This window comes from Arthrobacter sp. 01T428 (assembly GCF_056398685.1).
Window position 1 is genome coordinate 1 of sequence record NZ_JBFTPW010000012.1, and the last position, 55,746, is coordinate 55,746.

At 64.1% G+C, this 55,746-nt stretch carries 54 protein-coding genes, 1 tRNA gene, 1 other RNA gene and 1 pseudogene (1 of these 57 only partly in view); 23 read left to right on the top strand and 34 right to left on the bottom strand.

The genetic code is table 11. The features are described from left to right. Positions 1 to 217 precede the first annotated feature (217 nt). A tRNA-Ser gene (locus AC1DJB_RS14205) sits at positions 218 to 302 on the bottom strand. 310 nt (positions 303 to 612) lie between these two features. On the opposite strand from AC1DJB_RS14205, the gene AC1DJB_RS14210 reads away from it, so the two are divergent. The 4 genes from AC1DJB_RS14210 to recR all read left to right on the top strand — a co-directional run bounded on the left by AC1DJB_RS14210 (position 613) and on the right by recR (position 4,844). Then, positions 613 to 936 carry a YqfO family protein gene (locus AC1DJB_RS14210; protein ID WP_306964166.1) on the top strand — a complete coding sequence of 108 codons (324 nt, stop codon included), beginning with the start codon at positions 613 to 615 and terminating at the stop codon, positions 934 to 936. Positions 937 to 1,016: 80 nt separating this feature from the next. Further along, positions 1,017 to 1,113: signal recognition particle sRNA small type (gene ffs, locus AC1DJB_RS14215), an RNA gene on the top strand. Positions 1,114 to 1,146: 33 nt separating this feature from the next. After that, positions 1,147 to 4,125 (top strand): DNA polymerase III subunit gamma and tau, encoded by a 2,979-nt coding sequence (locus AC1DJB_RS14220; RefSeq protein ID WP_441433196.1) that lies wholly within the window; start codon positions 1,147 to 1,149, stop codon positions 4,123 to 4,125. A gap of 119 nt (positions 4,126 to 4,244) precedes the next feature. Continuing rightward, a complete protein-coding gene (gene recR / locus AC1DJB_RS14225) occupies positions 4,245 to 4,844 on the top strand; it encodes a recombination mediator RecR (protein WP_028265726.1) in 600 nt (199 codons plus the stop codon). Between the two features lie 59 nt (positions 4,845 to 4,903). Here recR and AC1DJB_RS14230 read toward each other — a convergent pair whose 3' ends face one another. Both AC1DJB_RS14230 and AC1DJB_RS14235 read right to left on the bottom strand, forming a co-directional pair. Further along, entirely contained in the window at positions 4,904 to 6,091 is a 1,188-nt protein-coding gene (locus tag AC1DJB_RS14230) for an ABC transporter permease (RefSeq protein ID WP_441433195.1), read from the bottom strand. Next, a complete protein-coding gene (locus AC1DJB_RS14235; protein WP_441433194.1) occupies positions 6,088 to 7,044 on the bottom strand; it encodes an ABC transporter ATP-binding protein in 957 nt (318 codons plus the stop codon). The genes AC1DJB_RS14230 and AC1DJB_RS14235 overlap by 4 nt, the downstream gene beginning before the upstream one ends. A 251-nt stretch (positions 7,045 to 7,295) precedes the next feature. Here AC1DJB_RS14235 and AC1DJB_RS14240 point away from each other — a divergent pair, with 251 nt between their 5' ends. Beyond that, the gene (locus tag AC1DJB_RS14240; RefSeq protein WP_306964159.1) at positions 7,296 to 8,642 is read left to right on the top strand and encodes an aspartate kinase; all 1,347 of its coding nucleotides are present in this window, start codon (positions 7,296 to 7,298) and stop codon (positions 8,640 to 8,642) included. Positions 8,643 to 8,756: 114 nt separating this feature from the next. Here AC1DJB_RS14240 and AC1DJB_RS14245 read toward each other — a convergent pair whose 3' ends face one another. Next, complete coding sequence (locus AC1DJB_RS14245) at positions 8,757 to 8,936, bottom strand: hypothetical protein (protein ID WP_113990642.1); 180 nt, start codon at positions 8,934 to 8,936, stop codon at positions 8,757 to 8,759. 156 nt (positions 8,937 to 9,092) lie between these two features. Then, entirely contained in the window at positions 9,093 to 9,302 is a 210-nt protein-coding gene (locus tag AC1DJB_RS14250) for a hypothetical protein (RefSeq protein WP_253257261.1), read from the bottom strand. Positions 9,303 to 9,426: 124 nt separating this feature from the next. On the opposite strand from AC1DJB_RS14250, the gene AC1DJB_RS14255 reads away from it, so the two are divergent. The 4 genes from AC1DJB_RS14255 to AC1DJB_RS14270 are packed head-to-tail and all read left to right on the top strand — an operon-like array spanning position 9,427 to position 11,811. After that, complete coding sequence (locus AC1DJB_RS14255) at positions 9,427 to 9,921, top strand: MarR family winged helix-turn-helix transcriptional regulator (protein WP_059388522.1); 495 nt, start codon at positions 9,427 to 9,429, stop codon at positions 9,919 to 9,921. 15 nt (positions 9,922 to 9,936) lie between these two features. Continuing rightward, positions 9,937 to 10,506: an SSI family serine proteinase inhibitor gene (locus tag AC1DJB_RS14260; RefSeq protein WP_441437775.1), complete on the top strand. Its 570-nt coding sequence runs from the start codon at positions 9,937 to 9,939 to the stop codon at positions 10,504 to 10,506. Continuing rightward, positions 10,403 to 11,446 carry a 3-methyladenine DNA glycosylase gene (locus tag AC1DJB_RS14265; protein ID WP_441437774.1) on the top strand — a complete coding sequence of 348 codons (1,044 nt, stop codon included), beginning with the start codon at positions 10,403 to 10,405 and terminating at the stop codon, positions 11,444 to 11,446. The genes AC1DJB_RS14260 and AC1DJB_RS14265 overlap by 104 nt, the downstream gene beginning before the upstream one ends. Beyond that, on the top strand, positions 11,443 to 11,811 hold the full coding sequence (locus AC1DJB_RS14270; protein WP_306964151.1) for a serine protease inhibitor: 369 nt from the start codon (positions 11,443 to 11,445) through the stop codon (positions 11,809 to 11,811). The genes AC1DJB_RS14265 and AC1DJB_RS14270 overlap by 4 nt, the downstream gene beginning before the upstream one ends. Before the next feature lie 217 nt (positions 11,812 to 12,028). On the opposite strand, the gene AC1DJB_RS14275 is transcribed toward AC1DJB_RS14270, so the two are convergent. From AC1DJB_RS14275 to AC1DJB_RS14285, 3 genes are all read right to left on the bottom strand, one after another. Beyond that, the gene (locus tag AC1DJB_RS14275) at positions 12,029 to 15,202 is read right to left on the bottom strand and encodes a S8 family serine peptidase (RefSeq protein WP_476910549.1); all 3,174 of its coding nucleotides are present in this window, start codon (positions 15,200 to 15,202) and stop codon (positions 12,029 to 12,031) included. Positions 15,203 to 15,482: 280 nt separating this feature from the next. Next, positions 15,483 to 15,773, bottom strand: coding sequence for a DUF1540 domain-containing protein (locus AC1DJB_RS14280; protein ID WP_059388517.1), 291 nt, complete (start codon positions 15,771 to 15,773; stop codon positions 15,483 to 15,485). Between the two features lie 135 nt (positions 15,774 to 15,908). Further along, complete coding sequence (locus AC1DJB_RS14285; protein ID WP_059388516.1) at positions 15,909 to 16,094, bottom strand: hypothetical protein; 186 nt, start codon at positions 16,092 to 16,094, stop codon at positions 15,909 to 15,911. Positions 16,095 to 16,445: 351 nt separating this feature from the next. On the opposite strand from AC1DJB_RS14285, the gene purS reads away from it, so the two are divergent. From purS to purL, 3 genes are read left to right on the top strand one after another with little or no spacing between them, the layout of a single operon-like run. Beyond that, complete coding sequence (gene purS / locus AC1DJB_RS14290) at positions 16,446 to 16,697, top strand: phosphoribosylformylglycinamidine synthase subunit PurS (protein WP_028265707.1); 252 nt, start codon at positions 16,446 to 16,448, stop codon at positions 16,695 to 16,697. Between the two features lies 1 nt (position 16,698). Beyond that, positions 16,699 to 17,454, top strand: coding sequence for a phosphoribosylformylglycinamidine synthase subunit PurQ (gene purQ, locus AC1DJB_RS14295; RefSeq protein ID WP_441437772.1), 756 nt, complete (start codon positions 16,699 to 16,701; stop codon positions 17,452 to 17,454). Then, complete coding sequence (gene purL / locus AC1DJB_RS14300) at positions 17,451 to 19,769, top strand: phosphoribosylformylglycinamidine synthase subunit PurL (RefSeq protein ID WP_284988638.1); 2,319 nt, start codon at positions 17,451 to 17,453, stop codon at positions 19,767 to 19,769. Before purQ ends, purL begins: the two co-directional genes overlap by 4 nt. Positions 19,770 to 19,850: 81 nt before the next feature. Here the strand turns inward: purL and AC1DJB_RS14305 are convergent, their stop codons facing one another. Continuing rightward, on the bottom strand, positions 19,851 to 20,144 hold the full coding sequence (locus AC1DJB_RS14305) for a DUF503 domain-containing protein (RefSeq protein ID WP_441437771.1): 294 nt from the start codon (positions 20,142 to 20,144) through the stop codon (positions 19,851 to 19,853). Between the two features lie 82 nt (positions 20,145 to 20,226). Between AC1DJB_RS14305 and AC1DJB_RS14310 the strand changes: the two genes are divergently transcribed. Beyond that, positions 20,227 to 21,084 (top strand): DUF1206 domain-containing protein, encoded by an 858-nt coding sequence (locus AC1DJB_RS14310; RefSeq protein ID WP_059388512.1) that lies wholly within the window; start codon positions 20,227 to 20,229, stop codon positions 21,082 to 21,084. Positions 21,085 to 21,181: 97 nt separating this feature from the next. On the opposite strand, the gene AC1DJB_RS14315 is transcribed toward AC1DJB_RS14310, so the two are convergent. From AC1DJB_RS14315 to AC1DJB_RS14360, 10 genes are all read right to left on the bottom strand, one after another. Beyond that, positions 21,182 to 22,075 (bottom strand): carbohydrate ABC transporter permease, encoded by an 894-nt coding sequence (locus tag AC1DJB_RS14315; RefSeq protein WP_059388511.1) that lies wholly within the window; start codon positions 22,073 to 22,075, stop codon positions 21,182 to 21,184. Then, a complete protein-coding gene (locus AC1DJB_RS14320; protein ID WP_172465567.1) occupies positions 22,075 to 23,100 on the bottom strand; it encodes a carbohydrate ABC transporter permease in 1,026 nt (341 codons plus the stop codon). Before AC1DJB_RS14320 ends, AC1DJB_RS14315 begins: the two co-directional genes overlap by 1 nt. After that, positions 23,097 to 24,506, bottom strand: coding sequence for an N-acetylglucosamine/diacetylchitobiose ABC transporter substrate-binding protein (gene ngcE / locus AC1DJB_RS14325; RefSeq protein ID WP_307052874.1), 1,410 nt, complete (start codon positions 24,504 to 24,506; stop codon positions 23,097 to 23,099). The genes AC1DJB_RS14320 and ngcE overlap by 4 nt, the downstream gene beginning before the upstream one ends. Before the next feature lie 209 nt (positions 24,507 to 24,715). Further along, a complete protein-coding gene (locus tag AC1DJB_RS14330) occupies positions 24,716 to 25,345 on the bottom strand; it encodes a hypothetical protein (protein ID WP_441433187.1) in 630 nt (209 codons plus the stop codon). Between the two features lie 82 nt (positions 25,346 to 25,427). Then, on the bottom strand, positions 25,428 to 25,829 hold the full coding sequence (locus AC1DJB_RS14335; RefSeq protein ID WP_441433186.1) for an MmcQ/YjbR family DNA-binding protein: 402 nt from the start codon (positions 25,827 to 25,829) through the stop codon (positions 25,428 to 25,430). A 26-nt stretch (positions 25,830 to 25,855) separates the two neighbouring features. After that, the gene (locus AC1DJB_RS14340; protein ID WP_306964136.1) at positions 25,856 to 26,698 is read right to left on the bottom strand and encodes a polysaccharide deacetylase family protein; all 843 of its coding nucleotides are present in this window, start codon (positions 26,696 to 26,698) and stop codon (positions 25,856 to 25,858) included. 71 nt (positions 26,699 to 26,769) lie between these two features. After that, positions 26,770 to 27,195, bottom strand: coding sequence for a CoA-binding protein (locus AC1DJB_RS14345; RefSeq protein ID WP_059388508.1), 426 nt, complete (start codon positions 27,193 to 27,195; stop codon positions 26,770 to 26,772). A 12-nt stretch (positions 27,196 to 27,207) separates the two neighbouring features. Then, entirely contained in the window at positions 27,208 to 28,002 is a 795-nt protein-coding gene (locus AC1DJB_RS14350) for a hypothetical protein (RefSeq protein WP_441433185.1), read from the bottom strand. After that, positions 27,999 to 28,553 carry an RNA polymerase sigma factor gene (locus tag AC1DJB_RS14355; RefSeq protein ID WP_059388507.1) on the bottom strand — a complete coding sequence of 185 codons (555 nt, stop codon included), beginning with the start codon at positions 28,551 to 28,553 and terminating at the stop codon, positions 27,999 to 28,001. Before AC1DJB_RS14355 ends, AC1DJB_RS14350 begins: the two co-directional genes overlap by 4 nt. Positions 28,554 to 28,946: 393 nt before the next feature. After that, on the bottom strand, positions 28,947 to 30,236 hold the full coding sequence (locus tag AC1DJB_RS14360; RefSeq protein WP_441433184.1) for an adenylosuccinate synthase: 1,290 nt from the start codon (positions 30,234 to 30,236) through the stop codon (positions 28,947 to 28,949). Positions 30,237 to 30,609: 373 nt separating this feature from the next. Here AC1DJB_RS14360 and AC1DJB_RS14365 point away from each other — a divergent pair, with 373 nt between their 5' ends. Next, positions 30,610 to 32,301 carry a phospholipase C gene (locus AC1DJB_RS14365; protein WP_059388505.1) on the top strand — a complete coding sequence of 564 codons (1,692 nt, stop codon included), beginning with the start codon at positions 30,610 to 30,612 and terminating at the stop codon, positions 32,299 to 32,301. A 269-nt stretch (positions 32,302 to 32,570) separates the two neighbouring features. Continuing rightward, positions 32,571 to 33,203: a uracil-DNA glycosylase family protein gene (locus tag AC1DJB_RS14370; protein WP_059388504.1), complete on the top strand. Its 633-nt coding sequence runs from the start codon at positions 32,571 to 32,573 to the stop codon at positions 33,201 to 33,203. Between the two features lie 144 nt (positions 33,204 to 33,347). Here AC1DJB_RS14370 and AC1DJB_RS14375 read toward each other — a convergent pair whose 3' ends face one another. The 3 genes from AC1DJB_RS14375 to AC1DJB_RS14385 form a co-directional block, all read right to left on the bottom strand. Continuing rightward, positions 33,348 to 33,767, bottom strand: coding sequence for a DUF3151 domain-containing protein (locus tag AC1DJB_RS14375; protein ID WP_059388503.1), 420 nt, complete (start codon positions 33,765 to 33,767; stop codon positions 33,348 to 33,350). Further along, on the bottom strand, positions 33,767 to 34,858 hold the full coding sequence (gene fbaA, locus AC1DJB_RS14380) for a class II fructose-bisphosphate aldolase (RefSeq protein WP_268819367.1): 1,092 nt from the start codon (positions 34,856 to 34,858) through the stop codon (positions 33,767 to 33,769). Before fbaA ends, AC1DJB_RS14375 begins: the two co-directional genes overlap by 1 nt. Before the next feature lie 96 nt (positions 34,859 to 34,954). After that, positions 34,955 to 35,644, bottom strand: a complete 690-nt coding sequence (locus AC1DJB_RS14385; protein WP_441433183.1) for a TrmH family RNA methyltransferase — start codon at positions 35,642 to 35,644, stop codon at positions 34,955 to 34,957. 133 nt (positions 35,645 to 35,777) lie between these two features. Here AC1DJB_RS14385 and AC1DJB_RS14390 point away from each other — a divergent pair, with 133 nt between their 5' ends. Further along, complete coding sequence (locus AC1DJB_RS14390) at positions 35,778 to 36,608, top strand: HAD-IIA family hydrolase (protein ID WP_113990628.1); 831 nt, start codon at positions 35,778 to 35,780, stop codon at positions 36,606 to 36,608. A 17-nt stretch (positions 36,609 to 36,625) separates the two neighbouring features. Continuing rightward, positions 36,626 to 37,303, top strand: coding sequence for a tyrosine-protein phosphatase (locus tag AC1DJB_RS14395; RefSeq protein ID WP_059388501.1), 678 nt, complete (start codon positions 36,626 to 36,628; stop codon positions 37,301 to 37,303). 10 nt (positions 37,304 to 37,313) lie between these two features. Here the strand turns inward: AC1DJB_RS14395 and AC1DJB_RS14400 are convergent, their stop codons facing one another. Continuing rightward, positions 37,314 to 38,363 (bottom strand): thioesterase domain-containing protein, encoded by a 1,050-nt coding sequence (locus AC1DJB_RS14400; RefSeq protein ID WP_441433182.1) that lies wholly within the window; start codon positions 38,361 to 38,363, stop codon positions 37,314 to 37,316. Between the two features lie 67 nt (positions 38,364 to 38,430). Next, positions 38,431 to 39,003 (bottom strand): orotate phosphoribosyltransferase, encoded by a 573-nt coding sequence (gene pyrE / locus AC1DJB_RS14405; protein WP_268023778.1) that lies wholly within the window; start codon positions 39,001 to 39,003, stop codon positions 38,431 to 38,433. Between the two features lie 127 nt (positions 39,004 to 39,130). Between pyrE and AC1DJB_RS14410 the strand changes: the two genes are divergently transcribed. Continuing rightward, the gene (locus tag AC1DJB_RS14410) at positions 39,131 to 39,772 is read left to right on the top strand and encodes an NADPH-dependent F420 reductase (RefSeq protein ID WP_284988624.1); all 642 of its coding nucleotides are present in this window, start codon (positions 39,131 to 39,133) and stop codon (positions 39,770 to 39,772) included. Between the two features lie 75 nt (positions 39,773 to 39,847). Here AC1DJB_RS14410 and AC1DJB_RS14415 read toward each other — a convergent pair. The 6 genes and pseudogenes from AC1DJB_RS14415 to AC1DJB_RS14440 all read right to left on the bottom strand — a co-directional run bounded on the left by AC1DJB_RS14415 (position 39,848) and on the right by AC1DJB_RS14440 (position 46,096). Then, positions 39,848 to 40,760, bottom strand: a pseudogene (locus AC1DJB_RS14415) (sugar phosphate isomerase/epimerase family protein). Then, entirely contained in the window at positions 40,757 to 41,971 is a 1,215-nt protein-coding gene (locus AC1DJB_RS14420) for a Gfo/Idh/MocA family protein (RefSeq protein WP_441433180.1), read from the bottom strand. The pseudogene AC1DJB_RS14415 and the gene AC1DJB_RS14420 overlap by 4 nt, the downstream one beginning before the upstream one ends. After that, the gene (locus AC1DJB_RS14425) at positions 41,968 to 42,813 is read right to left on the bottom strand and encodes a sugar phosphate isomerase/epimerase family protein (RefSeq protein WP_284988621.1); all 846 of its coding nucleotides are present in this window, start codon (positions 42,811 to 42,813) and stop codon (positions 41,968 to 41,970) included. Before AC1DJB_RS14425 ends, AC1DJB_RS14420 begins: the two co-directional genes overlap by 4 nt. A gap of 2 nt (positions 42,814 to 42,815) precedes the next feature. Continuing rightward, positions 42,816 to 43,649: a carbohydrate ABC transporter permease gene (locus AC1DJB_RS14430; RefSeq protein WP_307052942.1), complete on the bottom strand. Its 834-nt coding sequence runs from the start codon at positions 43,647 to 43,649 to the stop codon at positions 42,816 to 42,818. An 83-nt stretch (positions 43,650 to 43,732) separates the two neighbouring features. Further along, positions 43,733 to 44,728: a carbohydrate ABC transporter permease gene (locus AC1DJB_RS14435; protein WP_332602486.1), complete on the bottom strand. Its 996-nt coding sequence runs from the start codon at positions 44,726 to 44,728 to the stop codon at positions 43,733 to 43,735. Positions 44,729 to 44,740: 12 nt separating this feature from the next. Next, complete coding sequence (locus tag AC1DJB_RS14440; protein ID WP_441433179.1) at positions 44,741 to 46,096, bottom strand: ABC transporter substrate-binding protein; 1,356 nt, start codon at positions 46,094 to 46,096, stop codon at positions 44,741 to 44,743. A 185-nt stretch (positions 46,097 to 46,281) separates the two neighbouring features. Between AC1DJB_RS14440 and AC1DJB_RS14445 the strand changes: the two genes are divergently transcribed. The 5 genes from AC1DJB_RS14445 to AC1DJB_RS14465 all read left to right on the top strand — a co-directional run bounded on the left by AC1DJB_RS14445 (position 46,282) and on the right by AC1DJB_RS14465 (position 51,840). Continuing rightward, positions 46,282 to 47,301: a LacI family DNA-binding transcriptional regulator gene (locus AC1DJB_RS14445; protein WP_441433178.1), complete on the top strand. Its 1,020-nt coding sequence runs from the start codon at positions 46,282 to 46,284 to the stop codon at positions 47,299 to 47,301. Positions 47,302 to 47,597: 296 nt separating this feature from the next. After that, entirely contained in the window at positions 47,598 to 48,419 is an 822-nt protein-coding gene (nadE, locus tag AC1DJB_RS14450) for an ammonia-dependent NAD(+) synthetase (RefSeq protein WP_059388495.1), read from the top strand. A 255-nt stretch (positions 48,420 to 48,674) separates the two neighbouring features. Further along, positions 48,675 to 50,390 carry an AMP-binding protein gene (locus AC1DJB_RS14455; protein WP_476910550.1) on the top strand — a complete coding sequence of 572 codons (1,716 nt, stop codon included), beginning with the start codon at positions 48,675 to 48,677 and terminating at the stop codon, positions 50,388 to 50,390. 26 nt (positions 50,391 to 50,416) lie between these two features. Then, entirely contained in the window at positions 50,417 to 50,923 is a 507-nt protein-coding gene (locus tag AC1DJB_RS14460) for a MarR family winged helix-turn-helix transcriptional regulator (protein ID WP_306964104.1), read from the top strand. 86 nt (positions 50,924 to 51,009) lie between these two features. Beyond that, complete coding sequence (locus AC1DJB_RS14465; RefSeq protein ID WP_441433177.1) at positions 51,010 to 51,840, top strand: sulfurtransferase; 831 nt, start codon at positions 51,010 to 51,012, stop codon at positions 51,838 to 51,840. Here AC1DJB_RS14465 and AC1DJB_RS14470 read toward each other — a convergent pair. The 4 genes from AC1DJB_RS14470 to AC1DJB_RS14485 all read right to left on the bottom strand — a co-directional run. Continuing rightward, entirely contained in the window at positions 51,827 to 52,606 is a 780-nt protein-coding gene (locus tag AC1DJB_RS14470) for an enoyl-CoA hydratase (protein WP_307052885.1), read from the bottom strand. The two genes, AC1DJB_RS14465 and AC1DJB_RS14470, sit on opposite strands and share 14 nt — an antisense overlap. A gap of 79 nt (positions 52,607 to 52,685) precedes the next feature. After that, entirely contained in the window at positions 52,686 to 53,606 is a 921-nt protein-coding gene (mmsB, locus tag AC1DJB_RS14475) for a 3-hydroxyisobutyrate dehydrogenase (RefSeq protein ID WP_284764097.1), read from the bottom strand. Then, positions 53,599 to 54,645 (bottom strand): enoyl-CoA hydratase/isomerase family protein, encoded by a 1,047-nt coding sequence (locus tag AC1DJB_RS14480; RefSeq protein ID WP_306964096.1) that lies wholly within the window; start codon positions 54,643 to 54,645, stop codon positions 53,599 to 53,601. Before AC1DJB_RS14480 ends, mmsB begins: the two co-directional genes overlap by 8 nt. Then, on the bottom strand, positions 54,645 to 55,746 hold the 3' portion of the coding sequence (locus AC1DJB_RS14485) for a CoA-acylating methylmalonate-semialdehyde dehydrogenase (protein ID WP_284991241.1). The gene runs 398 nt beyond the window's last position; the window shows 1,102 of its 1,500 coding nt (coding positions 399-1,500); the start codon falls outside the window, past its right edge — the gene reads right to left on this strand; the stop codon is at positions 54,645 to 54,647. Before AC1DJB_RS14485 ends, AC1DJB_RS14480 begins: the two co-directional genes overlap by 1 nt.

Genomic DNA, 55,746 nt, shown 5'->3' on the forward strand with positions numbered 1-55,746 from the left:
CCCGGCGGCCCAAACCGCCGTCGAGCAGCCACACGGACCCGAGGAATACGGCAACACAGCCACCGCAGAGGAAGGCCTCTGGGCCCGCAAAGGTTGGGCAGGACGCACGTGACACGCGCGGGATTTACACACGTTTTGTCCTATAACCCGCTTACCGGGACAATTCGAAAAGAGCCAAAACGCAAAAAGGCCCCGGTCCAAGGACCGGGGCCAAACGCGGAGAATGGGGGATTTGAACCCCCGAGGGCGTTAACCCAACACGCGTTCCAGGCGTGCGCCATAGGCCGCTAGGCGAATTCTCCATGCTTCTGAATCAAAAGCAGACTCCACTGTACCCGAGAATTTCGGCATCGCCCAATCGGGACATTCATGGTGTCGAGCGGGCCCTCCGTGCGCTTAAACGTAAAAATGGACGCCCCCAATGCGTCCATTCCTCCGGCACTCCGTTGAGCTGCTGGGTCCAGCCCCTGAAACCAGGCCCTGCGGCTCACAATCTTGAGATTGCCCCAATCGGTGTACATACCAATAGTCCGCTGGGTTTAGCGGTTTGGCAATGGAGATTGGAAACCATCCTTTGACCTGTTTTTGGGCGGCCGCTGGGAGGATGGTGCCATGAGCCAGCTACACGCCCTCGTCGTCTACGTCCCGGTATCCCATAGCGAGAGCTTGCTGGCCGCGATCGGTGATGCCGGGGCCGGCAGAATCGGCGACTATTCGCATTGCTCATTCACCACTCCGGGCACTGGACGCTTCACCCCCATGCCAGGGGCACAACCGTTCATCGGCGCCGTGGGGCAAGGTGAAACGGTGCCGGAAATCCGGGTCGAGTGCGTGGTTGAGACGGACTTGCTCGACGCCGTAGTGCAGGCCCTGCGCTCAGCCCACCCTTATGAGGAGCCCGCGTTCATGACGTGGCCCGTGAACGGCTGGCGCTAACTGGACATGTCCATCTTTTGGCTCCCACAAGGCACATGTCCGCAAATTCGGAGGGCTCGAAAACTTCGGGTAAGCTTGTCGACGGCCCCTCATGTGGCGTCATCCTGTTGAACTCCCCCAGGACCGGAAGGTAGCAAGGGTAGATGGGCTCTGGCGGGTGCATGAGGGGTCTCTTATTTAAATGTCAGTCCCTATAGGTAGGTTTCCCCTGTGACTGTTACTACTGCTCTTTACCGCAGATATCGCCCCGATTCTTTCGCGGACGTTATCGGGCAGGAACACGTCACCGAGCCGCTCATGACGGCCCTGCGCAAAAACCGGGTCAACCACGCCTACCTCTTCTCCGGCCCGCGCGGCTGCGGAAAAACCACGTCCGCCCGCATCCTTGCCCGCTGCCTCAATTGCGCCGAAGGCCCCACAGACACTCCTTGCGGCAAATGCAACAGCTGCGTCGAGCTGGCCCGCGGGGGCTCCGGCTCCCTCGACGTCATCGAGATCGACGCTGCCAGCCACGGTGGCGTAGACGATGCCCGGGATCTCCGCGAACGCGCCACCTTCGCCCCGGTCCGGGACCGCTACAAGATCTTCATCATTGACGAAGCCCACATGGTCACCTCGGCCGGCTTCAATGCGCTCCTTAAGATCGTCGAAGAGCCGCCGGAACACATCAAATTCATCTTCGCCACCACGGAGCCGGACAAGGTCATCGGCACCATCCGCTCCCGTACGCACCACTACCCCTTCCGGCTGGTGCCGCCCGAGCCGTTGATGCAGTACCTCGAGCTTCTCTGCCAACAGGAAAACGTGCCGGTGGCTCCCGGCGTGCTTTCCCTCGTGATCCGGGCTGGCGGCGGTTCGGTGCGCGACTCGCTCTCCGTACTGGACCAACTCATGGCCGGCGCCGGACCCAACGGCCTGGACTACGAACTCGCCGTCGCATTGCTTGGATACACCCACGCTTCACTGCTGGACGACGTCGTCGAGGCGATCGCCGCGTCAGACTCCGCCACGGTTTTCCGTGCCGTGGACCGTGTCATCCAAACGGGGCATGATCCCCGCCGCTTCGTCGAAGACTTGCTGGAGCGGTTCCGCGACCTCATCATCGTCCAAGCCATGCCGGAAAGCGCCCAAGCCATCCTCCGCGGCATGCCTGCGGACCAGATAGCCCGGATGCGCAGCCAGGCAAACAACCTCGGTGCGGCCGAGCTATCCCGTGCCGCCGATGTGACCAATACCGCGCTCACTGAGATGACCGGCGCCACTTCGCCGCGTCTGCACCTCGAACTGCTCTGCGCCCGGATCCTACTGCCCAGTTCCGAGCAGACCGAACGCGGGATCGCGGCCCGGATCGACCGCGTCGAACGCCGTCTCAACTACGGCGGGGCACTTCCCCCCGCGGAAGCCCAGACGCCGCCGGAAGCTGTTGCGGCTCCTTCCACTTCCGCCGCGCCAACTGCGCGCCCAGCGGAACAACCAGTGGAACGCCCGACGGCGGACGCCAGTCCCGCTCCCGCCTCACCAGCGCTCCACTCACCAACGCCCGGGGCTGCCGCGTCCGGGCCGGCCGCGCCCTTGTCAGCCAAGTTCGCCGACGCTCCGGCCCCCGGCCGTCCGACTGTTTCCGAGGAACCGTCCAGGGAGCAGCTGACACCGCCGCGGGTCTCCACTACTGACTGGCCCGTGGATGAATCCAGGCAGCAGGCCGGCCGCCCCGCTCCCGAGCCAGCTGCCCAGGCTCCAGCTCAAACGCCCTCGCCGGCCCAGGCTCCGGCGTCAACCCCCGTACAACCGCCGGCGCCCGCGGAGGCGCCCGCCCCGCAGCCAGCGCCCGCTCAGGCGCCTCGCCCCGCTGCCGGTGGCGCCGATGTGGAGGTCATCCGGCGGGCTTGGCCCGAAATCCTCCAGACGCTGACCAAGATCAAGCGCAGCAGCTGGGCGTTGGTCGGAGCGAACGCGCAGGTGGCACAGTTCGACGGTCAACTTCTCACTCTGGCATTCAGCACTGACGGCCTTGCGAGCGCCTTCAGCCGCGCAGACCATGCCGAGAACCTTCGCCAGGCCATCCACAAGACGATCGGCATCGACTGCCAGATCACTTCGGTCGTCGGAGGCAACAGCTCAGGTAGCTCTGAACCAAACCCAAAAGCACCGGCTGACCCGGCGCCCCCTGTAGGGGGTGGCGGCTCCCCGGCTGTATCGTCCGCCGTGGACAGCGCGTGGGGACTTGCCCCTGCGGCCCAAAGCCCTGCCGCACCGGAAGCGGACAAACCCGAGGCGGCCCCGGCATCCGGGGCCGCTCCGAGCCAGGCCGTTTCCGCGGCTCCGGATCCGGCCCCAGCAGCCACCCGGGTGTCGTCCGCCGCAGAAGCTGCCTCGTCCCCAACGGCACCGGCAGACCTTGCCGCGGACTACTCGTATTCGGACGATGATTGGGGCCCCCCTCGGGACGAGGACGCTCCCCCGCTGGACGAAGAACCGCCCATGGATTGGGAGCCGTCGTCGTCCCCGGGCTTCACCGGCATGCCCACGGCGGGCCCCCGCGCCCCGGCCGCTACGCCACGCACTGATTCCCCAGCCCCCACGAACAAGCGCTCCACCCAAGCATCTCCGGAGAAAGCACCTTCGGGGAAAAAATCGAAGACCCCGGAAGATCCATGGTCCAGGGCTGTAGAGCACGCGCCGGGTTCGTGGGTGGTCGGCACCGAGTCCAACGTTGGTTCGGCGGCTTCGGGCACCTCCGCCGACCCTGACGGCCAGGCCACTTCGCCCTCGCCGGCCACGCCGAGCCCCGTCTATGAACCTGCCGCCGCGCAGGTTCCAAACCAGCCGCAGGCGTCAGTGCCGGCACTGAGCACCGAGCCGGCCGCCGAACCCGCGCGTTCGGCCGTAACACTCGCGCAAGCCCCTGCCCCTGTCGCTGCCCAAGCGGCCCCTGCAACAGGGTCGGCGCCTTCGGGAAGCGGGAAGCAGAGCCTTTACCAACGGCTTTCGAACAGCCCCGAAGCGATGGCCGGCCGCGAGAAAGCACCTGCACGGGCCGCCGTCGCTCCCGGCACCGTGGTGGAAGACATCCCGAGTGCCGACGATGAAACCATCGAGGAATCGGGAGTCTTTGGACGGGCCGCGGTCGAGCGTATTCTGGGCGGAAAGCTACTGGAAGAACGGTCGCTGGACAGCATGCGTCGCTAACAAACGGACGCCGTCACCACACCCTGCGCGCGAGAGCCCCGCCGGCGCCACAAAGGGTGCCACCAAACCGCGACGCCGCCGAACGGCAAAGGCGTCCACACCGAACGAACGAGGACATTGTGTACGAAGGCGCAGTACAAGAGCTGATCGACGAGCTCGGCCGGCTCCCCGGCGTCGGGCCGAAGTCGGCGCAGCGCCTGGCCTTCCACATCCTCGAGGCCGATCCCGAGGACATGAAGCGGTTGGTCGCGGCCATCACCACCGTCAAGGAACGGGTGAAGTTCTGCACCGTCTGCGGCAACGTCACCGAGCAGGAGCTGTGCAACATCTGCCGCGATCCGCGACGCGACCCCTCGGTGATCTGCGTGGTCGAAGAATCCAAGGATGTCCTGGCTGTGGAACGCACGCGGTCCTTCCGCGGCCGGTACCACGTCCTCGGCGGCGCCATCAATCCGATCGCAGGTATCGGGCCTGAGCAGCTCCGTATCCGCGAGCTGCTGACACGGCTCAACGACGGCGCCATCCAGGAAATCATCATCGCGACCGACCCCAACCTCGAAGGCGAAGCGACGGCCACCTACCTGGCCCGCATGCTGAAGTCGATCGGCATCACCGTCACCAGGCTTGCTTCCGGCCTCCCGGTGGGCGGAGACCTGGAGTATGCGGACGAAGTCACCCTTGGTAGGGCCTTCGAGGGCCGCCGCAACGCCCTCATGTAGGCGGCTCGCTTCGAGGAACACCCCGACGCCGTTGCGGACCCCTAAGCGAGCCGCCCGGTTTAAGCGAGCCGCGTCCCGCTGGCCAGCCGGCCTGCTGGCGTCCGCAGCGAACGCCAACCGAGCCACATGAGCAGCCCCGCCAGGACCAATTGCAGGCCGAGTCCCAGTGGCCACAAAGGCGTTGTCTGCTTGAGGTACTGCGGCTGCGGCACGCCGTTTGCACATAGGTAAGAGTGCTCCGGCCCGGCGAGCGCGGACCTGGCACCCTGGCTGATGCCCTCGATCATCCCGACCGAGTAGAACGCCGTCCCGCTCCGGTCCGGATACGGAATGGCGTCGGCCACCACCACGTAGGGATTCAACGCGAGCATCCACGCAACGCGTTCGGTCCGGACGGCCGGGTGCTCCACCAAGGGCCCCTCGCAGGTGTATGCCGGCTGCGCTGGTTCCGTCGGCTGCTGATTCGGCTGCACCGGCGCATACAAAACGCCACGGCCAACGGGAGAGTTGGCCAATACCGTGCCCTGCGCCAGTTGCGATCCCAGTCCGAAGGAAATCAACGAGCCGACCACCAGCGCCGCGACTACCAAGTAGGTCACCACGATCGAGAACAGTGGCCGCCCGGCAAGCGCCGAAATCCCCACTCCGATCCCGCACACAACGGCCAGTTCTACCGCCAGCATCAACAAGGAAACCACCACGTGCCCCGGGGTCAGGCCGCCTTGGAACATTCCGAAGACAAGGAACGGGGCGCTTGTCGCCAGGAAGGCGAGCGCCGCGAGCCATCCGGCGCAGAACTTGCCCCAGAGAATCTGGCCAGGGGTAAGCAAGGTGATCTGAAGGATGGCGAGTGTGCCACCGGCCCGGTCCCCGTTGATGGCATTGGCGGACAGCGCAGGTGCCACAAGCAGGGCAAAGAGGAGCACGAAGGCCAGCACGACCTCGAAGATCATGGACCCGGCTCCGTCCTGGGGCGCCAGCGCCGAAGGCGGCATCGTGGAACGCCGCGCTTCCATGCTCGCGTTCCAGGCGAGCCACGTCAGCCACGTCACTACCGCGATGACAAAGAACCAGATGCCCAACATGATGTACCAGCCGCGGGAGCGCAACCGTTGTTTCATCTCGAGGATCACGACGTCGCGTATTCCGCCAAGGTAGCCGACGACGGCGCTCCAGCCTCCCGTAGCTCCCTGCGGTCCCGCCGGAGGTCCCGCTGAAACAGGCACGGATTCACTCACGTCGCTCATGGCCTCTCCGTATCCAGGTTCATGTACGTCTCTTCCAACGCACCGGCTGCGGGGGCGAAGGAAACTACTCTGATGCCGGACCGGACGAGTTCGCCCAAGAGGGCGGCAGCGCCGTCGTCGTGCGTCAACAGCAAGGTGACCGACGGGCGGCGGCCCGCTTCCACCCGGTATTCCAGCCCGAGTTCGCTGAGCTTTGCGGTGAGGGCCGCATTGTCGAGGGTTGTGATCGCGTAGCGCCGGCCCTGCAGGGACGCCTCCTCAAGGGTCTGCTGTTTCACGGTCCGGCCCTGGCTGACGAACACCGCTCCGTCCGCGATTTCATCGAGCTCACTGAGTACGTGGGAGGAAACCACCACGGCTTTCCCTTCCCCGGCCAGGCGGCGCAGCAGGTTTCGGAGCTCCACTCGGGATCCCGGGTCGAGGCCGGACGCTGGCTCGTCGAGCAGAAGCACGGACGGGTCGTGGATGAGGGCCCGGGCCAGGCTGAGCCGTTGTTGCTGGCCCCTGGAGAGGACCCGGGCGGGCTGGTCGGCAAGGGTGTCCAGCCGGACAAGTTCGAGCAAGCCGGCAACACGCTGGGCGATGCCTGCCCTGGGCAGGCGGTAGAAGCGCGCCATCTGGACCAGGATTTCGCGTGCAGTCAAGGACTCCCACACCCCCAGGGTGTCCGGCATCCAACCGATCCGAAGCCGCGCGGCCGCGCTGTGGTGCAAGGGATCCAAGCCGTTGATCCGAATGGTCCCGGAGTCGGGCCGCAGAAGCGAGGCAAGCATGAGAAGGAGCGTCGTTTTGCCTGCACCATTGGGCCCAATGAGCGCCGTGACCTTCCCTGGCGGGGCGTGGAAATCGATGTGCTCGACGGCGTGGACCGTGCCAAAGCGGCGTGAGACGCCTTCCGCGGACACTCCCGGGGCGTCACCAACCGGGACTCTTGAACTTTCAGCTATGGACATGCTCTACTCACCTGTTTCCCCCAAACAGAACAAGTACGCTTCAACTCCCGTGAGCCCACATGCCCGCAGGCTGCGTATTTCTTGATCGTACGCCAAGCCGAAACCGCCCGGCGTGCACCCAAGGGCCGAGATTTGGTCACAATTCCCCCGCCCGCCGCGCCCGGCGATAAACTGGCCACATAAGCCACGTAGCCGTGCCGCTACCTGGCCACGCAACGTATGATCCCCAATTGAGCAGTGAGGGTGCGCGCATGAGTTTGCCCACTACCGATGTGAAAACCGAAGACCTGACCGCGCAGCCTGCCAAGACCAAGCAGCTGATCGTGCAGAAGTTCGGCGGCTCCTCGGTGTCCGATGCAGAAGGCATCAAGCGTGTTGCCCGCCGCGTTGTTGACGCACAAAAGGCCGGCAACGAGGTTGTCGTAGTGGTTTCCGCCATGGGAGACACCACGGACGAGCTCCTGGACCTCGCCGCCCAAGTCACCGATTCTGCTCCCGCCCGTGAGATGGACATGCTCCTCTCCGCAGGCGAGCGCATCTCCATGGCCCTGCTCGCCATGGCCATCAACAAGTTCGGTGCCTCCGCCCAGTCGTTCACCGGCTCGCAGGCCGGCATGATCACGGACGGCATCCACGGGAAGGCGCGCATCATCGACGTCGACCCCCACCGCATCCGCACCGCTTTGGACAAGGGACACATCGCCATCGTGGCCGGTTTCCAGGGTATGACCCGGAGCACGCGGGAGATCACTACCCTTGGCCGCGGCGGATCCGACACCACTGCGGTGGCCCTCGCAGCCGCGCTCGAAGCAGACGTCTGCGAAATCTACACGGACGTCGACGGCATCTACACCGCGGACCCCCGCGTGGTCTCCACTGCCACGAAGATCGACCGTATTTCCAGCGAGGAAATGCTGGAACTGGCAGCTTCCGGCGCCAAGATCCTGCACTTGCGTTGCGTGGAATACGCCCGCCGATTCGGCGTGCCCCTGCACGTCCGGTCCTCATTCAGCCAGAACGAAGGCACCTGGGTCCTGCCCAGCGCCGACGACAAGATCACGATTCAAGAGGGAGTTGCCTTGGAGCAGCCAATCATCTCCGGTGTTGCACACGACCGTTCAGAAGCCAAGGTCACCGTGGTCGGCGTCCCGGACATCCCCGGCAAGGCCGCCGCGATTTTCCAGGTCATCGCCAAAGCACATTCGAACATCGACATGATCGTCCAGAACGTGTCCACGCACGGTACCGGCCGCACGGACATTTCCTTCACCCTGCCCATCGTGGAAGGCGCCGACGCCCTCACCGCCCTCCGTGCTGCGCAGCCTGAAATCGGCTTCGAGAGCATCGAATACAACGAGAACGTCGGCAAGCTTTCGCTGATCGGCGCCGGCATGCGTTCGCACCCGGGCGTCTCCGCCACCTTCTTCAAGGCGCTCTCCGACGCGGGCATCAACATCAACATGATTTCCACCTCGGAGATCCGCATCTCCGTGGTCACGCACGCCGATCTGCTGGATGACGCCGTGCGTGCCATCCACAAAGCGTTCGAGCTCGACGGCGACGCCGAGGCAACCGTCTATGGTGGCACCGGCCGCTAGACGAACTCCGCCGTCGGGCACCCGCCGTCGGAATCTGCAGTACTTAACGTGAAAGAACCGGAGCTTGTGCTCCGGTTCTTTTGCTTTCCTGCGGCTTTGGAGCCGCGAGCGGCTTCAGGCGCCTTCCTTGCGGACTCCGTAGTGGTGGCCCTGGTCGTCCGTTTCGACGACGAAATGCCCCAGGTCTTCTTCCGACGCCGTCTCGAAGTCGTCATGCTTGTGGACTACGGGCGCATCAATGTCGCCCCGGGTTGCCGGGCCGAACCAGAAACGCAGTCGATCGGTTACCCTCATGAAACTATCGAGTGCATGTCCCACAATTCCCACCTCCTTCCCCGCTGCGAGGTCCAGCCGTACGGTTGGAGCTGAGTGGTCCAGTGAGGCCAATTTTACGCCCGGAACCCGCAAAAGGCCCGGGGTCGGCGTCGATCGCTGAGAGCGAGGGGGGCCCTAGCGAAGGGACTTGTCGTCCGGGTTCTTGGGGACCACGTAGGTGCTGCCGTCCGGCCGGCGGACGGTCTCCCATTGCTGCGCTTCGGCCTGGCGCCGCACGAGGAGACGCTTGTTCTCCTCGGTCATTTCATGATCCAGGGAACTGCTGTGCGCCGGTCCGAAAATGATCCGAAGCTTGCCAGTTGCGCGCATGAATCTCTGGGTCATGGTCTCTTTGGCCACCGGGTCTACCCTCTCTCAAAAGGATGTTGTGGTTTAAGAGTACACTAACAATTAGTGCACTAACTATTGGCCGGCGCAGTCCGGTCATCGACACGGAATGGAGCAAGCCATGGCCGCACCCATTGCCCCCGAAACCGCCGCCCCGCCTGAAGACGACCTTCTACTCGAGCGCCAATTGTGCTTCGCCCTGACCGTGGCGTCGCGGAGCGTGGTGGGCGTCTACAAGCCGGTGCTTGAAAAGATGGGGCTGACCCATCCCCAGTACCTCGTGATGCTCGCCCTATGGGAACGCAGTCCGCGCACGCTCAAGGACATCAGTGAGGCACTCCTGCACGAGCCTGCCACCCTTTCGCCCATCCTGCGCCGGCTCGAAGAAGCAGGATTCGTCACCCGCAACCGCATCCACGGAAACGAACGGGCACTTGCCATCACCTTGACGGAAGCCGGCTCCGCCCTCAGGCAACAGGCGACGGCCGTGCCGGGAACCATCATGGAGCGGCTCCAACTCACGCGGGCCGAAGTAGCGGAACTGCACCGCGCAATGACCGGGCTCATCGCGGCCACGCAACACCCGACTCCCGGTGCGGGCGATAAACTGGCATAAATCAAGGAGAACCCCATGCGCCTGCGAATAGTCCGGTCTGTGTTGGCCGTCGTCGCCGTCGCTGGTCTTGCCGCCTGCACGCCCGGCCCCGGGGGCGGTTCGCCCAGCAGTTCGGCGCCTGGCAGCAGCACGTCGTCCTCGCCGTCGGGCAGCCCTACCGGGCTTTTGCCCGACGAAACGGCGTCTCCCAGCGGCAAACCGACTCCTTCGATCTCCCCCACGGCGCCCGGCTCTCCCGGCTCCGCAGAGGCCGAGCTTTCCATCATCGTCAAGCTCTCCGCTTCGACAGCCCCTGAAAGCTACACGCTCGTCTGCACCGGCGGCGTCCCCTCCGCGGAAAGCCACCACCCCACCGCAGCCGCAGCATGCGCCGCCCTGAAAAAGAACCCCGCCCTTCTCACGCGCACGCCGCGCTCCAGCGACCAGGTCTGCGACCAGCGTTACGGCGGACCCCAGACGGCAATAGTCACCGGGGCCGTTGATGGCGTGGGCGTCGAGTCCTCCTACAAGCTCACGGACGGCTGCGAAATTGCCGCTTGGGCCGCCGTCGCCGACATCCTTGGTTCAAGCGGTGCCGGAGCTTAAGTACAAGCACCTCCCGCAAGAGGAATGGCTCGCGCTGGAGGCTGCCCACCACGCCCGCGTCGAACGCTATGCCAAGCCCTACTTGGCCCGGCGCTCCGCGGGCGAGAAACATCCCGTCGAAGACTTCCTCTTCACGTACTACACCCAGAAGCCCGGCCAGCTGCTGCGCTGGCACCCGGGCGACGGCGTCGTCCTCTCCGGCCCCAAAGCCGCCGAGCGGGCCGGGTGGAAGTACTACCGAGTGCTCGACGACGGCGCGCTGGCGGCCGCGGGGCTGCCCGCCGGTACCGTTGCCGTCACCTTCGATCGCAGCCGCTTCGTGGCCGACCGCACCGAAGCCATCCGCTTCGCCGGCATCATCCTTGCCGGAACCGTAGCGCGGCCCGCCCAGTTTGGTTGCTTCGGACTCCACGAGTGGGCCATGGTCTACCGCCAGGACAAGTTCGATCTTCGCCACGAATACCTCAAGCTGCGCCTCGGTTCCGAAGGCACTGACACCGTCGTGGAAGACAACCGGATCCGCTGCTCGCACTTCGACGCCTTCCGTTTCTACACGCCGGACGCCATTCCGCTCAACGAACTCACCCCGACACGGGACAACCAGCGCACCATGGAGCAACCGGGCTGCCTGCACGCCAACATGGACCTCTACAAATGGGCGTACAAACTGACGCCGGCCTTACCGAGCGAGTTCGTGATGGACTGTTTCGAACTGTCCTGGCGGATCCGGGTCATGGACATGCAGGCCTCGCCCTACGACCTTGAAGAGTGGGGATACCCGGCCATCAGGATCGAGACACCACAAGGCAAGGCCGAGTACGTTGAGTATCAGAGGGCGTTCGCTGCCGAGGCCCAAGCGCTCCGTGCGCGGGTCCTCGACCACGTGCGGCCGCTCCTGGATCTCCTAGTACAAACACCGTCTCACGAAGGACAGCGATGACTTCAAGCACAAAGTACGACGTCGAGCTCACCATCACGCTGACGGAGGCACCAGGCGCCGCGGACTACGAGTTCGTCCTGCTCGGCTCGGGCGGCGAAGTCTCCGAAGGCTCGACCCTTCCGGACCCCCGCGCGGCGCTTGCCGCCGTCGAACAGTTCGGCGAGGAGATCTTCTTTCCCGTGCCCCGGCCGGACCGCATATGCACCCAGCAATACGGTGGTCCGCAAGTGGCCTTGGTGACCGGCCGGTTCCGCGGGCGCGAGGTCAGCAGCCGCTTCAGCCGGACGGACGGCTGCGAGATCGCCCGTTGGCGCACCATGGCCGCCCTCCTCGGCGGCGTGGCAGGATCCACGGGAAACATCTAACTCCCCACCCAACGCCCGCTCACAAACAACCGTCCCGACCCCAACGCCCGCTCACATCATCTGCAAGAGGGTTCCGCCGTTTGGCCATTAAGGTGAGCGAGCGTCCGCCAAAAGGGACATATAGGTGAGCGAGCGTCCGGGGCGACGATAAGAAAGCGGCCGGCGGGATATCCCGCCGGCCGCTGCCTCGCATATCCGTCAGACCATTAATGCCGCGCTACGGCGCGTTGTTTGACTGGTCCTCCCCCGCGTTCTGCAGTTTGCCCTTGCCATGTTCGCCTTCCTGGTCGTCGTTCGGCACCACGGACACGGTGCCGCTTGCCGAGACCAGGACGGACACAAACGTCGGCGCGCTGGTGCCGTCAAAAGTGAGTCGGCCGATGTAGGAACCCGGAGTCAGGTTGTTCCACGCGAAACTGAGCTTCCCGGATTTGCCGTTCTTCATCTTGATCGGGTTGGGCGTAACCGTGGCGTTGCCTTGGTTCGCGCCCAGGATCGCGGCGTCAACGCTGGCCTTGGTGGGCCGGTTGTTCGGGCTTGCATACAGGTTCGCGATGATGGTGTACGTTCCAGGCTGGGGGTTGTCGAGCGAGAGCGACTCGCTGGCACTCGGTGTCGCTGCCGTGAACAACTGGCCCGACGGCGACAGGACATACAGATCGAAATCCGCCGTGGGATCGGAGGAAATCACCGAGAACTTCGCGAACGCCGTTCCGGGCGGAACCGTGGCGGTCTTGACGAAGTTCGAGGCGTTGTTCGCAACTGCCACGGGACCCGGAACAAGTTCCGCGGCCGAGGAATCAGCCTTGGAGAGACCGTCAATGGTCACAGCAGTGGGTGAGTCGGAACCGGAAACGATGTTGATGTCCGCCGATCCGATTGCCTCCTGGGACGTGAAGGCGACGCTCTTGGAGGCCAGCACCGACTGCGGACGGACCGCAATTGGAGAGACCACCGACTTGTTGGCACCTTCCCACTTCAGGGATCCCATCGCGAAAGTACCCAGTGCGGCCGTCTTGTTTTCGAAGGTCACCTTGAAGGTCTTCTTCTGGCCGACTTCGTTGAAGTTCAGCACGGACGGAGTGACCTTGACGTCAACGCCGGGGACATTGACTGTGGCCCGGTATTGTCCCGGAGTCAGGGCGGTGACGGTGCGGGTGACCTCGATCCTGCCCGCGAGGTTACCCAGGGCGAACGAGGGGAGGTTCATGTCGCGGGGCAGTGTCGAGCCCAGCCCCGGCTTGCCGAGATCGACGCCGGTACCCTGGATGAACTTCAGGTAGTCCTCGGTTCCGGCATCGTAGACCAGGCCCGGTTCCAGCACGCTGGCAGGGTTCATTTCTCCCGCACCGGTGGCGAAGACGTCCTGGTTTTTGCTTCCATCGGCCAGCTTGACGTCACTCGCCGTCGTCATCATGGCCGACTTGACCGTCGCAGGGGACCAATCGGGATTCTTCGCCAGGATCAAGGCTCCGAAACCTGCAATGTGCGGGGACGCCATGGAGGTACCGGACATGAATCCGTACTCATCACCTTTGCTGCCGATCGGCGAAACACCCGCGAGCACCGCAACGCCGGGAGCCGAGACGTCTGGCTTGAGGAGATCCGAATCGGTGGCGAGGAGCGGGCCGCGGGAGGAGAATCCGGCGATCTGCGGCTGGGCCTCGAGCGGAAGCCCAGTGGTGTCGTGGTCAACCAGGGAAACAGTAAGTGCCGGGTTGGCCGCGACCTTGTCCTTGATGGCCTGCGAGGCGGGAGGATTCACGTGGACGGTAGGCACCGCGTGCTTGTCCGTGTCCAAGGAGGAACTGGTGAGGTTCACCAGGATCATGCCCACGCCGCCACCGCGGAGCACCTCGGCGCTCTTCGCGACGCGGTCAACCACTCCACGGTCACACACCACTACCTTGCCGGCGATTTTCGCCGGGTCCAGGGACCCAGGCGCGCAAAGTGCCGCGTTACCGGCGCCTGACGCGGCGTTTGCGGAAAGCACGACGCCGGCCCCGCTCACCTGGTGGTTCATGATGCTGGCTCCGCGGAACTTGGTGCCGTCGGAGAATTCGACCGTTCCCTGGAGTTCCTGCGAGAAGGAGGTAGCCGCAACCGTGGTCATCCAGGGTGCGCCGTGGTTGACGGTGCTGGCCTGAGGTCCCGAGTTACCCGCGGATGCCGCCACAAAGATGCCGGCCGACGCAGCAGACAGGAACGCGAGCGAGACAGGGTCGGTGGTGGTGTCCGTGGCGCCGGAAATGGAGTAATTCAGGACGTCCACGCCGTCGGCGATGGCCTGGTCAATGGCGGCGATGGCCGCGGAACTGTAGCAACCGCCCGTATTGGGGTCGGTGTCTTCCCAGCACACCTTGTAGATGGAGAGCTTGGCAGCTGGTGCCACACCGCTCGTCTTGCCGAAGCTCCGGCCATCCACGAACGTTTCCACGCCAGGGTTGCCGGCGGCGGTGCTGGCCGTGTGCGTACCGTGGCTCACGACGTCGATGGGCGAGATTTGTTCCTGGGGTGCCCGTTGGGCTGGCGGAACCGTCTGGAGGAAGGCATCTGCGAAGTAGTGGGCGGCGAGGACTTTGGAATTGCAGGCAGTTCCGTCAAAGGCCACTCCGGTGTCGGTGCCTTTCTGGCACTCGCCGACGAAGGTGTCTCCGTTGGCCTTCAGCATGGCGATCTTGCCGTCACCCGTGCGGTACGGGACGCCCACCTGGGGGTCCCCGACCAGCGGCTGGACGGGATCCCCGGCGAAGAACTTGCTTGTGGGCGTGTAGCCGGTGTCGATGACACCCACCACGGTGCCCTTGCCGGCCTGGTCCTGGCCGCCGAACTGGGTATTCCAAGCACCATTCGGTCCGCTGAGGTTGAGGAAATCGGTGGTGGAGTAGTCAGGAGCAGACTGCGTGTCCGGGGCCACGAGGAGAACATCGGGATTCTTCGCGAGATTGACCGCCTGGTTCGCGGAAAGCGTGGCGCTAAAGCCGTTGATGGCTGTGGTGTAGTCGCGGTTGATGGTTACGCTCTGCTGCTTGGCCACGTCCTGCTGCTTCTGCTGCAAGTGGGCCTGGTACTGCTTCACTTCGGCCTTGCCGACATCCAGTTTCTTGCCCGCCTGCGGCTTGGTGGGCACATAGCCGGGGGTTCCGCCGTCGTAAGTGGCCGCTGGCTTCTCTGCCAGCACCACAACGTAACGGCCATCCTGGTAAGACTTGGGGTCGACATTGCGGGCAACTCCCACGGCCGTTGATCCGAGGACCGTTGAACCGGAAGCGGGCGCTGCTTGTGCGGGTGTCAACGCCACCGAGGAGAGCAGAACCGGTAATCCGACGGCTAGCGCCGCAGCTTTTCGAAGCCCCCCGCTTCCAATGAAGCTCTTTCCTTGTGAATTCACGAGTGATTGCACCTTTCCGGGCGATCGTGGCGGTCATGTCAAGATCAATCAACAAAGGATGGGCACCGATTGACAGTTCTTGTAATCAGGTAAAGCCCAGCCGATTCATAGAGTACAGAGCGATAGTCGAATATGACATAGGACACATTTCACGTTTTTTGTCATGTCATTCGGCATCAGAATACATCCGCACGCAGCAGCGGGCACGCCCCCGTCGGAAGGGGACGTGCCCGCTGTGCGGATATTCAAATATTCAGGCGAAGAAGGACTGAAAGGCGCCTCAGGCGTGCTGGTACGTCAAGCAATCAGCCGCTTCGGCACCGGGGCCGATCCGGACATCGTGGGCCTCGCACATGAGGTTGTTGTTGTGGGTGCATTCCGAGCGCTGGCATGCACCGACATGCGCCAGGACTTTGGGGAGTCCTCCCATGAGCGTGGTGTCAATGAAGGTGGCGCAGGATGCGTGGTCCGCGGTTCCGCCAATGGTGATCCCGAAGGCAGTGCAGCCATGATGGTTGAATCCGCAGCTGCCAACGCTGCAGGCGGACACTTCGGCGACGTGTTCGGTCATTGCTCCTCCTGGTGGACGGGGAATTTCCTGGACAGTAATTCCAAGCTACTCCCGAATACTCGCCTTTAACCCGGAGGATTAGCGCATTTGCGCGTACCCTATTGCGCTCAACGTGGTGCCGGCGGGCAGGCCGCGCTAGGAATGGATCCCTCGCAACGCGTCGCTGATTTTGGCCCTCGTTGAAGCATCCGGCGGGACGGAAATGCGGTTTTCCCGGGCCGCCCGGTCCGCCATGATCCTTTGGAAAACCATCCTCCCCAGGCCGGCAAATACAGCGGCAAGGACCACGGGCAAAACCATCGACTTAGCGTTCTCGGCCATGCCGCAATCCTAGTGAGCCAAACCACCTCCGGCCAGAGCCGCCGCCGTTCGGTGGCCAGAGCCGCCGTCGTTCATCCAAAACCCCCGACGACGGCGGGCGCCGCCGCGAATTGGCGCGTACCTTTTGCTTGGTAGCCACCTCTTCACCGATCTCCCGCAAATAGGGTATGTAGCGATTTGGCCGGTAGAATGGGCATGCAAGCTCGCGGAGCGCCCCCCTTATTCCGTAAGACCCTGCCGTTAAACACTGTTGCTGAACACTGTTTGGAGGCAGTTCCGGCGTGAGACGGCACCACTCCGCGGCAGCCTTTAACCAAGGTTTAACCAACGCTCACGCACAGGAGTTACCGGATGCCCCGGATCGTCGTCGACGTCATGCCCAAGCCCGAGATTCTGGACCCTCAGGGGAAGGCCATCGTGGGCGCACTGCCCCGCCTCGGCTTCACCAGCTTTAGCGCTGTCCGCCAAGGCAAGCGCTTCGAACTGACCGTTGACGGCGAGGTGACCGATGCCATCCTCGCCCAAGCCCGTGAGGCCGCCGAGACCCTGCTGTCCAACCCGGTGATCGAAGACGTCGTCAACGTCGAGGTCGTCGAGGCCTGACATGACTGAACTTCCTTTGATCGGCGGAGCCCCCGTGGCCGTCGAACCCCATTTGGCCGGGGCCAAAATCGGCGTCGTCACCTTCCCCGGCACCCTTGACGACCGCGACGCCGCCCGTGCGGTCCGCCTCGCAGGCGGCACCGCCGTCCCACTTTGGCATGCGGACACACAGCTGGCCGACGTGGACGCCGTGGTCATCCCGGGCGGTTTCTCCTATGGCGACTACCTGCGGGCAGGCGCGATTTCGCGCTTCGCTCCGCTGATGTCCCGCATCATCGATGCCGCCAACAGCGACGCCAAGCTGCCCGTGCTGGGTATTTGCAACGGTTTCCAGATCCTGACCGAGTCGCACCTGCTCCCGGGCTCCATGATCAAGAACGACCACTTGAAGTTCTTGTGCCGCGACCAGGTGCTGCGCGTCGAGAACAACAAGACCTTGTGGACCGCGGATTACGAGGCTGGCGAGGAAATCACGGTTCCGCTGAAGAACCAGGATGGCCAGTACATCGCCGACGACAAGACCCTGGACGCCCTTGAGGCCGAAGGCCGCGTCGTGTTCCGCTACGTCGGCTGGAACCCGAACGGTTCACGCCGCGACATCGCAGGCATCAGCAACGCCGCCGGCAACGTAGTGGGCCTCATGCCTCACCCCGAGCACGCGGTGGAGCCCGGATTCGGTCCGGAGTCCAACGCCGGCACGGATGGCTTGGGCTTCTTCACTTCCGTCCTGAACAAGATCGTGGGAGGCGCACAGTGACCACCTCAGCTGAAACCGTCGGCAAGAAGTTCAACATCGACACCGTCGAGAACGCCGCGAAGACCCCGGACACCGAGCTCCCCTGGGCCGAGCTCGGACTGAAGCAGAACGAGTTCGACGAGGTCGTCAAGGTCCTGGGCCGCCGCCCCACGGGCGCCGAACTCGCCATGTACTCCGTCATGTGGAGCGAGCACTGCTCCTACAAGTCCTCGAAGAACCACCTGCGCCAGTTCGGCGAAAAGGTGACCGAGGAGATGAAGAAGGACATGCTCGTGGGCATCGGTGAAAACGCCGGCGTCACCAACCTGGGCGACGGCTGGGCCGTGACGTTCAAGATCGAGTCCCACAACTCGCCGTCCTTCGTGGAGCCCTACCAGGGTGCCGCGACCGGCATCGGCGGCATTGTCCGCGACATCATCTCGATGGGCGCCCGCCCGGTGGCCGTGATGGACCCGCTGCGATTCGGCGCCATCGACCACCCGGACACCGCCCGCGTCATGCACGGTGCTGTTGCCGGCATCGGTGGCTACGGCAACTCGCTGGGCCTGCCGAACATCGGCGGCGAAATGGTGTTCGACTCCGTGTACCAGGGCAACCCGCTGGTCAACGCGCTGGCAGTCGGCGTCATGCGCCACGAAGACATCCGCCTGGCCAACGCGTCCGGCAAGGGCAACAAGGTTGTCCTGTTCGGTGCGCGCACCGGCGGCGACGGCATTGGTGGCGCCTCGGTGCTGGCCTCGGAGTCCTTCGACGACACCAAGCCTTCCAAGCGCCCCGCCGTCCAGGTGGGCGACCCCTTCGCCGAGAAGGTGCTCATCGAGTGCTGCCTGGAGCTGTTCAAAGGTTCGCTCGTTGAGGGTATCCAGGACCTCGGCGCTGCGGGCATCTCCTGCGCCACGTCCGAACTCGCTTCCAACGGCGACGGCGGCATGCAGGTTGAGCTGACCTCCGTCCTGCTGCGTGACCCCACCCTGACCCCGGGCGAGATCCTGATGTCCGAGTCGCAGGAACGCATGATGGCCGTTGTCACGCCGGAGAACATCACCGCGTTTGAAGCGGTCATGGACAAGTGGGCCGTCGAGTACTCCTGGCTCGGCGAAGTGACCGACACCGGCCGCCTCATCATCACGTGGGAAGGCGAAGTCATTGTCGACGTCGACCCGCGCACCGTCGCCCACGACGGTCCGGTCTACGACCGCCCGTTTGCCCGCCCCTCATGGCAGGATTCCGTCCAGGCCGATACCTTCACGGGCTCCGTGCAGGACGCCGGCCGCCCGTCCACTTCCGGGGAACTGGCTGCCGCCATCACCGAGCTCATTGCTTCGCCGAACATGTGCAGCAAGGCCTGGATCACCAAGCAGTACGACCGGTACGTCGGCGGCAACACCGCCATGGCGTTCCCGGACGACGCCGGCGTGGTCCGCGTGGACGAGGAAACCGGCTTGGGCGTGGCCCTGGCCACCGATGCCAACGGCCGCTACACCTACCTCGATCCGTACCACGGCGCACAGCTGGCACTGGCCGAGGCGTACCGGAACGTCGCCACCTCCGGCGCCGTCCCGATGGCCGTCAGCGACTGCCTGAACTTCGGTTCCCCCGAGGACCCCGACGTCATGTGGCAGCTGGCCGAGTCCATTCGTGGCCTGTCGGACGCGTGCATGGAACTGGGCGTCCCGGTCACCGGCGGCAACGTCTCGCTGTACAACCAGACCGGTACCGTGCCCATCCACCCCTCCCCCGTGGTTGCCGTGCTGGGCAAGCTCGACGACGTCGCGCGCCGCACGCCGTCGGGCTGGAAGGAAGATGGCCAGGCCATCTACCTCCTGGGCACCACGGCCGCGGAACTGGACGGTTCCGAATGGTCCAACCTGCGCGGACACCTCGGTGGTTTGCCGCCGAAGGTTGACCTGTCCATCGAGCGCCAGCTCGGCGAGATCCTCATCAACGCCTCGCGCGACGGCATGATCGACGCCGCGCACGACCTCTCCGAGGGCGGCCTTGCCGCTGCCCTGGTGGAGTCCGCACTCCGCTACGGCGTCGGCGCCCGGATTGCGCTGGACGAACTCGTGGAGCGCGACGGCGTGGATCTGTTCACCGCGTTGTTCTCCGAGTCCCAGGGCCGGGCCATCGTGTCCGTTCCGCGCTCCGAGGAAATCCGCTTCAAGGACATGTGCACGGCCCGCGGCTTCGCCCACCTCCGGATCGGCGTCGTCGACGCTGCCGGCGGCAAGCTGGAGATCAACGGCGTGGACGAGCTCTCCTTGGACGCTCTCAACGAAGCCCACGAGGCCACCCTGCCGAAGTACTTCGGCTAGCGCCTGGCAACCCCAACGCGGGGTCACTTACGGCCCAAGAATCCCCTCGGGATGGGCCGTAAGTGACCCCGCGTTGTGTTTTCAGTCTTCGCTGTGGAGGTCCCGGCGTCGGGCGCTCAGGAGCTCCAGTTCCGGGCGTGCTGCAACGAAGCGTTCGACGGCGTCGAACACCTCGACGAGATGCGCCCGGTCTGCCGCCACTGCCCCCGCGCCGATGAGTGCACGGCGATGCTGGTCCAAGTGCCCGGTCTCGGCGGCAGAGACTTCGAAACGCCGTTTCAACTCGGCGATCAGCGGACGCACGAGGGAACGTTTCTCCTTCAGGCTGTGCACTTCGCCGAGGAGGATGTCGAACTCAATCCACGCGATCCACATGCGCCCATCGTATCCAGTAGTCCGCGCGCCCTCCCGCTTCGGAGCCCACGGTGGCAAGATAAGGGCAGACTAAAGGAGCTCCATGGGCGCGGACGATCATACGAACAAGGCCGGCAACGCAGTATCCCGGGGTGCCGATTCGGTGGGTGACGCCGTAGACGATGCGAAGGATTCACGCACCGTCAGGGTAGTGGCACGGGCCGGGTTCGTCGCCTTAGGGCTGATACACCTCCTGATCGGGATCATCGCCTTGGGGATCGCGCTGGGCGCATCCGGCCAAGCCGACCAAAGCGGTGCGGTCAGCCAACTGGCTGCCACGCCTGGCGGCGTCGTCCTGTTATGGGCAGGACTAGTGGCCTGCGGTGTCCTCGCGCTGTACATGGCGAGCGACGCCGTGATGGGGTGGAGCGGGGGTGGCAGCTCGAAGCCCTGGATGAATCGGCTCAAGGCAGCCGGGCAGGCGATCGTCTTCGCTGTTGCCGCGGTGACCTTCGGAAGCTTCGCGCTCAGCCGTCCGAGCAGCAGCAGCGAGAAATCCCGCTCGACCAGTGCAGACCTCATGTCCAGCACTCCGGGAACTGTCCTCTTGGTGATCATCGGGGTGGCGTTGCTGGCGGCTGCCGGCACCTACGTCTTCCTGGGGATCACACGCAGGTACGAAAAGAACCTGAGGGGAAAACCGTCGGGAGCCTTGGGAGATGCGTTCACGGTGCTTGGAGTAGTGGGCTATTGCGCAAAAGGGGTGGCGCTTGGCGCAGTCGGCTTGCTCATCCTGATTGCCACGGCGGAGCACGACCCCTCCCAACAAGGCGGCCTCGACTCGGCACTCAAGGCCTTCCTGAAACAGCCCTTTGGCGGATGGGTGCTCGGGTTCGTCAGCCTCGGACTGATGGCCTACGGCGTCTACTCCTTGTTCCGCTCCCGTTACCAGCGGCTCTGACGGCGGGCCTCACCTTCGCGTGGTGGCCAGAAACGCCCGACGGCGGCCCCCACCAAAGGTGGGAACCGCCGTCGGGCGCTTTTTTAGCCAGGTTGTGCTATTTGGACGTGCCTTGCGACACCGAACCCTGCAGCTGGCGCTGGAAGATGACGTAGACGATCAGGACCGGAACCACCGTGACGGTGACTGCTGCGAACAAGGCGCCGAAGTCCACCGCATAACCCATTTGGCCGGCGAAAGCGGCCAGTCCTTGGGACAGCACGCGTGGCCCGGCCGCGTTGATGGCCACCGGAATCAGGAACTGGTTCCACAAACCCAGGAAGTTGAAGATGGCCACGGAAGCGAGTCCCGGCTTGGCCATCGGCAGCATGACCTGGAAGAACGTCCGCCACTCGCCTGCTCCATCCAAGGCAGCCGCTTCCGTGATTTCGTGAGGGAGCGACTTGAAGAAGGAAAACAGGAAGAAGACCGTGAACGGCAGCGCGAAGCCGACGTACACCAAGGTCAAACCCGGGAGGGTGTTGAGGAGGCCGAGTCTCTTCATGACGAAGAACAAAGGCACCATGGCGAGGAAGATCGGGAACGTGAGCCCGGCCAGCATGAGGTAGTAGATCGCCTTGCTACCGAAGAAGACATAGCGCGCCAGGACGTAGGCGCACATGGCTCCGAGGACCATGACGATGACCAGGGCGCAGCCCACCACAATCACGGAGTTGAGGAAGTAGCTTCCGATGCCGGCCTCGGTCCAGGCCTTGACGTAGTTGTCGAAGCGCCACTGGGAGGGCAGGGCGAACGGCGAAGCGAAGATCTCGCTGGAGGTCTTGAAGGAGGACATGAAAGTCCACAACAAAGGCAGGATCACGATCAGCGACCAGATGGTCAGGGCAGTGTGCGAAACGGCGCCCACCACCTTGTCCCCTGGTGTCGTGGCCGGTTTGCGCGGGTTGAAGTGCAGCGACTTCATTTCCTGGCTGGCTATTTTGGTAGTCATCAGAGGGACACATCCTTGTCGCCACCAGTGAGCCTGTTGACCAGGAACACGAGGCCGGAGAAGATCAGGGTGGCTACGGCCAGCACAACGCCCATGGCGCTGGCCAGTCCGAACTGGCCCTTCGTGAAGGCGGTAAAGAAGAGCTGCTGCGACATCACCAGGGTGGAGTTGTCCGGACCACCGCCGGAGTTCAGGGCGGCCATGTAGACGAAGGCATCCAGCGCCAAAATGCCCATGTAAATGTACGCCGTCTGGATGTTGTCCCGGATCAGCGGGATGGTGATGGACACGGCAGTGCGGAAGCGCCCCGCGCCGTCAATCCGGGCCGCCTCGAACAGTTCGGCGGGGATACCTTTGATACCCGCCACGAAGAGCACCATGTAGAAGCCGATGAAGCCCCACACGATCACGAACATCGTGGCGATCATGGCGGTGTTCTTATCTCCAAGCCACGCGTAGGACTTGAATTGGTCCATGCCGAGGGAAGTGAGGATGCCGTTCAACAGACCCCCGGAAGGATCGTAGATCTGGCCCCACATGATGCCGATGGCGATCGCCGGAATCGTGTAGGGGAAGAAAGAGACAACCCGGTAGAAGCTGGAGTTGCGCAGGCCCTTGATCTGGCCCTTGCTGCTGCCGCCCACTGTCACCAAGGTTGCCAGCACCAGGCTGAGGATGATGGTGATGATGGGCAGGCAGATGACCAGCAGGATGTTGTTCCCCATGGCCTTCATGAAGATGTCATCCGTGAAGAGCTTCCGGTAATTCTCGAGTCCGATGAAGTTCTGGTCGGGCGAGAAACCGCTCCAGTCAGTCAGGGAGTAGCCGAACGCCTGGATGAAAGGCCAAATCACAAAGAGGAGGTAGATCGCCAGGGGCAGGCCCAGGAAGACCACGAAGAAACTGACCTTGTCGAACGTCAGGGGCTTGCGCCGCCTCTTGTAGACGGGTGGTGCGGTATCCGGAACGACGACGGCGGACGCGCCGCCGTCGACCCGGAGGGTTTTTGCTTTCACTGAAGTCACTTCACTTCAATCTTCTTGACCGAGCTGTCGTTACGGACCTTGTCGGTGATCTTCTGCAGGTCCGACGTCAGTGTGGCGACATCGGACTTTCCATCGAGGAACGTGTTCCACACAACCAGCTGGTCCTTGTTGGTGCCGTAAAGGTCAACGAAGTTCCAGGTGTAGATGTTGTCGCCCGCGTCGCTGAGCAGCTTCGTCTGGGAGACGAGTGCCGTGGAGCCGAAGCCATCGGAGGGAACGGTGTCCTTGACGATGGTGGGGGCCAGCTTGGTCTTGGCGAAGTTGGTCGCAGCGTCCTTGGAGAGCATGACGCGGAGCAATTCCTTGCCGCCGGGAACGTTCTTGCCCTGTGAAGGAACCACGAAGGGCTCGCCCGCTGCGCTGTGCAGTGCCGCGTACGGCAGTTTGGAGCTGGTGGTCACCGAGGGGACGGGCGCACCGGTCATCTTGAAGCCGGCCTTGGTCTGGTCCTTCATCTCGTTTTCGATCCACGAACCGGACGGGTAGAACACTGCTTCCTGGGCGTTGCTCCACTGTGCCTGTGCTGCCGTGAACTGCGTGCCCGAGCCACCTGGCTTGAAGTGGCCTGCCTTGACGATCTTTTCCAGGGCGGTGAAGACGCTCTGGAGCGCGGGGTGGGACCAGCAGTCTGCCTTCAGGTTTTCAAGGCCGAGGCGAACGTCGTGGCCACCCTCCTTGATAGCGGAGGCGATCGCCATTTCCTGGTAGTACGTGGCGGCTTCCTTGCCCCAGACGAACAGGTATTTGCCCTTGGCCTTGGCCTGCTCCCCGAGCGCGTACATCTCATCCCAGGTCTTTGGAACGGACCAGCCGTTGTCCTTGAGCAGGGCATCCGAGTACCACATCGCGTAGACGGTCAGGACGTAGTTCAAGGCCGCCAGCTTGCCCTCGAAGGTACCCGGGGCGAGCACTCCGCCGTAGAGGGTGTCCTTGATGACCTTGCCCTCAAGGTTCTTGGCGTTGACCACGCTGGTGAGGTCTTCAAGCTGGGCCAGGATGGTGCTGAAGCCGATTGCCTTGGCGCCCGAGTTGTCGATCAGGTCCGGCGGGTTGCCTCCGACGAATCGTGGCTGCAGTTCCTGTGCGATGTCCGTGGACGGGGAAATCTTGGCAGTGGAACCTGAATGTGCGCTTTCGAAGCCCTTGCCCGCGAAGTCGACATAGTCGATTCCGTACCCGCCCTTGAAGATCACTGCGTCAACGGTGGACTTGTCTGCCATGCCGAAGGGATTGGTGTCCGAGACGGTTCCCGTTGGACCAGTTGTTCCTCCGCCGCCACCCCCCGCGCAGGACGCCATCGAGCCGGCCAACGGCACAAGCACGGCCGCGGCAAGCGCGCCGCGGAGGAAACCGCGGCGTGCAAAAGACTGCTGCTGAACGTTCATCCTAAAACCCTCCAGAGACTCGTAGTACCTCACGCTGACGGCGCCTCGGCCGGCAGTCGATCGGTCAGGGCACCGCCGCTGCGACGCGCCCTTCGTGTGACATACTTCACCACGAGTGATTGAAAAGCAATATTTGAGGGCAGTTTCAATCAACTTTTGTCAAAATGTGATCTGACGATCCTGCCCTCCGTCGGGGTCGTTTGGGTGTTTTAGCCCCGTAAATTCAGGGATTTTGCGCACTGGGCGATAGCCTCGCGCGCCCATTGCTGCTGTTGCTCGGTTCCTACCCGCTCAGCCCATTGCTCGGCGAGCTGGAACTCCACCATCGCCTCGGTGCGGCGACCGTCGTCGTACATCGCCCAACCGAGGTTGTTGTGCAGGGAAACCATCCACCGTTTGGTGCGTGCATCCTCGACGGCGGACGCGTACTCAAGCGCGCTGCGCGTCCACGATTCCTGGTGTCCGGAGTCGGCGATGGCCAGCACGTGGAGTGCATCCACAGCGAGGAAATCTTCGCCCAGGAGGTCGCCCATCTCGGCGGCCTGCTCAAAGAGCGGAACGGCCATGGCAGGGTGGCCGGCGGAGCTGAGCAGGCGGCCGCGCTCCAGGAGGATCCGCACCGCAATGGTGGGCTCCTCTTCGGCGTCGATCCCGTCCAGGAGGGCGTCCGCCTCCTCGAAGCGGCCCTGCAGGCCGATCGCCCGGCCCAATTGGGTGGCGAGCTCGGCCCGTTCAAAGGGATCGTAGGCGGGATCGGCCATGGCTTCGCGGAATCGGGCTTCCGACAACGCGGGGTCCTCAAAATTCCACAGCTCATCGAGGGTCTTTTGTTCCAGCATCTGGCTCCTCCTGATTGCTTCGAGGCGATGGAAGGTGCGGTCCACTCACAATCTAGCCGAAGCGGCAGGCGGGGTCCGCGTGTCAGTCCTGGGCGAGCCGGGCCCAGCCCAGTTGCTCCTGCTGCTTGCGGCTCAACGAGGAAACCACCAGGTCATAGGAATCCTCCACCATGTCCCGGACCATGGAGTCAGGGAGCGCACCATCGAGGCGCACGCCGTTCCAGTGCGTCTTGTTCATGTGCCAGGCACCGGTGATTTCCGGATGGGCCGAGCGGAGTTGCACGGCCAAGGCGGGATCGCATTTGAGGCTTACTGCCAGGTTCTGGTCGTCCATGGCGGATGCGGCGAACATCTTGCCTTCCTGCTTGGATCCGCCGGATACGGCGGCCCGGACCTTGAAAACCGAGGTTTCCGGGCCGAACGGGAAGTCCTCATAGCTCCCGGGGAAGCCAAGGCAGATTTGGCGGAGTGTCGCAGCGTCCATGTAGCGAGACTAGCGGACCGATCGCCTCACGCAACGTCCAGGAAGTCCTCGAGGAGCACCACTTCCAGGCCAGCAGCCACTTGCGCCGAGCGGAAGGCCTCGAAGTCCGCCGCGAATTCGGGGCGGAAGTGCATCAGGACGATGTCGCCCGGCCGGAGGGAATTGCCGTACTGGTAGTCCATCCGCCCGGCATTGGCCTTGGCCTCCCACGTAACGATCGCCTTCAAGCCGGCGGCGGCCACGGCTTGCCGCATGGCGGTCGAATAGGTACCTCCAGGAGGCCTGAACAGGGTGGGCTTGCGGCCATACTGCTGGAGGGCGAAATCCTGCATGCCTGCGATGTCGTCAAGCTGCCGCTGGTAACCCCATTGTGTGGTCATATTGACGTTGTGGCTGACCGTGTGGTTTTCAACCAGGCTCCCCTGCGCCATGAATGCCTTGAAGAAGGCGGGGTTGTCGCGGACCGTGTTGCTCGTCAGGAAGAGCGTGGCCGGGTAGCCGTTCTCCGCGAGGAGCCGGACGCTTTCCGGGGACTTGACCAGTCCGTCGTCGATCGTGAGGAACACCACGGGATGTTTGGTGGGGATTTTGGTGATCACGGGAGCCAGTCCGCCTTGGATTGGCGGCAGCGTGAAGTCGGGGACGAAGGGGTTCCGGAGCCGCCCGGGACCCGCAGGGCTTGGCGTGGGACTCACCGCGGCGCTTGCGGACGACGACGGCGAGAGGCCCACCGTGCGGGGCGCCGCCGTCGGGCTTTCCGCGGACTGGTTTCCCGGGACCGCGCATGCCCCCAGTCCGGCCACGAGGGAAGCCCCGAGGAAACCGAGCGCGGTGCGCCGGCTGGCGGTGGAGGGGTGGTGGTCACACATGGGGATTCCCTGGTCTCGAAAGGGTGATTGCCTCCAAAACATACCAGCGGCCGGTTAACAGAAAACGACGGCTAAATGCCGCTCCGCCAGCCCATCTGGGCCGGGCAAGCGTTCATGACGACGTCCAGGCCCGCAGCTTTGGCCCGCTCCGCTGCATCCTCGTCAATGACTCCGAGCTGGAGCCACACAGCTTTCGCTCCCACGGCAATCGCTTCGTCCACCACCGCGCCGACGCGCGAGGAGTTCACAAAGCAATCGACGACGTCGATGGGCTGTTTCTCAAGCGGCACATCCGCAAGGAATTTGTACCCGGTTTCGCCGTGGACGTCCTCGCCTTTTTGGTTGATCGGGATGATCTCCATGCCCATGGTGTCGCGAACGTAGAGGGCTACTTCGAACGCGGAGCGCCACTCATTCGTGCTGAGTCCCACGATGGCCCAGCGGCCCTTTGTTCGCATCAGCCGGTCTATGACTGCCGGATCGTTGACATGTGTCATAGCTTCAGCCTACTAGCGGGACAGCAGTCCAAGGAGCCAACGCAGCGAGGGCCCGGCAGGCTTCAGGGACACGTCGTCCTGGGTGTTCTCGACTGCTTGCTGCACTCCGTTTTGGAGGTCCTTCGCCGTGGGGGCTGATGGGATGGCGGTTTTGGGCTGCGGAAGGATTCCCTGCGAATCGTTCTTAGGCTCGGTGTGGGCTGCCTTCGGGGCTTGCTCCTGCGTTGGCTGGCTTGCCGGAGCCCGACCGGCCGCCGGTGCTTCCGGCTCGTGCGCCGCCTCGCCAGTACCAGCTGGAGCAGTGACCACGGGATCCGCCGAGGGGCCCGCCACCGGGGGCGCCGGCGGCAGGTCAACGGGCGCCGGGTGCGTCGTAACCTTCGGGGAGTCCTGGGCGGGGGCCGGAGGTACCAGCGACGGCGGAGCTGTGGTCCAAGCGGGCGCCCAGCCGGAGATCAGCGTCTGCATGAATTCCGGCGTTCCCTTGCTGAATCCGCCGCTCGCGGCCGCAACGCCACCAACACCCAGGCCCATGGCGGTCAGGACCGCAGCACCAATAACGGCGGGGCGATGCTTGCGCAACTGACGCCGCTTGCCGAGCTCGTCGAGGGGAAGAGTCTCGCCCACAGCCGAGCCAGCCAACATCGCCGCGAGCGCGGGGCCGGGGACAGGCGCCGGCATGGAGGCAAACGATTCCAGTGCCTTCAACGAATCCGTGACTTCAGGGGCGTCCGTGAGGCCAGCCTCAAGCATGAGCTCGAGGATGACCGCGTCGCGGTCAATGTCCTTGCAATCCCAACGCATCATGGTGCCACGTATTCCTTTACTACCGAGTGCTCGCGGAGTGAATTCAACGCCCGGCGCTGCAGTTGTTTGACTGCGCCTTGGCTTTTCCCCATGATTTCGGCTGCTTGGTCAACGGTCAGACCGGCAACAATACGAAGGGTCAGGACTTCCCGCTGATCTTCCCCAAGGAGGTCCAGCAGCGCCATGACTTCCCCGGGCGCCACGCGGTTCATCGCTTCGGCTTCTGCCGAATTCGACTGGCGCGTGTCACGTTCAGGTTCAAACTCGTGGTGCTCAGGTGCCCTGCTTTGCCGACGATGGTCATCCACCATCCGGGCATGGGCCACCGAGAACACGAACGTCCGCAGACCGCTGACGCCGCCCGTGATCGTCTCGACGCGAGGCAGGACGGCAAGAAAAACGTCTTGTGTGACAGCTTCGGGATCCGAGACACCTTTCGCCGTCAGGTAGCCGAGCACCTGGCCCGCAAAGGCCTGGTAGACGGCGCTGAACAGTTCAGCTTCGCGGCCGCGAAGGGCCAGCAATGCTGCATCGGTCAAGGCGTCGGTCACTGAAGCGTGGCTTTCGTTGGGGAGCGAATGTCCGGATCCATGCGAGATCCTCGGTGCCGCCCAAACGCGGCAGGGCCTGGCAACCTCACCTAGCTTAACCGCTGCTCCCGCTATGCCCAAGGACCAGCCTTCGGTTCCGGGGACCTGCCTCTCCCGGACTTTTTGCACATCCACGAAACCCCTTCAGACATGAAAAGGGCCGAGCTGAAACATGATGGGGGACAAATTTCAGCTCGGCCTTTCAAAGAGGTAATCGTCGGGGCACCCCAAAGGGTTACGCGGATTCCAAAAGTTTTTTCCGACGGCGTTTTGTGTGCCTTTTGGCGCGGAACGCACGACGGCGGGCCACCCCTGAAAGGGCGACCCGCCGACGTCGTGATTTAGCTGTGGTGACTAGTCCTCGATGAGGTCGTGCACCACGATCGTCTGGTCCCGGTCCGGGCCGACGCCGATCGCGGAGAAGCGCGTGCCGGAGAGCTTCTCGAGGGCCAGCACGTACCGGCGGGCGTTCTCGGGGAGGTCTTCGAGCGTCTTGGCGCCGGTGATGTCCTCGGTCCAGCCGTCGAAGTACTCGAAGATCGGCACTGCGTGGTGGAATTCGGTCTGGGTCATGGGCATTTCGTCGTGGCGGACGCCGTCGACGTCGTAGGCCACGCAGACCGGGATCTGCTCGATGCCGGTCAGGACGTCCAGCTTGGTGACGAAGTAGTCCGTGAAGCCGTTGACGCGGGATGCGTGGCGGGCCAGGACGGCGTCGTACCAGCCGCAGCGGCGCGGGCGGCCGGTGTTGACGCCGAACTCGCCGCCTGTTTTCTGCAGGTACATGCCCATCTCGTCGAAGAGCTCCGTGGGGAACGGGCCGGCGCCGACGCGCGTGGTGTAGGCCTTGATGATGCCGATGGACCGCGAGATCCGGGTGGGTCCGATGCCCGAGCCAACGGACGCGCCGCCGGCGGTCGGGTTGGACGACGTCACGAACGGGTAAGTGCCGTGGTCGACGTCCAGGAACGTGGCCTGGCCGCCCTCCATGAGGACCACCTTGCCCTCATCCAGTGCGTTGTTGAGGACCAGCGTGCTGTCAATGACCAGCGGCCGCAGGCGCTCGGCGTAGGACAGGAAGTACTCCACGATCTCGTCCACCACCACATTGCGGCGGTTGTAGACCTTGACCAGGAGCTCGTTCTTTTGGCGCAGCGAGCCTTCCACCTTCTGGCGGAGGATCGATTCGTCGAAGACATCCTGCACGCGGATACCCAGGCGGGCCACCTTGTCCATGTAGGCCGGGCCAATGCCCCGGCCTGTGGTGCCGATGGCGCGGCTGCCGAGGAAGCGCTCCGTGACCTTGTCCAACACCTGGTGGTACGGCGCCACGAGGTGGGCATTCGCGGAGACACGCAATCGGGAGGTGTCTGCGCCGCGGGCTTCCAGGCCATCGATCTCCTGGAACAGCGCTTCAAGGTTCACCACGCAGCCGTTGCCGATGATCGGAATCGCGTTGGGGCTCAGAATGCCGGCAGGAAGGAGCTTGAGCTCATACTTCTCACCGCCCACCACAACGGTGTGCCCGGCGTTGTTGCCGCCGTTGGGCTTGACCACGTAGTGAACGCGGCCACCGAGCAGGTCGGTTGCTTTGCCTTTGCCTTCGTCGCCCCATTGGGCTCCGACGATCACGATAGCTGGCATGGGATCCTCCCCCATTCTTTCGGGCCGGTCCTGGCGGGATCACCAAGGCTCAGCGCCGTACATGAGAACGCCCCGAATCTTTCGGTCCTGCCCGCAGACTTTCGCAAAAGTTCATCGGCGGGATCAGCAAGAGTTCCGGGGCTCTTACCAGCCAAGTTTAGCCGATGCGGCTCTTGGACCTGTTGTCACACGGTCGGAAGGCGACATGAAAACAGGGAGGGCGCCCTCGAAGTTCCCCGTGAGCAGAATGTGAACTCTTCCCAAACAGTCCGCTTCGAGCCTCCAAAACGGCCCTCGGGCCCCAGGCGAGCGGCTACATTCTTTGTGAATCCTCACCCCCAGCGGGCACTTCCGTGAATCTGAAGGGAAATCGATGAATTTTCGCAACAAGCGGCTCTTGTCAACGGCAGGAGTGAGCGCACTCGCAGCATCCACGATCGCTGCCGGCATGATCGGGTTCGGCCTGACGCCGGCCTCGGCCAATAACGACCACAAGGACACCGCGACGCCTATCAAGCACGTCGTCGTAATTTTCGGCGAGAACGTCTCCTTCGACCACTACTTCGCGACGTATCCGCAGGCAGCCAACACGGCCGGCGAAACCCAGCAAGGCAGCGGCGCAGCGGCTCCCGCGTTCACGGCGGCCAAGAACACGCCGAAGAACATCGCCACCCTCGCCAACGACAAGCTCTTGGCACCTAACAATCCCAACTCGGTCCAACCACAGCGGCTGACTCCGGGCCAGGCAATCACGTGCGACCAGGACCACGAATACACCGCGGAGCAGAAGGCCTACAACGGTGGCTTGATGAACAAGTTCGTCGAGAACACGAGTATGGACACCTGTTCGGGTGGCCAGTTCGGGCGTCCCGGGCTCACCATGGACTACTACGACGGCAACACCGTCACCGGGATCTGGAACTACGCCCAGAACTTCGCCATGAGCGACTCACACTTCAGCACCGTTTTCGGCCCGTCCAGCCCCGGCGCGCTCAACCTCGTGTCCGGCCAGACCCACGGCGTCACCGAATTCACCGCCGCCGGACAGCCCGTCAAACCGGCAAGCAGCGACTACACGGTCAAGTTCCCTGACGCGAACGGCGTCGGCACCATGACGGAAGACCCGGATCCGGTCTACGACGACTGCTCCAACAAGAGCCACGCAAGCAAGAACAACCTCGCCGGCATGCAGGGCAAGAACATCGGCGACCTGCTCAACGACAAGGGCGTCAGCTGGGGCTGGTTCCAGGGCGGCTTCGCCCCGACGACGCCGGCCACGGACACCACGCCGGCAGCCTGCATGACCACCCACACCAACATCGCGGGTGCCACGGTGACTGACTACAACCCGCACCACCAGCCGTTCCAGTACTACAAGTCAACGTCCAACCCCCACCACCTTGCTCCGGCCAGCGTGGACGAAATCGGACACAACGGCCAGGCCAACCACCAGTACGACACCACGGACTTCGCGAAGGTGGTCAACTCGGACAACATGCCTGCAGTCTCCTTCCTGAAGGCGGGTAACTACCAGGACGGCCACGCCGGATACTCCGATCCCCTGGACGAGCAGAAGTTCATCACGCAGCAGGTGAACGCCATCCAGAACTCGAAGAACTGGGAAAACACCGCAATCGTCCTCGCCTACGATGACTCCGATGGCTGGTACGACCACGTCGCGGCTGGCGTGAAGAACTCCTCCAACACCACTGACGACGCCGCATGGTGCCTCAACGCGTACAACAAGGGTGTCCCGATGGCCGGAGGCTATGCGGACCGTTGCGGCCCCGGCCCCCGCCAGCCGCTCGTGGTGATCTCGCCCTTCGCGAAGAAGAACTTCGTGGACCACACCCAGACGGACCAGTCATCCATCCTTCGCTTCATCGAGGACAACTGGCACACCGGCCAGATCGGCGACTCCTCGGCGGACGCCAAGGCCGGCTCCATCAACGCGATGTTCAACTTTGACAACGCGCGGGACGTGAAGCTTATCCTCAACGAATCGAACGGCACCGTGGTCTCCCGGACCAAGGAAAGCGACGACCAGAACGAGAACAAGCAGTAGCAAGGTACTTCCGAAACGGCACCGTCCCGAATGCATCGGGATGGTGCCGTTTCCGTTAACGTACGGCCTAGCGCACGGCCCGGTCCATGCCCGGAAGCCGGCTCCCGCCGTCGAGAGTCCCACCACAGAAGTCCCGATTCACCCCACAGCTCACCGCCGTTCCGGTAGAGTTAACCAGCCCCCAACACTGCACCCAATCTGACCGGTCGCGGCAAACCGCTCCCGGCCGGATAAGTGCGCCTCGCTACACGTAGGAGACCCAAGCCCATATGCAAGACCTGGCGACTGAAACACGCGAAGAGCAGCTCTGGAACCGACGTTTCGAACCCCACATCGCCGAGGTCACGGGGCTTTGCGATTCCCTCAAAGAACAGAAGCCGGGCAGCGAAGTCCTCTACGTGGACCCCGTCCACAGCGTTGACGAGTGCCGCATCATCAGCCTTTTCTCCAACACCCGCACCACGGAGGGCTCGGGCTTCATCGTCCCGGGTGACGCGGATGCCACCACCCGCATGGTGGGCATGCAGTGGCAGTTGGGCCTTCGTCCCGAACTCATGATGCCGTGGAACGTCTACCCGTGGATCGAGCCCGACGGCGAACCGGGCAAGCTGACTCCTGCCAACATCACCGAAGGCCTCAAACCGCTCCTGCGCCTGCTGGCGATCGTGCCGCGCACGTCCGTGCTGGTAGCCCACGGCAATGAAGCCCATCGATTGGCAGACCAGCTGATGAAGGCTGCTCCGCAGAGCATCCACCGCCGCGGCTTCAAGACATTCAAGGTCCGCTCGCTCGGTGGGCGTTCCTTCGCCGGCTCCCCCACGCGCCAGCAGGAGTACCTGGACCTCATTCATGGCGCCTACGCCGAGGCCATGGCCCGGACCGGCCTCACCCCGGTCTCCTAGGACCCGCCCGACCCAACTGACTCGCATTTGTTGTCGTTATGACGCCTCATAACGACATTAACTGCGAGTTAGTTGGGTGGGGAAAGCGCGACGGCGGCCGCCCACCTGAGTGGGAGGCCGCCGTCGGCGTTTAATTCACTTGTCCTAGCCTTCGATCGCTGCCTTCGCGGCGGGATCGGAGTCGTTCAGGAATTTCTCGATCCGCTCCGGTTCCTCAGCCTCGCCGATGGCAGCCGACGCCCGGCCGAGGGAGTACAGGGCGCGCAGGAATCCCCTGTTAGGCTCGTGCTCCCACGGGATGGGCCCGACGCCGCGCCAACCGTTGCGCCGCAGCGAATCCAGTCCGCGGTGGTAACCCACGCGGGAATACGCATAGGAATCGATGGTCCGGCCGTCAGCCCAGGCTTCTTCGGCCAGGATCGCCCACAGCAACGAAGACGTGGGGTACTTGGCCACGAGGTCCAGGGCCTCCTGCCCCAAGGCAAGGTGCTGGTACACCTCGGTCTCGGCAGGGAGAAGCGTCGGCTCCGGGCCCATCAGGTTCTTGCGGAATTCGTCGGACATTAGAAGGTCTTGCCTACCGAACCGAGCTGCTTTGCGGCTTCCACGATGCGGGCAGCCATGCCGGCTTCGGCGGAGGCTCCCCAGACGCGGGGGTCATAGGTCTTCTTGTTGCCCATTTCGCCGTCGACCTTCAGGACGCCGTCGTAGTTCGAGAACATGTGTCCGGCAACCGGGCGGGTGAACGCGTACTGGGTGTCGGTGTCGATGTTCATCTTGATGACGCCGTAGGAAACAGCGTCAGCGATTTCCTGCTCGGTGGAGCCGGAGCCGCCGTGGAAGACGAGGTCGAACGGGTTGGTCTTGCCGATCTTGGCACCGACCTCGGCCTGGATCTGCTTGAGCAGTTCGGGGCGGAGCTTGACGTTGCCCGGCTTGTACACGCCGTGCACGTTGCCGAAGGTCAGGGCGGTCAGGTAGCGGCCGTTCTCGCCGGCGCCGAGTGCCTCGATGGTGGCGAGGGCGTCTTCGGTGGTGGTGTAGAGCTTCTCGTTGATCTCGTTCTCGACGCCGTCTTCCTCGCCGCCGACCGTGCCGATTTCAACCTCGAGGATGATCTTGGCCGCAGCTGCGCGTTCCAGGAGTTCGCGGCCGATCCGCAGGTTCTCGGACAGGGTCTCGTGCGAACCGTCCCACATGTGCGAGTTGAAGATCGGGTCCTTGCCGGCCTTGACGGCTTCCTCGGAAGCGGCCAGCAGCGGCAGGACGAAATCAGCCAGCTTGTCCTGCGGGCAGTGGTCCGTGTGGAGGGCGATGTTCACGTTGTAGTTCTTGGCGACTTCGCGGGCGAAAGCCGCGAAACCCAAGGAGCCGGCAACCATGTCCTTGACGGAGGCGCCGGACCAGTAGGCAGCACCACCGGTGGAGACCTGGATGATGCCGTCCGATTCGGCCTCGGCAAAGCCGCGGATGGCGGCGTTCAGGGTCTGCGACGAGGTCACGTTCACTGCCGGGAACGCGTATCCACCGGCCTTCGCGCGGTCGATCATCTCGGAGTAAATCTCTGGGGTTGCGATGGGCATGCTGACTCCTATGCTGATTTTCGTCTGTGGGTTTTGTTGACCCTGGAGTAGACCTATACGGCTAGGCACCATCCTAGCGACTGAAGAATCCGACACCGTGTTTCCGGTCACGGAGACGGGTAACACTTGCGGACCTTTTGCCGCCGGGTCCTCTCAGGACGGGCTGACTCAAGACACGCGCTGGCCGAAGTTGTGCCGGCGGATCCACGCGTGCATCGCGATGGCCGCGGCCGACGCCGCGTTCATGGACCGCGTGGAACCATACTGCTCAATCGACAAAGTGGCGACGGCGGCGTCGTGCACCTCGGGAGTCAGGCCGGGGCCCTCCTGCCCGAACACAAGGACGCAGTTGCGCGGAAGTTCGTAGGTTTCCAGCGGCACGGAATCGGGGAAGATGTCGATGCCGATGATGGCCAGCCCCTCCCCCTGCGCCCACTCCACGAAATCCTCCACGGTGGGGTGGTGGCGGACGTGCTGGTAGCGGTCGGTGACCATGGCGCCGCGACGGTTCCACCGGCGTCGTCCGATGATGTGGACCTCCTTGGCGAGGAACGCGTTGGCCGTACGCACTACGGTGCCGATGTTCAGGTCGTGCTGCCAGTTCTCAATGGCAATGTGGAAATCGTGCCGGTGGGCGTCCAGGTCCGCGACGATCGCCTCGTGCTTCCAGTACCGGTACTTGTCCACGACATTGCGGCGGTCGCCGTCCGCCAGGAGGTCCGGGTCCCACTGCTCGCCTTCCGGCCAGTCGCCTTCCCAGGGCCCGACGCCGACCTCCGGTTTCGCTTCGGACTCCCCTTCGCTAGAGGAGACGAACGACGGGTCGGTGGGGGCAGGGTTCTGGGGCCGGTCAGTCACTCCTCAACCCTAGCCCGGCCAGTGCCGCATGCGGCGCCGATACCCGGCCCCGTAACGCAGGACACCCGGGTGTCTCGGAGACCGAAAGATGAAAGACTTGGGACGAGAAGCAGCCACTACGCGGAGGAAAAGCATGGAGAACGCAACCGAGGCCCCCAAGAGCTCAGCCCTTTACCGCAACGGACACGAAATCGAATGCTGGCTCACGGACATGGACGGTGTCCTTGTCCACGAAAACCAAGCGGTTCCCGGAGCGGCTGAACTGATCCAGCGCTGGGTGGACACCTCCAAGCGATTCCTCGTCCTCACGAACAACTCCATCTTCACGCCGCGGGACTTGGCAGCCCGGTTGAGCTCCTCAGGCCTGGAAATCCCGGAAGAGAACATCTGGACATCGGCCCTGGCCACGGCCCAGTTCCTCAAGGACCAGGTGCAGGGCTCCGAGTCCGGGAACCGCGCCTACACCATCGGTGAGGCAGGGCTCACGACGGCGCTGCACGAGGCCGGCTTCATCCTCACCGACCAGAACCCGGACTTCGTGGTGCTCGGCGAAACCCGCACCTACTCCTTCGAAGCGATCACCATGGCCATCCGGCTGATCCTCGCGGGGGCGCGTTTCATCGCCACCAACCCGGATGCCACCGGTCCCTCGAAGGACGGGCCGATGCCCGCCACCGGCGCCATCGCCGCGCTCATCTCCAAGGCGACCGGCCGCGAGCCCTACATTGTGGGCAAGCCGAACCCCATGATGTTCCGTTCCGCGATGAACCAGATCGACGCGCACTCCGAGACCACGGCAATGATCGGTGACCGCATGGACACCGACATCATCGCGGGCATGGAAGCCGGGCTGCACACGGTCCTGGTGCTCAGCGGCATCACCCAGCGGGAGGACATCGCGGCCTTCCCGTTCCGGCCGAACCAGGTCCTGAACTCGGTAGCGGACCTCAAAAACCAGATCTAAGAAGAAGGGCCGGTGCCATGGCTGTGCTGAACCTCCGGTCCCTGGCCGGTGGCCGTATCCTGAGGGGCAGCCAGCCATTTGGCATGGACACCGCGGCGACGGCCGCGTTCCTGGAACGTCATGGCATCCAGGCCGTCGTGGATCTCCGGAGCGCGTACGAGCGCGCCATCGTGCCCTGGCAACTTGCCAACGGCGCGGTGGAGCTCGTGGAGAACCCCCTCGATCCGCGTACCGCTTCTGCTGGGCTCCAATCGATCCACACGGCCGAAGACCTTGGCGAGCTGTACCTTGGGTGGGTTCGCGCCCGCCCGGATTGGGTGGCCGAATCGCTGCGTCCCGCGGCCCAAGGCAAGCGGACGCTCATCCACTGCTCGCTCGGCAAGGATCGCACCGGCGTCGTATCCGCTCTGGCGCTCCTCGCGACGGGCGCTGACCGCGCGGCCGTCGTGGCGGACTACGCCGCAAGCACCGCGGCCCTCCCCACAATGCTGGAAACCATGTCAGCAGCTTGGCGGCTGGCTGTCCCCGAGGTTCCGGAGGAGGCATTCAGTCCCTCGCTCATGCTGCTGCAATCCCCCGAAGCCGCGATGGAATACTTCCTGGACCGTTTCGGGCACGAGTTCGGCGACGCGGCGGATTACTTGCGCGTCGCAGGCCTCAGCGGTTCCGAGCTGGACGGACTGCGGCGCAGGTAGGGAGGCACCGTCAGTAGAACACCACCCGCGAGCCGGCCCGGGGCAGCGGAAACAGCTCGTTCTCCAGGTCCTCAATGATCGGATTGTAGATAAAGGGATTCCACTGCGGGCTCGCATGGGCGGGGCGGGCGCCGTCGGTCCTGCGGCCCGTGGACGCGATGTTGAGGGGGAATGCCTTGGCCCACGCGGCCCGGGCGGTTTCGTAGTTCACGGTGTCATCGTTCGGGTTTCCGATAAAGGCCATGCGGGTGTCTCCCAGCCCGTCGACAAACCGTGTGCCGTCAAAGTGGTAGATGTAGTCCGATTCGCTCTGGATCAGCACGCTCGACGGCGCGATCGGCGAGAGCTGCTCCAAGGTTTGGTCCCAGATCTGCCCCCATGTGCGTTCGTGCTTGTTCACCACGCGCTCGCCCAGCTCATAGCCGCCGCGGAGGACTGACGGAACTTGGAAGCCGCTCTCGTACAAGAACACGACGCCGTCGAACCAGCTTTGGTCGAGGATGTCGTACTTACTGAACGGCGAGGAATCCAACAGGATCAGCTTGACGCTGACGTTGCGTTCACGCAGGCGTGCGGCCACCTCAGTGGCCAACATCCCGCCGAAACTGTGGCCGTAGAAATACAGGGTGTTCAGCTTGCGCTCATTGATATAGGCGAGCACAGCGTCCACCACATCAGTGACTTCCATCCCCAGGTTGGAGTATCCGACGGCGGCCATCTGGCCGCGCTGCCGGAGCGAACCGCGGATCGAGTTGAGGATCCATTGGGCCTCTTCCCAGCTCGTCTTATAGCCGGGAAAGAGGATCCAACTCGAGTTGGGGTAGTACGACTCCGCGAAATCGTCCCCTACCGGGAGGATCTTGGTGGTGCGGCGTTCCGCCTGGACCTGGCGGGTGAACAGCATGTCCGCTGCGAGGGCCGTGGAAGCACCGGCTCCAATCAGGAAGGAACGGCGGGAAAAGCTCTTCAGCTCGGCGGCTTGGCGGAGCACCCGGGCAAGGGAGCCCGGGTCCTGCCAGCGCTGCTGCCTCCGAGGGAATTTCCCCGCCCGATAGTTCACGCAGCCAGCTTAGGCGCTTCGGCGGACGGGCACACGGTCCCCTCAAACCCGCCCGGCCTTGGCAGAGTTAGTCGAGTCCCAGCTCGTCCTTGCCGAAGGCGAAGAGGTACGGCACGCCGGTTTCGGCCTCGATCTTTTCCTTGGCGCCCGTGTTGCGGTCCACGATGACGGCCACGGCCACCACGTTGCCACCGGCCTTGCGGACGCCCTCGACGGCGGTCAGTGCCGAGCCGCCGGTGGTGGAGGTGTCCTCGAGAACCACGACGTTCCGGCCTTCCACCGAGGGACCCTCAACCTGGCGGCCCATGCCGTAGGACTTCTGGGCCTTGCGCACCACGAAAGCGTCAACCGCGCGGCCGGCGTCGGCCGCGGCGTGCATCACGGCGGTCCCGACCGGGTCCGCACCCATCGTCAGGCCACCGGCGCACTCAACGGCGATTCCGGCGTCGTCGATCATGGAGAGCATCACCTGGCCAACAAGCTTCGAAGCCTCGTGGTGGAGGGTGATGCGCCGCAAGTCGATGTAGTAGTCCGCCTCGGCACCACTGGAAAGGATCACCTTGCCGCGGACAACCGCCAGTTCTTTGATCAATTCAAGGAGGCGGGCACGGGCAGCGGCAGTGTCAACAGCGGGAGTCATGGTGCCCATTCTACGTAAAGCCGTTCGACGCAAGGGAATGGCGAGCGTCATGCACTGTCCACGGCGCCGGCACGTCACCCGCCGTAACCTGTGAAATATCTGCGCGGGAGGCGGTGTTCCCGCACATATGACAACAATCGGAATCATCGGTGCAGGACACATTGGCAGCCAAGTCGCCCGCAAAGCAGTCGAGCTTGGCTATGACGTAGTGATCAGCAACTCGCGGGGACCGGAAACCCTGGCGGAACTGGTGGCGGAGCTTGGCGAACATGCCCGGGCCGCAACACCGGCCGAGGCAGCAGCGGCGGGCGATTTCGCCGTCGTGACCGTTCCGCTCAGGAGCTACCAGGACATTCCCGTGGAACCGCTCGCGGGCAAGATTGTGATCGACACGAACAACTACTACTGGGAGCGGGACGGCCGCATCCCGGAGCTCGACAAGGGCGAGGCCACCACGTCGGGCCTGCTGCAGAAGCACCTGCCCACGTCCAAGGTGGCCAAGGGCTTCAACCACATCATGGCGAAGGAGATCGGCACTGACGGCTCCCCGTCAGGCGCCGAGAACCGCCGCGCATTGGCCACCGCCAGCGACTACCCCGAGGCGGCGGAACTCGTGGCGAAGCTCTACGACGAGTTCGGTTTCGACACCGTCAACATCGGCCCGCTCGATGAGAGCTGGCGCGTGGAGCGTGACCGCCCGGCCTACGTGGTGCGGCAGAACGCTGCCGAACTCAAGGACAACCTGGCGAAGGCACCGCGCACCATCTGAGCAACCTCTAAACAACACAGCAGCCGCTTGCCTCCTAAAGGCAAGCGGCTGCTGTGTTTAGGCGTGGACGCCCGGTCAGGATGCAGAAGCGGGATCGACGACGGCGAACCCCGCCAAGGCGGCTGCCTTGCGGACATAAGCCAAGTTGGACGCCGTCCGTTCCTCCAAGGGAAGCTCGGTGGAAAAGTCCTCCAGCGTGACCCAGGAGTCGTAGCCGACGTCAGCGAGCGCCCGGAAGTAGGCGAGGACACTCGCCTGGCCCTCGGCAAGAGGGGCCCATTCGTTGACCCACACGGCCGCACCCGAATCGTCTTTCGAGTCGGTTCGGACCCAGCGGGCGTTCTTCACATGGACATGTGCCAAATAGGGGCCGAGGAGCTGGAGTGCTGGCAAGGGTGATTCCCAGCCTTCGATCAGCAGATTGCCGAGGTCGTGGATAACGCCGACATGCCGCGGATCCAGGCCTTCCAACAAATCGACGGGCCGAGGAGGCCGACGCCGTCACGGTTCCATGGTGCAGTTCCACGAGGGCTTTGACGCCGTGGTGTGCTGCACGGGAAGCAACCCACTCGTAGTGTTCCCGGGTGGCGGCAAAGAGTTCCGGGTAGGGCAGGCCTGTGGGTTCGGGGCCGCCCATGTTCGAGTTGCCCAGCGGCAGCACGTTCACCCGGACCTGCCTGGCACCCAAGGCCGCTGTCGCCGCGAGGACCCGATCGACGTCGTCGTGGTTGTCGCAGCGGGCGTAGCCGCCGAGGCCGGAGAATTCCAACCCTGAATCGGCGGTGAGCCGGGCAATCTCCGGGATCGAATCTTCCAGGCCCGTCATGGGCCAGGTGGCACGGTTCCCTGCCCAGAAGCCCGGTTCTGCTGCCTCTGCCTGGTCCGTGACCCGCCATTCGATGCCGTCCCACCCTTGGGCGGCGAGCTTGGTGGCGGCTTCCTGCGGCGACCATTCGGGCGTGGATGCGGTGAAGACGGAGAACTTCATGCCGATACCTCCTCGCGGGCGTCCGGGTGGGAAGCGGCCCCGCCGGTACGGACCTCCACGTTGTTGTACTTGCCCGCTATGACATCGTCGATCAGCACCGGCTGGCCCAGGGTTGCCGAGACATACAGGGCGCGCACCGTGGCCAAGGCGGTCACGGCGTCCCGGACGGTAACGCCCGCGGGGCGTCCTTCCCGGATCGCCGCGACGATGTCGCGGTACTGCCGGACATGTCCAGCCGGGTACACCGTGGGATCCAGTGCTTCGACGGTGTCGTCAGGGTATTTGGCGAGCTCGACGGCGGCCTGGTTCCCGCCGCCGAGGATGCCCATCGCACTGCTCTCCGAAGGATCGGCGGCGTCTGATGCGTGGAAGTACGCGAGGTCGTCGTTGTCGATCACTGCGGAACCCTTGCTGCCCATCACCTGGAGGCGGACCGTCAAGCCAGGGTACGCCGCCGTCGTCGCGTGCAGCACGGCAAGGGCCCCGGACTCGAAGGTGACGGTAGCTACGGCGGTGTCCTCCACTTCAACAACTTCGTGGGCGAGAAGGGCGGTCTTGGCGCTGATCTCAAGGGGCCGGCCGAGGAACCACAAGAGCAGGTCCACGGTGTGCACGCCCTGGTTCATGATGGCGCCTCCGCCGTCCATGGCCCAGGTTCCGCGCCATGCGCCCGAATCGTAGTAGCCCTGGCTCCGCCACCAGCTGACCGAGGCGACGGCCGAGGTCAGCGTACCGAAGCGTCCGGCTCGGCGGGCCTCGTCCACCACCCGGCTGGCCGGATCGAAGCGGTGCTGGCTGATCACCGTGGCCACCAAGCCCTTGGCCTCGGCAGCTTTGGCCGCGGCCAGGATTTCGTCCGCCTTGACCAAGTCAACGTCAAGGGGCTTTTCGATCACCACGTGCTTGCCGGCGTCGAGCGCTTCCAGCGCTTGCTGGATATGCAGCCCGCTGGGCGTCGAGACGATGACCAGGTCCACGGGTACAGCGGCGAGCGCCTCGGCGAGAGTCGGGAAGACTGCCGGCCTCGGGTCGCCCTGGGCTTCGATCTTGGTGGCGAGCGCCTCGGAAGCCTCGGAAACCACATCCACAAGGGCCGTGATGACGATCTCCGGGAATTCGCGGACCGCGGCCGAGTGGGTGCGGCCGATCACGCCGCACCCTACGATTGCGGCCCGGATCTCCGCGCCGGAAGCGTTTGAGGCCTCGCTCACTTCGTCTCCACTCCTGCTTCATTGAGGACTTTCGCGAATGCCCTCGCTGCGATCCCGAACGCCGTCGGGCCGGAGAAACCGCCCAGTCCGTGGGCGCCGGCCAAGTGCGGCTCGAGGCTCGCGAAACCCGTGTACCCGTCGGCCTTCAAGGCCTCGACAGTGCGGAGCACATCGCCGTCGCCCTCGCCCGCCGGGACCACGTGGGCGTTCGAGAACAAGGCATCCTTCACCTGCAGGTACTCAAGGTGCGGGCGGAGCTTGGCGTAGCCGTCCTCGAAAGGCTTGACGCCCACCTGGACGAAATTCGCGGCATCCCAAGCCACTTTCAGCGCGGGAGAGGCCACGGTTTCGATGATGTCCAGGACCCGTTCGGGGATGTCGCCGTAGATGTCCTTCTCGTTCTCGTGCAGAAGAACGACGCCGGACTCTTCCGCCACGTCCGCGAGGGCACGCATGCGTTCGATGACCGCCTCCCGGATGCTCTCCACCGCCACGTCCTCGCCGTAGTAGAAGGAGAAGATCCGGATGTAGCGGGATTCCAGGACCTGTGCCGCGTTGACTGCCCGGCGGAGCCTTTCCACCTCGTGCTCGACGGGGAGGGAAACATCCACTTTCCCGATCGGCGAGGCGATCGCGGAAACCTTCATGTCCGCGGCATCCAGCAAGGACTTCAATTCACGAAGCTGTGCGTCGTCCAGATCCACGATGTTGGTGCCCCAGGCGCTGCGGACCTCAATGTGCTTGGCTCCCAATGCCTGCATCACGGCAATCTGGATCTTGGGGTCGTCGTCGATCTCGTCGCCGAAGCCCGAGAGCTCCCATTCAACAGCTGGCGTGCTCATAGTTACTTGACTCCTCCGGCGGTCAGGCCGCCCACTAGGTAACGCTGGAAAATCAGGTACAGGATGACCACCGGGGCAGCACACACAAGTGAAGCTGCCATCATCTGGCCGTAGAAGGGAATCGCGCCGCCTTCCTGCGAGGCGCCGAAGACCTGGAGCGCGACGGCGGCGGTCTGGCTTTCCGGCCGCGTCATGACTGAGGCGAACAGGACGTCGTTCCAGCCGAGCAGGAAGGCGAAAATGCCGGAAACGACGACGCCGGGCCAGCTCAGCGGGAGGATGATCCGCACCAGCACGCCCAGGTTGCTGGCACCGTCGATCCTTGCCGCTTCTTCGAGTTCGCGCGGCAGGCCGCGCAGATAGGTGACCATCACCCAGGTGGAGAACGGCATCGCGAACGTCAAATAGGTGATGAACAAGCCCCACTGCGTGCCGATGACCTGGATGCCCAGATAGGTGGCGGACGAAGAGAACAGGACGAAGACCGGAAGGACCATGAGGGTGCCGGGAACCGACTGGAGTCCTAGCAGCCCGCGAAGGATCGTCAAGCGGCCGCGGAACTGGTAGCGGACCAGGACGTAGGCGGTGGCGATCGACATGAGCGCGGAGACAACGGCGGTGGAACCGGCCACAAGCACGCTGTTGGCCAAGCCGGTGGCCAGTCCAACGCTCGTCCAGATGGTCGAGTAGTTCTCAAAGGAGAAACTGGACGGGAAGAACTCGCCCCTGGCCACGCCGATGTCCGAGTTCACGGACGCGAGGAAGATGTACGCCACCGGAATCAGCACCAGGGCACACAACAGAGTCAGGATGATGGCGAGCATCGGCCCTGGCATGAGCCGGGTGACTTCATGCTGGCGCTTGGAGCCCGGACGGAAGTCCTCGTTCGATTTGCGTCCGACGGCGGTAGTTGCGGTGCTCACTTTTTGCCTCCGGGTGTTTCGGCGTCGTCGAGTTTGACGGCACGCAGATAGACGAACAAGGGAATCGCGATCAGGATCAGCGAGATGAACGCCATGGCCGCGCTGAGCCCGAACCGGAAGCTCTGGAAGCTGGTGACGTAGGTGAGGATCGGGAGCAGTTCCACATCGGACGGAGCAGGTACCCCGAACAGGACGAACGGCAAGGTGAAGTTGTTGATGTGGTGCAGCATGCCGATCAGGAATGCCAAGGAGAGCGGACCCTTCAGGTAAGGGAACACCACGTAGCGGAGCTTGTTCCACCACAGGGCGCCGTCAAGGGCCGAGGCCTCGTGGACCTCATGGTCCACGGACTGGAGCCCGGACAAAGCCAGCAGGTAGACAAACGGCCACGACGCCCAGATCTGGACAAGGATGAGCGTCCAATACGACTGGGGACCGTTGAGCCACAGTCCGGGGTCGATGCCCACCGAATGCAGCATGGAGTCGATGACGCTGCCCGGCTGGAACATGGTCCGCCACACCGTCGCCACCACGAAGGAAGGGAGGACGTAGGGGATTAGGAAGATGGAACGGATCACTGCCCGGCCCTTGAACGCGTTCTGGGTGGCGACTGCCCCGGCGATGCCGAGCGGGATAGTGACCACCATGGCGAGCAAGGAGTAGCTGACGCTGAGCCAGATGGCGTGCAGCAAAGGCGATGCGGTCAGCGCTTCGACGAAGTTCTGGACTCCGATGAACGGAGCGCTGACCCACTTGCGCAGCGAATACTGGTCCAGGTCCAGCCCCGACATGAAGATTCCGAGCAGGAGCGGCACCACGATGATGATTGTCATCAGCAGGCCGCCTGGAATCAGCATCCACAAGGGGCGGTTGCGTTCGCTCAGCCCCTTGCGACGCCGGGAAGTGTCATTCGGTGACTGCGGGTCCGGCTTGGCAGCGCGGGACGACTTGCGGCGCGTGGACTTGCCCGCAGTCAGTGAATCGGTGGACATGTCAGTTCCTACTTACTTCGATGCCCGGTCAAGTGAGGCCTGGCCCTTGGTTTGTGCGTCCTTGAGGCGCGTCTGGAGGCTCGAATCGTCCACGGACCCCTTGGAGAGATCAGGGATCGACTGGACCACTACGTTGACGAGGGCCAACTGGATGTCGCCCCAAGCGCCGGTGAAGGGCGTTGCCTTGGACTTGGCGGCGGTATCGGCAACCGGTTGGAGTATCGGGTTATTCAGAGACTTCAGCGCCTCGGCATTGGCGGGCAGATCTCCGAAGATCTTCTGGTAGTTCAGCTGCTCGTCCTTGGACGTGATGAGGTTGATGTAAGCGAAGGCCAGGTCCTTTTGCTTCGAGTAATCGGCGACAACCACGTTGTCACCGGAGAGGATGCTCGCCGCATTCGCGGCGTCGCCCTGCGGAGACGTCTGGCCCGGGGCCGTCGTCGGCATGGCCGTGTAAGCGTACTTACCGGCGACAGCGGACTTCTCAAGCGTCGGGACGGAACTCGAGGTCGTCATCATCAGATAACCGGCCTTGCCACTCGCAAATGCCGCCAGGGCGTTGCTGTTACTCCAGCCAACAGACGCCGGATCGACAACTTTGTCTTTGGTGAGCCATCCGAAGTACGTTTCGTAAGCCTTCTTGACCGTCGGGTCGTCGAGCTTGAGAGTCTTGCCGTCCACGAGCGGGTTGCCTGCCTGGACGGACATGGCCCAGATGAATTTCCACGGATCAAAGTTGTCCTTGTACCCGGTAGCGAGCCCAAAAGTTCCGGTGGCCGGGTTGGTCATCTTCTTGGCCTGGGCTGCGAGCTCGTCCCAGCTGGTGGCGGGCTTATCGATCCCCGCCGCCTTCAGGATGTCCTTGTTGTAGGCCATCACGAACGGCCGGCTGACGAACGGAATCCCCGCTTGGTGCTGGGCGTCCGGGCCGGAGATGCCCAGAGCTGCCTGGTTGAACCGGTCCTTACCGCCCACCTTCTTCCAGTCGTCATCGGACAAGGTCACAAAGGCCTTGGTTGCATAGGCCGTGGGCGTGAAGGTGGTGCCGAGGCTATAGACGTCCGGGCCTTGACCCGACACCACGGAGGTCTGGATCCGTGTGAGTTCGTCATTTCCCGACGCGAACGTTTCGAATTCGACGTCGGCGCCGGTCTGTGCCTTGAACTTGGCGGCAATATCCGTGAACCACTGCTTCTGCTGTGCCGGATAGTTTGCGTTGGAGTTGACCAGGACGCTCAGCTTCTTGCCCTTTCCGTCAACGGGTCCGGCGCTCCCCCCGGAGCTGCTGGTGCCGCCTCCGCAAGCGGTCAAAGCTAGGGCGGCTGTTACGACAACAGCGGCAAATTTGGCGGACGATGCAAACTTCATTGTTTTCCTCCCTGGAGACCCGATGGCCTCATTGGCGTGGTGCGCGTCACATCGGGTGATTTCTCCGAGTCTAGGGAAGCGCAACAGCGATGACAAGCGATTGCCAAAAATTGTCATCGGTGCTGCAATTGTGGGACAAGTCACTCGTTGAAGAGCGGCTGCGGCAGATGAGGAACACCTAGGCGATGGCAGAACTCCAGCTCCAGTCACCAGGCAGGCAGCCCACTATCCGCGATGTCGCGGAGCTTGCGGGAGTGGCAACATCAACAGTCTCGAGGGCCCTGAGCAATCCCGGCCGAGTGAACCGGGTAACGCGCGAGCGGATCGAAGAAGCGGCCGCGCAACTGAATTACATTCCAAGCTCCCAGGCCCGCGGGCTCAGCTCCGGACGCACCCAGACAGTTGCCGTCCTGGTTCCGGACATCACCAATCCGTTCTACTTCGACATCATCCGTGGGGCGCAGCACCAGTTGAAGGCCGCCGGCTACACGCAATTGCTCGTAGACACCGAGGAATCAGCGGAGATGGAAGCAGATGCCCTGCAGAAAATGCGCCGCTCGGCAGACGGATTCATTCTTGCCGCGTCCCGCCTGACGGATGCGCAGCTGGCCGAGGCGGCGGCACAGCAGCCTTTGGTCACCATCAACCGGGCTCCGGCCATCGCACCCACCGTGGTGATCGATACGCCGTCGGCCATCATCCAGGCGCTGGAACATCTGGTCTCGCTGGGGCACACACGTATTTGCTTTGTAGGAGGCCCGGCCACGTCCTGGTCCAATGCCAAGCGGTGGCAGGCATTCCAGGACGAAACCACCGAGCGGAAGCTGACCACGTTCAGCGTGGGGCCGTTCGCGCCCAAGACCACCTCCGGAGCGGCCGCAGCGGACGCCGCAGTGCACACTGGGGCCACTGCGTGCATCGTCTTCAACGACCTGCTGGCCATCGGAATGCTGCAGCGCCTGCGCGAACGCGGTATTCGGGTGCCCGATGACATGAGCATTGTGGGCTGCGACGACATCTTCGGAGCCGATTTCTGCAACCCTCCCCTGACCACCATGGCGTCGCCCATTGAACAGGCCGGGCGAGTGGCCGTCTCCATGCTGTTGTCCAGGCTCAATCCCCAATATGGCGGCACCAGCCGGCGCCTGGCGGTCATGCCCACGCACCTCACGGTCCGGGCATCGACGGGCACCGCGCCGTCGTAATCCCCACCGACGCTCGCTCACTTATAGTGCGTTTTGGCGCGACCCTCGCTCACATCATCTGAGCGAGCGTTCCTCGATTGGCGCCCATATCTGAGCGAGCGATCGTCGAAGTAGCTCAGGGGGTGGTGACAAACAGCCCGGACACACGACGGCGGAGCCCCTCCCAGGACGCTCGCTCACTTATAGTGCGTTTTGGCGCGACCCTCGCTCACATCATCTGAGCGAGCGTTCCTCGATTGGCGGACTTGAGGTGACACAGTTGAGTGTTTCAAGTACTGGTTACTAGTGTTGGGGACATGCGCACACTCCAGGCCACGATCATTGCGGAAATGGGCGTCCAGCCCCGGATCGACCCTGCCGAGGAGGTCCGCAAACGCGTCACGTTCCTGAAGGAATACCTCAAGGCCACACACACCAAGGGCTTTGTCCTCGGCATTTCCGGCGGACTCGACTCTTCCCTTGCCGGCCGGCTTGCCCAGCTGGCCGTCCAAGAGCTTGAGGCCGAGGGCGTCGAGGCGAACTTCGTGGCCGTCCGGCTCCCTTACGGCACCCAGCACGATGAGGACGACGCCCAGGCCGCGCTCGACTTCATCCAGGCCAAGACCGAATGGACATTCAACATCTCGCGCGCAGTGGACGGTTTCGAGGATGAGTTCGAAAAGACCACGGGCGCGCGCATCTCGGATTTCCACAAGGGAAACACGAAGGCCCGGGCCCGCATGACCGCCCAGTACGCCCTCGCCGGCGAGCACAACTACCTGGTGATCGGCACGGACCATGGAGCCGAATCCGTCACCGGGTTCTTCACCAAGTTCGGCGACGGCGGCGCGGACATCCTGCCGCTCTTCGGCCTCAACAAACGGCAGAACCGTGCACTCCTCGCCGAGCTGGGCGCCCCGTCCCGCATTTGGGACAAGGTCCCCACGGCCGACCTCCTGGACGGCACGCCCGGCCGCACCGACGAGGACGAGCTCGGCATCAAGTACGACCAGATCGACGACTACCTCGAAGGCCGGGACGTCTCCGACGAGGTCGCGGAGACCATCGAACAGAAGTACCTGCGCACGCGGCACAAGCGCACCGTTCCGGTCACGATTTTCGACACGTGGTGGAAATAGCAATCGCCTGAACCGGCGCGCCGCCGTCACGCCGAGCGACTTTTTGCAGCGCACGACGGCGGTCTGCCGCGCCGTAGCGGGGGGCGCCGCCGTCGTCATTCCACAAAAGCCTGCCCTGCGTGACGGGACGCACCACCGCACGGCTGCCTCTTCCAAACCCTTGGATGTCCTAGTATATTGCAGGTGAGGCGGATCACACGGGCAGCCCCTTCCCGGTCCGCGTTTACCCATTCCACGCAGGGCGAAAGGCAGACAATGACAGTCACCGACGACTTCCGTGCAGCCCGCGACCGGCTCCTTGAGCTGCGCACCGACTACTCCCGCGCACACAGCGAATTCCAGTGGCCCCGCTTCAGCGAGTTCAACTTCGCCCTCGACTGGTTCGACCAGATCGCAGCCAATCCCGCCATGGCCAACAACCCTGCGCTCGTCATCGTCGAGCAGGACGGCAGCTCCACCCGCCGCAGCTTCGCCGAGCTCTCCGCACGGTCCTCGCAGCTCGCCAACTGGCTCCAAGCCAAGGGCGTCCGTCGGGGAGACCGCATGATCATCATGCTCGGCAACCAGGTGGAACTGTGGGAACTCATGCTCGCCGGGATCAAACTCGGCGCGGTCCTGATCCCCACCACCACGCTCATGGGCCCACGCGACATCGCGGATCGCGTGGAACGCGGCGGCGCCCGCTGGGCCGCCGTCGGAAGCGCCAATATCGCCAAGTTCGCCGAGGTCCCGGGCGATTACACCCTCATTGAAGTGGGCGACGGCCAGACCCCCGGTGCCCTTCAGTATGTCGAATCGGGTTCCGCAGAGACGACGTTCGTCCCGGACGCCCCCACCGTCGCCGACGAAACCATGCTCCTCTACTTCACCTCGGGCACTACGTCGCGGGCGAAGCTGGTGGAGCACACCCACACCTCGTATCCGGTCGGGCACCTCTCCACAATGTATTGGATCGGCCTGGAGCCTGGAGACGTCCACCTCAACGTGGCGTCCCCCGGTTGGGCCAAGCACGCGTGGTCCAACGTTTTCACGCCCTGGATCGCCGAGGCCTGCGTCTTCGTCTACAACTACGACCGCTTCGATGCCAAGGCCCTCATGGAACAGATGGGCCGCGAAGGAGTCACGAGTTTCTGCGCCCCGCCCACAGTATGGCGCATGCTCATCCAGGCCGACCTGACCCTGCTCAAAACCCCGCCCACCAAGGTGGTTTCAGCGGGCGAACCGCTCAACGCCGAGGTGATCGGGCAGGTGGAGAGGGCCTGGGGCCAAACCATCCGCGACGGCTTCGGCCAGACAGAGTCAACAGTCCAGGTCGCGAACACTCCGGGGCAGCCGGTCAAGACAGGCTCCATGGGACGGCCGCTGCCGGGCTACGACGTGGTGCTCGTTGACCCTGCCACTGGCGAAGAGGCCGACGACGGCGAGCTGTGCTTGCGCCTGGACCCCCGCCCCGTGGGGCTCATGAAGTCCTACTTCGGCGACCCGGAAAAGACGGCCGAGGCCTTCCGCTACGGTTATTACCACACGGGCGACATGGCCAGCCGGGACGGGAACGGCGTCATTACCTACGTGGGCCGCGGGGACGATGTCTTCAAGTCATCGGACTACCGCTTGTCCCCTTTCGAACTCGAAAGCGTCCTGATCGAACACCCCGCGGTGGCGGAGGCCGCCGTCGTGCCCTCTCCGGATCCGGTGAAGCTTTCGGTGCCCAAAGCGTTCGTGGTGCTCGCCGCCGGCTACGAGCCCGGCCCGGCTGTGGCGGAGGACATCCTCAGATACTGCCGGCAGCATTTGGCGCCATTCAAGCGCATCCGGCGGCTCGAATTCGGCGAACTGCCCAAGACGATTTCCGGCAAGATCAGGCGCGTCGAACTTCGGGGCACGGAGGTGGCCCGCCATGGCGATGGTCCGCTGCCGGCCGGCCTGGGTGTGGAGTACACCGAGGACGAGTTCCCGAGTCTGAAAGAATAGGCAGCCAAGCAATGTCAGGAGGTACCGTGGGCAGCCCACTCCCCCGCGACCCCATCGCCGACGCCCAGCGAAACTGGGAACGCCACGGCTGGGGCGACGTCGCCGCGCCCATGGCGGCCATCACCGCGATCATGCGCACGCAGCAGATCCTGTTGGCGCGGATCGAGGGGGTCTTGAAACCATTCGGCCTGACCTTCGCGCGCTACGAGCTCCTGGCGCTACTGAGTTTCGCCCGCAGCGGCGCGTTGCCCATGAACAAGGCCAGCGCGCTGCTCCAGGTGCATCCGACGTCGGTGACCAACGCCGTCGACCGTCTGGAAAAGGCAGCCCTCGTGGTCCGCTCCCCGCACCCCACTGACGGGCGCACCACGCTGATCGAGCTCACCGCGGAGGGCCGCACCCTCGCGAAGCGCGCGACGACGGCACTCAACAACGAGGTGTTCGGCCAGTCCGGTTTCGGGGACGAAGACGTCGAGCACCTGATCCGCGTACTGGGAGACTTCCGCAAGGCGGCGGGCGACTTCACGGACTGAACCCCGCCGGCGTAGGCCCACCACCTCTTGACCACATTGCGAGATTCATATATCAAATAGTGAGACTCACACGTAGCATTGTGGCCATGAGCTCAGCCGTGGAACCCTTTGTCGACGTCGAATGGTTATCTCAAAACGGTCGCCGCGTGGTACTGGCCGATGTGCGCTGGTACCTCGACGGGCGCTCGGGCCGGGCGGCGTACGACGGCGGGCACATCCCCGGTGCCGTTTTTGTCGACCTGGATCGATGGCTCTCGGCTGAGGGATCGCCTCTCAAGGGAAGAAACCCGCTCCCCCCGCCGGAAGATTTTGCCCTTGGGATGCGGGAAGTGGGAATCAGCGACGACGACATCGTGGTGGCATACGACGACGCCGGCGGAGTCATCGCCGCACGCTTGGTTTGGATGCTGCGCGCCACAGGCCACAGCTCCGCTCTGCTGGATGGCGGGTTGGCGAACTATGAAGGGCCCTTGGAAACCGAACATCCTTCGAGGCCCGCAGGTGATTTCACCGCACAACCGTGGCCCAGGAACCGCCTGGCGGAGATCCACGAGCTCTCGATCGAATCAAACCTCGCCGTGGACGCACGCAACCGCGACCGATTCGAGGGCAGGCAGGACCCCATCGATCCAAGGCCCGGGCATGTGCCCGGCGCGCGGAACGTCCCGTGCAGGGAGAACCTGGACCCCAACGGGAAACTGCGCAGCAAGGCCGATTTGCTGCGCATCTTCGCTACGGCGGGCATCACATCGGCCGAGAACGTGATCAGCTATTGCGGGTCCGGAGTAACGGCTTGCCACAATCTTTTAGCCCTGGAGCACGCCGGCCTCGGACAAGGGCGGCTCTTCACCGGAGGGTGGTCCCAATACGGCCACGCGCTCGAATACCCGGTCGAGCTCGGGACTAGCGGTGCTTGAACTCCGGCTGGCGCTTCTCGGTGAACGCCGCCATGCCTTCTTTTTGGTCCTCGGTGGCAAACAATGAGTGGAAGATCCGGCGCTCGAACAGGACACCCTGGGAGAGGCCGGTTTCGAAGGCTGCGTTGACGGCTTCCTTGGCCACCATGGCAACCGGTTTGGACTTGGACGCGATCACTTTGGCGGCCTCCAGGGCCTCCTCCACCACGGATGCGGCCGGCACGACGCGGGAAACGAGTCCCGCCCGCTCGGCTTCATTGGCGTCCATGAACCGCCCGGTGAGGATCATGTCCATCGCTTTGGCCTTGCCCACGGCATGGGTCAACCGTTGCGAGCCGCCCATGCCCGGAATGACGCCGAGGTTGATTTCCGGCTGGCCGAACTTGGCGTTGTCCCCGGCAATGATGAAATCGCACATCATGGCAAGTTCGCAGCCCCCGCCGAGGGCGAAACCGGACACCGCGGCAATCACGGGAATGCGCAGGCGCGTGAGGTTTTCCCAGGCGCGGAACCAGTCGGCGGCGTACATTTCCATGTACCCCTTGGATGCCATCTCCTTGATGTCGGCGCCGGCCGCGAAGGCCTTCTCCGAGCCGGTGATCACCACGGCGCCCACCCCGGGATCCGCATCCATGTCCGACACGGCGGCCACGATCTCATTCATGGTGGCCTGGTTCAACGCGTTGAGCGCCTTCGGCCGGTTCAGGGTCACCAGGCCTACCCGTCCACGGAGTTCCACCAGGATGTTTTCGTACTGCTGCGCCAAGCCGTGCCCCTTTTGTCGGTTGCTCAGTTGTGTCGGTTGCCCACGTTGTGGACCCCCGGAAATGACCTACCCGCCAAGGCTACTTGGCGGACTTGTCCCGGATGTCCGTGATGATGCCGGAGAAGTCGCGCCCGGCTCCGCCTTCGGCGGCGAAAGCGTCGTAAATCCTCGAGGCGAGGTGTCCCATTTGCCCGTCCACTCCGGTGCTCTCAAGCGCGTTGACCGCGAGCCGCAGGTCCTTGGCCATGAGCGCTCCGGCGAATCCGGGCTGGTAGTCGCGGTTGGCCGGGCTCGTGGGAACCGGTCCGGGAACCGGGCAGTTAGTGGTCAGCGCCCAGCACTGCCCCGAGGCGTTGGAGGCGACGTCGAACAACGCCTGGTGAGTGAGGCCCAGCTTCTCGCCCAGCACGAACGCCTCGCTGACGGCAATCATGGAAACGCCCAGGATCATGTTGTTGCAGACTTTGGCGGCCTGCCCGGCTCCGTGGTCGCCGCAGTGCACGATCCTCCGGCCCATGAGTTCCAGGATCGGCTTCACCGTTTCGAAGTCCTCGGGCAGTGCCCCCACCATGAAGGTCAGGGTCCCGGCTTCGGCACCCACCACGCCTCCGGAAACCGGCGCGTCCACGGAGCGGTGGCCAGCCTCCAGCGCAATGGCTGCTGCCTCGCGGGCCTCGTCTACGTTGATCGTGGAGCAGTCGAGGAACAGCGTGTCCGGCGCAGCTACCGAGAGCAGGCCCGGTGCTCCGTCCACTCCCCGGTAGGCGTCCAGGACGTGCTTGCCGCTGGGCAACATGGTCAGGACAACGGAGGCCCCCGCGACCGCTTCCGGGGCGGAATCCACCGTGGCAATACCGTGTTCACGGGCCGCCTCGAGTGCTGCCGGCACGGGATCGTACGCGACGACGTGATGCCCTGCTTTGACAAGGTTCACGGCCATCGGGCCGCCCATGTGGCCAAGGCCGAGGAAAGCGATGGTGCCGGAAACTGCGTCAGACATGGTCGGACTCCTTTGAATGAAGTTTGAGTTCACGATCGCCGAGCGGCGCGAAGAAGCCCTCGACGGCGGCCGGCGACACCTCCGCCAGGGAAGCCGGCTTCCACTGCGGGTTGCGGTCCTTGTCCACCACCTGGGCACGGATCCCCTCGCGAAAATCAGGCCCGGCCAGGCACCGCACGCCAACGCGGTATTCCTGCTCCAAGGCCTCGTCGAGGGAGAGCCCCTTGACCCGCCGCAGCGATTCCAGGGTGACTTTCACGGCTGTAGGCGACTTTGCCCCGATCGTCTCGGCGGCTGAAGCGGCTTCCCCGCCGGCGTTGCGCAGCCTCGCGACGATTTCCTCGGCGTCATCCGAAGCGTAGGCGTCGTCGATCCACTTGCGCTGGCCGGACAGCGCCGAGGCCGGCGGTTCCTGCGCGAAACGCCCGACGGCGGCCTCCGCCGTCGAGCTTTCCAGCGCTTCCGCGAGCGCGGGCAGGCTTTCGGACGGGACGAAGTGGTCCGCGAGCCCCAGGAACAAGGCGTCAGCTCCGCTTAAATGGGCACCCGTGAGGGCGGCGTGGGTACCGGACTCCCCCGGCGAGCGGGAGAGCAGAAGGGTCCCGCCGACGTCGGGCACAAAACCAATGGTGGTTTCCGGCATGCCCGTGCGGGTCCTCTCTGTGACCACACGGACTGAGCCATGGGCCGATATCCCGACCCCGCCGCCGAGGACCAGTCCATCCATGAAGGCCACGTAGGGCTTCGGGTACCGGGCAATGAGTGAGTTCAAGCGGTATTCCGCAGCCCAGAAATCCGCGGTCCGGTCTCCGCGGCGCAGGATGTCGTCGTAGATCGCCACGATGTCCCCACCCGCGCATAGTCCGCGGTCCCCGGCGCCGTGCACCAGAACGGTCTTGACGGCGTCGTCCTCCGCCCACGCGGTGAGCTGCTCCAGCATGGCGTGCACCATGCCGGCGGTGAGGGCGTTGACGGCCTGTGGCCGGTTCAGGGTGATGACGCCGAGGTGGCCGCGCTTCTCGAACAGGACCTCGGCCATCAGCTGCCGGCCGGCATCACGAAGCTGGCGCCCTGGCGGATGCCGGAGGGCCAACGGGTGGTGACCGTCTTGGTCTTGGTGTAGAAGCGGAACGCGTCCGCGCCGTGCTGGTTGAGGTCGCCGAAGCCCGAGGCCTTCCATCCGCCGAACGTGTAGTACGCAATCGGGACGGGAATGGGAACGTTGATGCCCACCATGCCCACTTCGACGCGGCTCGCGAAGTCGCGGGCAGCGTCGCCGTCGCGGGTGAAGATCGCGACGCCGTTGCCGAACTCATGCTCGGAGCAGAGCCGCAGCGCTTCTTCGTAGTCAGCTGCGCGGAGGACGCTCAGGACCGGGCCGAAGATCTCCTCCTTGTAGATGGACATGTCCTTCGTGACGTTGTCGAAGAGGGTGGGGCCCACCCAGAAACCTCCGGCGTAGCCGTCCACCTTCAGGTCGCGCCCATCGGTGACGAGCGTGGCACCCTGGTCGACGCCGGCCTGGATGTACCCCTCGATACGGTGTTTCGCCGAGGCGGCCACGACAGGTCCGAAGTCCGAATCCGCAGCCAGGCTGGGGCCCACCTTCAGGCCCTTGATGCGGTCCTGCAGCTTCGAGACGAGCTGGTCCGCCGTCTCCTGGCCAACCGGCACGGCCACCGAAATCGCCATACAACGCTCGCCGGCGGAACCGAAGCCGGCACCGATGAGGGCATCCGCTGCCATGTCAAGATCGGCGTCGGGCATGATCACCATGTGGTTCTTGGCGCCGCCGAAACACTGGGCGCGCTTCCCGTGGGCCGCTGCCGTGGCGTAAATGTACTGGGCAATCGGCGTGGATCCAACGAAGCCGATAGCCTTCACCCGCGGATCCTCGAGGAGGGTATCCACGGCTTCCTTGTCGCCGTTGATGACGTTGAAGACGCCGTCCGGCAACCCCGCCTCGGTGAAAAGTTCCGCCAGGCGCAGCGGCACCGAAGGGTCGCGCTCCGAAGGCTTGAGGATGAAGGCGTTGCCGGCCGCCAGCGCCGGGCCGGACTTCCAGAGCGGAATCATGGCCGGGAAGTTGAAAGGCGTGATGCCCGCGACGACGCCGAGCGGCTGGCGCAGCGAGTGGACG

Bases quoted from the DNA above. Each gene is read 5' to 3' on its own strand.
- AC1DJB_RS14345 (WP_059388508.1), bottom strand. From the start codon at position 27,195: ATGACACATGTCAACGATCCGGCAGTCATAGACCGGCTGATGCGAACA.
- AC1DJB_RS14440 (WP_441433179.1), bottom strand. From the start codon at position 46,096: ATGAAGTTTGCATCGTCCGCCAAATTTGCCGCTGTTGTCGTAACAGCC.
- fbaA (WP_268819367.1), bottom strand. From the start codon at position 34,858: ATGGTGCCTAGCCGTATAGGTCTACTCCAGGGTCAACAAAACCCACAG.
- AC1DJB_RS14210 (WP_306964166.1), top strand. From the start codon at position 613: ATGAGCCAGCTACACGCCCTCGTCGTCTACGTCCCGGTATCCCATAGC.
- AC1DJB_RS14365 (WP_059388505.1), top strand. From the start codon at position 30,610: ATGAATTTTCGCAACAAGCGGCTCTTGTCAACGGCAGGAGTGAGCGCA.
- AC1DJB_RS14230 (WP_441433195.1), bottom strand. From the start codon at position 6,091: ATGAGCGACGTGAGTGAATCCGTGCCTGTTTCAGCGGGACCTCCGGCG.
- AC1DJB_RS14330 (WP_441433187.1), bottom strand. From the start codon at position 25,345: ATGCTGGAACAAAAGACCCTCGATGAGCTGTGGAATTTTGAGGACCCC.
- AC1DJB_RS14435 (WP_332602486.1), bottom strand. From the start codon at position 44,728: ATGTCCACCGATTCACTGACTGCGGGCAAGTCCACGCGCCGCAAGTCG.
- AC1DJB_RS14360 (WP_441433184.1), bottom strand. From the start codon at position 30,236: ATGCCAGCTATCGTGATCGTCGGAGCCCAATGGGGCGACGAAGGCAAA.
- purS (WP_028265707.1), top strand. From the start codon at position 16,446: ATGCCCCGGATCGTCGTCGACGTCATGCCCAAGCCCGAGATTCTGGAC.
- AC1DJB_RS14480 (WP_306964096.1), bottom strand. From the start codon at position 54,645: ATGGCCGAGGTCCTGTTCGAGAAGCGCGGCCACCTCGGCGTCATCACC.
- ngcE (WP_307052874.1), bottom strand. From the start codon at position 24,506: ATGAACGTTCAGCAGCAGTCTTTTGCACGCCGCGGTTTCCTCCGCGGC.
- nadE (WP_059388495.1), top strand. From the start codon at position 47,598: ATGCGCACACTCCAGGCCACGATCATTGCGGAAATGGGCGTCCAGCCC.
- AC1DJB_RS14390 (WP_113990628.1), top strand. From the start codon at position 35,778: ATGGAGAACGCAACCGAGGCCCCCAAGAGCTCAGCCCTTTACCGCAAC.
- AC1DJB_RS14305 (WP_441437771.1), bottom strand. From the start codon at position 20,144: ATGTGGATCGCGTGGATTGAGTTCGACATCCTCCTCGGCGAAGTGCAC.
- AC1DJB_RS14410 (WP_284988624.1), top strand. From the start codon at position 39,131: ATGACAACAATCGGAATCATCGGTGCAGGACACATTGGCAGCCAAGTC.
- AC1DJB_RS14340 (WP_306964136.1), bottom strand. From the start codon at position 26,698: ATGTGTGACCACCACCCCTCCACCGCCAGCCGGCGCACCGCGCTCGGT.
- AC1DJB_RS14430 (WP_307052942.1), bottom strand. From the start codon at position 43,649: ATGCCAGGGCCGATGCTCGCCATCATCCTGACTCTGTTGTGTGCCCTG.
- AC1DJB_RS14245 (WP_113990642.1), bottom strand. From the start codon at position 8,936: ATGAGGGTAACCGATCGACTGCGTTTCTGGTTCGGCCCGGCAACCCGG.
- purQ (WP_441437772.1), top strand. From the start codon at position 16,699: ATGACTGAACTTCCTTTGATCGGCGGAGCCCCCGTGGCCGTCGAACCC.
- AC1DJB_RS14260 (WP_441437775.1), top strand. From the start codon at position 9,937: ATGCGCCTGCGAATAGTCCGGTCTGTGTTGGCCGTCGTCGCCGTCGCT.
- AC1DJB_RS14235 (WP_441433194.1), bottom strand. From the start codon at position 7,044: ATGTCCATAGCTGAAAGTTCAAGAGTCCCGGTTGGTGACGCCCCGGGA.
- AC1DJB_RS14270 (WP_306964151.1), top strand. From the start codon at position 11,443: ATGACTTCAAGCACAAAGTACGACGTCGAGCTCACCATCACGCTGACG.
- AC1DJB_RS14315 (WP_059388511.1), bottom strand. From the start codon at position 22,075: ATGACTACCAAAATAGCCAGCCAGGAAATGAAGTCGCTGCACTTCAAC.
- AC1DJB_RS14335 (WP_441433186.1), bottom strand. From the start codon at position 25,829: ATGGACGCTGCGACACTCCGCCAAATCTGCCTTGGCTTCCCCGGGAGC.
- AC1DJB_RS14455 (WP_476910550.1), top strand. From the start codon at position 48,675: ATGACAGTCACCGACGACTTCCGTGCAGCCCGCGACCGGCTCCTTGAG.
- AC1DJB_RS14465 (WP_441433177.1), top strand. From the start codon at position 51,010: ATGAGCTCAGCCGTGGAACCCTTTGTCGACGTCGAATGGTTATCTCAA.
- AC1DJB_RS14250 (WP_253257261.1), bottom strand. From the start codon at position 9,302: ATGACCCAGAGATTCATGCGCGCAACTGGCAAGCTTCGGATCATTTTC.
- AC1DJB_RS14280 (WP_059388517.1), bottom strand. From the start codon at position 15,773: ATGACCGAACACGTCGCCGAAGTGTCCGCCTGCAGCGTTGGCAGCTGC.
- mmsB (WP_284764097.1), bottom strand. From the start codon at position 53,606: ATGTCTGACGCAGTTTCCGGCACCATCGCTTTCCTCGGCCTTGGCCAC.
- AC1DJB_RS14350 (WP_441433185.1), bottom strand. From the start codon at position 28,002: ATGATGCGTTGGGATTGCAAGGACATTGACCGCGACGCGGTCATCCTC.
- AC1DJB_RS14370 (WP_059388504.1), top strand. From the start codon at position 32,571: ATGCAAGACCTGGCGACTGAAACACGCGAAGAGCAGCTCTGGAACCGA.
- AC1DJB_RS14265 (WP_441437774.1), top strand. From the start codon at position 10,403: ATGGCGTGGGCGTCGAGTCCTCCTACAAGCTCACGGACGGCTGCGAAA.
- AC1DJB_RS14255 (WP_059388522.1), top strand. From the start codon at position 9,427: ATGGCCGCACCCATTGCCCCCGAAACCGCCGCCCCGCCTGAAGACGAC.
- AC1DJB_RS14425 (WP_284988621.1), bottom strand. From the start codon at position 42,813: ATGAGCACGCCAGCTGTTGAATGGGAGCTCTCGGGCTTCGGCGACGAG.
- AC1DJB_RS14240 (WP_306964159.1), top strand. From the start codon at position 7,296: ATGAGTTTGCCCACTACCGATGTGAAAACCGAAGACCTGACCGCGCAG.
- AC1DJB_RS14310 (WP_059388512.1), top strand. From the start codon at position 20,227: ATGGGCGCGGACGATCATACGAACAAGGCCGGCAACGCAGTATCCCGG.
- AC1DJB_RS14375 (WP_059388503.1), bottom strand. From the start codon at position 33,767: ATGTCCGACGAATTCCGCAAGAACCTGATGGGCCCGGAGCCGACGCTT.
- AC1DJB_RS14285 (WP_059388516.1), bottom strand. From the start codon at position 16,094: ATGGCCGAGAACGCTAAGTCGATGGTTTTGCCCGTGGTCCTTGCCGCT.
- pyrE (WP_268023778.1), bottom strand. From the start codon at position 39,003: ATGACTCCCGCTGTTGACACTGCCGCTGCCCGTGCCCGCCTCCTTGAA.
- AC1DJB_RS14445 (WP_441433178.1), top strand. From the start codon at position 46,282: ATGGCAGAACTCCAGCTCCAGTCACCAGGCAGGCAGCCCACTATCCGC.
- AC1DJB_RS14395 (WP_059388501.1), top strand. From the start codon at position 36,626: ATGGCTGTGCTGAACCTCCGGTCCCTGGCCGGTGGCCGTATCCTGAGG.